This window comes from Ensifer sp. CCNWLY38, from assembly GCF_037120565.1.
GTDB classification, from domain to species: Bacteria; Pseudomonadota; Alphaproteobacteria; order Rhizobiales; family Rhizobiaceae; genus Ensifer; species Ensifer adhaerens_H.
In genome coordinates, this window is the sequence record NZ_JBBBBO010000005.1 from 230,687 (window position 1) to 285,962 (window position 55,276).

Sequence of the window (55,276 nt, forward strand, 5' to 3'; positions counted from 1 at the left end):
GTCGATCGAGGAAAGGCGCAGGCGACTGATTTCCGGCACCTGTTTCAGCAGCGTCTTGGCGAGCAGGCCAAGCGTCGGCGCGCCCGGCAGGTCGGCGCCGTAGCTGGTGGCGTCGACACCCGTCAGGACGATCTCGCAATAGCCTGTTTCAACGAGCTTGCGCGCCTGGTCGACGACGGCGCCCATCGGCACGGAGCGAGAATTGCCGCGGCCATAGGGGATGATGCAGAAGGTGCAGCGATGGTCGCAGCCGTTCTGCACCTGGATGAAGGCGCGCACATGGCCGTCGATATGCTTGACCATCTGCGGTGCCGTCGCACGCACGCTCATGATGTCGTTGACGCGCAGCTTCTCTTCCGCCGAAACGCCGAAATCGGGCAGTGAACCATAGGATGCGCTTTTCAGCTTCTCCTCGTTGCCGAGCACGGCGTCGACCTCGGCCATTTCGGCAAAGGTCTGCTTTTCCGTCTGCGCGGCGCAGCCGGTGACGATGATGCGGGCATGCGGATTGTCGCGACGTGCACGACGGATCGCCTGGCGCGCCTGGCGCACGGCTTCGCCGGTGACGGCGCAGGTGTTGACGAGGATGGCGTTGTTCAGCCCCGCCTTCTCGGCTTCCGCCCGCATCACTTCGGATTCGTAGGTATTGAGGCGGCAGCCGAAGGTTATGACCTCGACGCCGCTCAAAGCGCCCGGGCTCCGCTCGCCTCGGTTTCGTCGCGCTGCCAGGTGCCGGTGGTCGGGTTCAGCGTGCCGGACCATTCCCATTCGGCCGGGCCGGTCATGATCACGTGATCATCGCGCTCGCGCCATTCGATCGTCAGCGGCCCGCCAGGCACGTTGACGACGACGTTGCGGTCGGTGCGCTCGGTGCGAGCGGCGCTGACGGCGGCCGCGCAGGCGGCCGAACCGCAGGCTAGCGTCAAGCCGGCGCCGCGCTCCCAGGTCCTCAGATCCAGTTCGCCGCGCGACAGCACCCGCGCAATCGAGATATTGGCGCGCTCGGGGAAGATCGGATGGTTTTCAAGCAGCGGGCCGAAACGCTCGAGATCGTAAGACCAGACGTCGTTGTCGACCCAGAAGATCGCGTGCGGATTGCCCATGGAGGCGACCGAGGGCGAATGCAGCACGGGATTGTCGATCGGGCCGATCTGCAGCTCGATGCGGCGCGTGTCGTGAAACTCCTCGGAGAGCGGGATTTCGTTCCAGGCAAAGCGAGGGCTTCCCATGTCGACGGAGATGGTGCCGTCGTCGTGTTCCTTGGCCTCGAGCAGACCGGCGACCGTATGAAAGAGGAAGGCCTTCTTGCCGGTTTCGGCGGCGAGCGCCTGAACGACGCAGCGCGTGCCGTTGCCGCAGGCCTGCGCCATGGAGCCGTCGGAATTGACGATGTCGATCCAGGCGTCGGTGCCGGTGGCCTTGGGGTCGTGGATCGCCATGATCTGGTCGAAGGCGGTTGCCGGGTCGGCATTAAGCGCGATCGCGGCAGCTGGCGTCACCCGATCTTTCCGGCCGCGCATGTCGACGACGAGGATCTTGTTTCCAAGCCCGTTCATTCTGGCGAATTGCACGTTGTCGGTCATGTGGCGATGGTCCAAACCGGCCCGCGTCAAGCAGGGCACCCTTCATTCGGGCTGTATATGGCGGAAAAGCCCGGAAATTACCAGTGCCGCCTTCATTCCGCGGCGGATGCCGTGGCAGGCACATCGAAGACCTCGCCGGGACGAAGCGGCCGGAAGCGGGCGCGGGCGATGCCGGCCGCGTCTAGCGCTCGTTCCAGCGCCAGCCGCGGCTCGTCGACACCCTCGTCGGTCAGGCGGAACGTGCCCCAGTGGTGACCGGCGACATGGGCGGCGGCACAATCGATCATGCCGCGGACTGCCTCTTCCGGGTTCTGGTGCTGGTCCTGCATGAACCAGCGCGGTTCGTAGGAGCCGAACGGCAGGTTGGCGAGGCGGAAGGGCCCGTGTTTTTCGCGGGCGGCCCGATAGTTTATGCCCTCGTGAAAGCCGGTGTCGCCGACATGGTAGATCTTGCCCGCCGGAGTCTCCAGAACGAAGGCGGCCCAGAGCGCCATGCGGCGGTCGCGCGAGCCGCGGGCCGACCAATGATGGCAGGGCTCCGCGTGGATGACGATGTCGTCACCGCAATCGACCCGGTCGTCCCAGTCGACCACCGTTATCTCGGCTTCGGGAACGGTGCGGCGAATGATCGTATCGTTACCGAGCGGGGTGATGATCCGCGGCCCATGCTCCTCGTGAAGGGCGGCCAGCGTTTCGACATCGAGATGGTCGTAATGGTTGTGGGTGACGAGCACGATGTCGATCGGCGGCAGATCTTCGAGCTCGATGCCAGGGGCGTTGCGGCGCTGCGGGCCGGCAAAGGCGAAGGGGCTGGCGCGATGCGCCCAGACGGGGTCGGTGAGAATGTTCAAGCCGTGCACCTGGATGAGCAGCGTCGCATGGCCGATCATCGTCACGCGCAGGCGTTCGCCTTCGACGGCCAGTTCAGGCTTGGTCTGTGCGAATGGGCTTGGATTGTGCGCCGGCCAGCGAATCTTGCCGCCGCCGAATTGCCAGCGCAGCAAATCAGCCATGCCCTTGGGCGGCCTGCCGCCGGGATTGAAGAAGCGCGTCCCGTCGAAATGGTCGGAGACGGGGCCGCGGTAGTATGGATTCTGCGATTTCTTCATCCCGAGCCTTTCGGCATGTCTTGTGATTGCATGAAATGGTGCGCCGGCGCATCCGATGGAAGATCGGGCTTTAATAAATTCTTGAAAACAGCAACTGGATTGCTATCGTGCTTTCATGCTCGTTCGATTCGACCCGCATGAACGCCTCTACAAGACCCTTCGGCTGGTCCGCTCCGTCCATCTCAATATGCAACGAGCGTCGGAGCATATGCTCGATGGCGCGGGTATATCCGTGGCGGAGCGCGCGGTTCTCGAACTTTTTTGCGAAGTGCAGCTGACTGTGCCGGACGCGGCACGTCGCCTGTCGATGAAACGGCAGTTCGTGCTGCGCATCGTCACCGGGCTGATGGACAAGCAATTGCTGGAACGGCAGCCGAATCCGGAGCACCGACGCGCCTATCTTTGCGTCCCGACCGCCGCCGGACGCGATCTGTTCGAGGAAATCCATCGCCGTGAAGTCGAGATGCTGCACGCCTTGCTCGGCGATATCAATCAGACCGAAGTGGTGGCTACGCTCCGGGTGATGACGCGGGTGGCGACGGCCTTTGAGCAGCTGGCGGGCGAACTGGATGCAGCCGTCGAGGGCGAGGCGCTCTGAGCCAAAACGCCGTCATTGCCCTGCCGTCCTTGACTTTTGCCGCGCTTTCCTGTTTATCCGCCGCAATTCCTTCGCAAGCTCAAGTCTTCGAAGCCGCCGACCGGGTCCCGTAAAGGTGTAAAGAGAACCCGGAGGTCAACATCCGACAGCGCGTTGCGCCCTCGGGTGGTTTTTGGCTTTGCGCCTTGTTTTCTGCGCGAAGGAACCCACGTTTCCGGCGAGTTGATCGCCACCGGAAACCAGAAGGAAGTGAGAATGTTCGAGAGCCTCCAGGACCGCCTTGGTTCCATATTGAATGGACTGACCGGCCGCGGCGCATTGTCGGAAGCCGATGTTTCCGCTGCGCTTCGCGAGGTTCGCCGTGCGCTGCTCGAAGCCGACGTCGCGCTCGACGTCGTGCGCTCCTTTACTGAAAAGGTTCGTGAAAAGGCCGTCGGCGCCGAAATCCTGAAGTCGATCAAGCCTGGCCAGATGGTCGTCAAGATCGTCCATGATCAGCTGATCGAGATGCTCGGCTCCGAGGGAGTCACCATTGACCTCAACGCCCCGGCGCCTGTTGTCATCATGATGGTCGGTCTGCAGGGTTCGGGTAAGACGACCACCACCGGCAAGATCGCCAGCCGGATGAAGACGCGGGACAAGAAAAAGGTCCTGATGGCTTCGCTCGACACGCGTCGTCCGGCCGCCCAGGAACAGCTGCGTCAGCTTGGCGTGCAGACCGGCGTCGATACGCTGCCGATCATTGTCGGCCAATCGCCGACCGATATCGCCGCGCGCGCCGTCCAGGCTGCCAAGCTCGGCGGCCATGACGTCGTCATCCTCGATACCGCCGGCCGTACCCATATCGACGAGCCGCTGATGATCGAGATGGCGGAGATCAAGCGGAAATCCAATCCGCATGAAATCCTGCTCGTCGCCGACGCGCTGACCGGTCAGGACGCCGTCAATCTCGCCCGCAACTTCGACGAACGCGTCGGCATCACCGGCCTGGTGCTCACCCGCATGGACGGTGACGGCCGTGGCGGTGCAGCGCTGTCGATGCGTGCGGTCACCGGCAAGCCGATCAAGCTCATCGGCGTCGGCGAAAAGATGGGCGAACTCGAAGAGTTCCATCCGCGCCGCGTCGCCGACCGCATCCTCGGCATGGGCGACATCGTCTCGCTGGTCGAAAAGGCGGCCGAGAACATCGACGCCGAAAAAGCGGCCGCCATGGCCGCCAAAATGGCCAAGGGCAAGTTCGACCTGAACGACCTCGCCGACCAGCTTGGCCAGATGCAGAAGATGGGCGGCATGGGCGGCATCATGGGCCTGATGCCTGGCATGGCCGGCATGAAGGACAAGATGGCCGCCGCCGGTCTCGACGACAAGCTGTTCGGACGCCAGATCGCCATCATCTCGTCAATGACCAAGGCCGAGCGCGCCAATCCGGATCTGCTCAAGCATTCGCGCAAGAAGCGCATCGCCGCCGGTTCCGGCACCGATGCTGCCGACATCAACAAACTTCTGAAGATGCACCGCCAGATGGCGGACATGATGAAGATGATGGGCGGCAAGGGCAAAGGCGGCATGATGAAGCAGATGATGGGCGGCCTTGCCAACAAGATGGGGCTTGGTGGCCTCGGTGGCGGCGGCATGCCCGACCTGTCGAAGCTCGACCCGAAGCAGCTCGAAGCGCTGCAGAAGCAGGCGGAAGCAGCCGGCCTCAAGCCCGGTGGCATGCCGGGCCTCGGCGGCGGTGGCCTGCCCGGTCTGGGCGGCGCCAAGCTTCCGGGCCTCGGTGGCGGTTTCCCCGGCCTTCCCGGCCTGCCGAAGAAGAAGTGAGGATCGGTGAGAGATGATTGATCCCGAAATCAAACAGGAATTGGCGGGTTACCGGCAGTCGATCGACAACATCGATGCCGCACTCGTCCACATGCTGGCCGAACGCTTCCGCTGCACCCAGGCAGTCGGCGTTCTCAAGGCCAAGCATGATCTGCCGCCGGCCGACCCGGCGCGCGAAGAATACCAGATCGAACGCCTGCGCCGTCTGGCCAAGGATGCCAATCTGGATCCGGATTTCGCCGAGAAGTTTCTGAACTTCATCATCAAGGAAGTCATCCGGCATCATGAAGCCATCGCCGCCGATCGTTCGCATAACGCGGGCAACGCCGGCACAAACCATTCCGCTTGAACGAAGCGGTCAAGAAAGCCTGCAAGGAGTAACTGAAATGGCACTGAAAATTCGTCTCGCCCGTGGCGGTTCCAAGAAGCGTCCGTACTACCAGATCGTCGTTGCCGACGCCCGCAGCCCGCGTGACGGCCGTTTCCTCGAGAAGATCGGCTCCTGGAACCCGATGCTCGGCAAGGACGACGAAAAGCGCGTCGAGCTCGACGCCGAGCGTATCGCTCACTGGATCGCCCAGGGCGCCCAGCCGACCGACCGCGTTCTGCGTTTCCTCGACCAGGCCGGTCTCGCAAAGCGTCCGGCTCGCAACAACCCGGCCAAGGCCCTTCCGGGCAAGAAGGCTCAGGAGCGCGCTGCTGAAGCCAAGCAGAAGGCTGAAGACGCCGCTGCTGCCGCTGCAGAAGCTGCCGCAGAATAATAGCCGGCAAATGGTTTGAAGCGGGATGCACGGGCTTCCGTCCGCGTCCGCTTCCAACCTGTCGCGACTTTAAGGAAACGGGTGGCATTTCCATGCTGCCCGTTTTCCGTTATGTGCACCCTGAACTCCCGAAATGGACACGGACGATGAGCAAACTCGAAAACCCGGTTCTGATGGCGACGATCGGCGCGGCGCAGGGCTTGCGCGGCGAGGTCAGGGTCAAATCCTTTACCGACGACCCGACGGCGCTCGGCGACTACGGCAATTTGCACAGCGCCGACGGACGTGTTTTCGAGGTGCTGGAAATCCGCGAGGCGAAGAACGTCGTCATCGTGCGCTTCCGTGGCGTCAACGATCGCAACGCCGCCGAGGCCCTCAACGGCCTGGAACTCTTTATCGAGCGCGACAACCTTCCGGACGACGATCTGGACGAGGACGAGTTCTTCTACGCCGATCTCGAAGGGCTGGAAGCGATCGACGGCAATGGCACCAGCTATGGCAAGGTCAGCGGCGTTTTCGATTTCGGCGCCGGCGATCTTCTGGAGCTGAAAGGTCCGGGCCGGCGCCCGGTGCTGATCCCTTTCACCGAGTGGTCGGTGCTGGAGATCGACCTGGAAGCGGGCAAGCTGCTGGTCGATCCGGTGGCTGCCGGTCTTTCCGAGGACAAGGACCAGGATTCGGGCAATCCGTTTTCCGCCAAGCGCAAGTGAGCGATTCGGCGATGACGTTTCGTGCGACTGTCCTGACCCTCTATCCCGAAATGTTTCCGGGCCATCTCGGCGCGTCCCTTTCGGGCAAGGCGCTGGAGCGCGGCCAATGGTCGATCGAGCCGGTGCAGATCCGCGATTTCGCCGAGGACAAGCACCGCACCGTCGACGACACGCCGGCCGGCGGCGGAGCCGGCATGGTGCTGAAGCCGGACGTGCTCGCCCGCGCGATCGACCATGTCTCGGAGGGTGACGACCGTCCACGGCTGTTGATGAGCCCGCGCGGTCGCCCGCTGACGCAAGAGCGGGTGCGCGAGCTTGCGGCCGGGCCTGGCGTCGTCATCGTCTGCGGACGCTTCGAAGGCGTCGACCAGCGGGTGATCGATGCCCGCGGCCTCGAAGAGGTTTCCATAGGCGACTATATTCTTTCGGGCGGCGAGCCGGCTGCGCTGACGCTTCTCGATGCCGTGGTGCGCATCCTGCCTGGTGTCATGGGCAACGAGCTTTCCGGCGTGCATGAAAGCTTCGAAGGCGGTCTGCTCGAACATCCGCACTATACCCGTCCGCAGGTCTTCGAGGGCCGTGAGATCCCCGCGGTTCTGACCTCGGGCAATCACGGCGCCATCGCCAAGTGGCGCGAGGCGGAGGCGCGGCGCCTCACCGCCGAGCGCAGGCCCGACCTTCTCGATCAGCCCGTGAAGAAATAATAGGCGGCAAGCAGCAGGCCGACGGCGACAACCAGTGCGCGGATGACGGCCTGCGGTACCCTCCGGGCCGCCCAGACGCCGCTGTAGCCGCCAAGTGCTGCCCCCGGCACCATGATTGCGGCATGCAGCCAGGAGACGACGCCGCCGGCGGCGAAGACGACGATGGCGATGGCCGCAATCACGATCGAGATGAAGTTCTTGAGCGCGTTCAGCCGGTGATAGCCGCCGCCGGTCGCCAGCCCCAGCACCGCCAGCATCATGATGCCCATGCCGGCGCCGAAGAAGCCGCCATAGATGGAGGTGACGAACTGGGCGCCGATGCCGGCCGGGTTGATCGCATGCTCGTCGACGCGCGCCTTGGGCTTCAGCAGCGGCCCGGCGGCGAAGATCGCCGTCGCCGCCAGCAGCAGCCAGGGCACGAGCGCGCGGAAGGAGGTGTTGGAAAGCGAAATGAGAAGCAGTGCGCCTGCAAGGCCGCCGAGCGCCGAGATCACACCGAGCAGGATGGCATAGCGCTTGTCGGCGCGGATCTCCTTGGCATAGGCGAGCGCCGAGGTGATGTAGCCCGGGAACTGGATGATCGACGAGGTCGCGTTGGCCACGATCGGCGAGAGGCCGCCAAGCGTCATCGCGCCGAAGGTCAGGAACGTTCCGCCGCCGGCGATGGCGTTGACGACGCCGGACAGGAAGCCGGCCGCAAACAGCATGAGCACTTCAAAGATATGCATGGTCTCCCCCGACCCACCACGCCCGGGATAGCCGGTGGCAGGGATGGCCGCAAGCCCGTCCGCTCGGACAATCGAGCATGCATCCATCCGGGTTTTCTGATAGAAAAGCGTTTCTTGCCGCGGATCGCCGAGAAAATATGGCTTCCGGGGATGACAAGGCGGATCGATTGGTGTATGTGCCGGCCCGGTTCGGGTTCTGTGCCCGTCGACCAAAACAAAGAATGGCGAATCCGCTCCTGCCGGTCCGGCAAGACCTGAAGGCAAGCCCGACAGGTTGATCGAGAGCGCTCTGGCTGTTTCAGAAGAACTTGAAAGGTTAGACCGATGAACATCATCCAGCAGCTGGAAGCCGAACAGGCCGCCAAGATTGCCGCCAAGCGCACGCTTCCCGAATTCTCCGCCGGCGACACGCTGCGCGTCAACGTTCGCGTTGTCGAAGGCAGCCGTACCCGCGTTCAGGCCTATGAAGGCGTCTGCATCGCTCGTTCGGGCGGCGGCATCAACGAAAGCTTCACCGTTCGCAAGATCTCCTACGGCGAAGGCGTCGAGCGCGTATTCCCGGTTTACTCTCCGCTCGTCGAGAGCGTCGAAGTTGTTCGCCGCGGTAAGGTCCGTCGCGCCAAGCTCTATTACCTGCGCGACCGTCGCGGCAAGTCGGCTCGTATCGTCGAGAACACCGGCACGCGCGCCCGCAAGCTGAACGAAGCCGAGCGCCAGGCGATTGCCGAGGAAAAGGCACGCATCGAGGCTGAAAAGGTTGCAGCAGCTCAGGCTCTCGCCGCCGAAAAGGCAGCAGCCGAAGCAGCAGAAGCCAAGGCAGCTGCAGAAGCCGCCAAGGCAGCAGAAGCTGCAGCGGAATAAGATTTCAATCCTCTCGGATTGTTGGAAAGGCGGCCTCGGCCGCCTTTCTTTTTTGGTACTATGCGCTTGTCTTTCCGACGGAATTTGTGACATTTTCCGCTGCCACACTTTTCGGGAGCCCTCCAATGACAATCCGTCGCCACGTGCTTGCGGGCATCGCAGCTGCACTTGCCGTTCCTTTCGCATTTTCTGCACCGGCTGTTGCCAGCGATCTGCCCGATCTCGGCGGCAAGACGGTTGTCGTCGTCACGGAGAACGCCTACCCGCCGCTGCAGTTCGTCGACCCGAAGACCGGCGAGGCCAAGGGCTGGGAATACGACGCCATGAACGAGATCGCCAAGCGGTTGAATTTCAAGGTCGAATACCAGAACACCAGCTGGGACGCGATGATCCAGGCGGTGCATGACGGCCAGTATCAGATCGGCATGACCGGCATCACCATCAAGGATGACCGCAAGGAAAAGGTCGACTTCTCGGATCCCTACATGCGCTCGCAGCAGTTCATGCTGGTGCGCAGCGACGAGACCCGCTTCAACGACGGCAAGAGCTTCGGCGCATTCGCCGACGGCCTCGTCGGCGCGCAGCCGGGTACCTCGCCGTTCTACACCGCCGTCTACGAAATGCTGGATGGCAACGAGCAGAACCCGCGCGTCAAGCTGTTCGAGACCTTCGGCGCGACCGTCCAGGCATTGAAGGCCGGCGACGTCGACGTGGTTTTGACCGACAGCGTCGCCGCCAAGGGTTATGTCGATTCCTCTGAAGGCAAGCTCAAGGTCGTCGGCGGTCCGCTCGGCACCGAAGACTTCGGCTTCATCTTCCCGAAGGGCTCGGACCTCGTCGCTCCGGTCAACGCCGCGATCAAGGCGCTGAAGGAAGACGGCACCTTCGATGCCCTCGATAAGAAGTGGTTCCTCGAATACAAAATGGGCGGCTGATCCGAGGCTATGGCCGCTCCGCAATCTCCTGACATGTCCGGCAAGGGCGACTATCCCTGGTGGTTGGTCGCCCTTCTTGTGATCGCGGTGGCGCTCGCCGCCGTGATCATCAGCAATAATATCTTCTCAGAAGTCTTCACCGTCGTCTTCAAAGGCCTTGGCGTCACCGTCTTCGTAACGCTCATGGGTTTTGTGCTGGCGACGACGCTCGGCCTCGGCATCGCCCTGATGGCGCTGTCCGAGCATTCGTCACTCCGGCAGATCGCGCGCTTCTATACCGAAGTCATCCGCGGCGTGCCGATCCTGGTGCTTCTGTTCTATATCGCCTTCGTCGGCGCGCCGGCGCTTGTCGTCGCCGCCAATTTCATCTGCGCGCCGCTGATTAGCGCCGGCTGGATGGAACCCTTCGTCGTGCGCGACATATCGCTGATGTGGCGGGCGATCATCGCCTTGATGATCGGCTATTCCGCCTTCATTGCCGAAGTGTTCCGGGCCGGCATCCTCTCGGTCGACAAGGGACAGATCGAGGCGGCCAAGGCGCTCGGGCTCTCGCGCTACCAGCGCTTTCGCCTGGTCGTCTTTCCGCAGGCAATCCGGGTGATCCTGCCGCCTCTTGGCAACGACTTCATCGCCATGGTCAAGGATTCCTCGCTCGTCTCGGTGCTCGGCGTCGCCGACATTACGCAGATGGGCAAGGTCTATGCTTCCGGTTCCTTCCGCTTCTTCGAGACCTATTCGATCGTCGCCTATGTCTATCTGGTGCTGACCATCGGTCTTTCGTTGGGATTGCGGGGGCTGGAGCGGCGGCTGCGGCGCGCAGAGCAGCGCTGAGGTCGCTTCCACCGATTGCCGACCTGTCAGAAAATTGATATGAACACGGCCATGGAATCCAAATTCGGATGTCGCGAACAGAAGATCGTCGTGCTGCAGGATCACAAGCGCCTGCCGGCACGGTTCTTTGCGCGCGTCCACGGGGCGCTTACAAGCCGCCTATCCTGATCTCCTGATCAGAGTTTCCGGCCGCCTTGCCGCCGGCTTTCCCTACTTTTTTTGAAAACTCGATGGATATACTGCCATGAGCGCACCGCGTACCCTCTATGACAAGATCTGGGACGACCACCTGGTCAACGAACAGGAAGACGGCACCTGTCTTCTCTACATCGACCGTCACCTCGTTCACGAAGTGACGAGCCCGCAGGCCTTCGAAGGCCTGCGCATGGCTGGCCGCCAGGTCCGCGCCCCGGAAAAGACGCTCGCCGTCGTCGACCACAACGTTCCGACCTCGCCTGACCGCCATCTCGGCATCAAGAACGAGGAAAGCCGCATCCAGGTCGAGGCGCTCGCCACCAACGCGGCCGAGTTCGGCGTCGAATACTACTCCGAGAACGACAAGCGCCAGGGCATCGTGCACATCGTCGGCCCGGAGCAGGGCTTTACGCTGCCGGGCATGACCATCGTCTGCGGTGACAGCCACACCTCGACGCACGGCGCCTTCGGTTCGCTGGCGCATGGCATCGGCACGTCCGAGGTCGAGCACGTGCTCGCCACCCAGACGCTGATCCAGAAGAAGGCGAAGAACATGCTGGTGCGCGTCGACGGCCAGCTGCCATCAGGCGTCACCGCCAAGGACATCATCCTCGCCATCATCGGCGAGATCGGCACTGCCGGCGGTACCGGCCACGTCATCGAATTTGCCGGCGAAGCGATCCGCTCGCTGTCGATGGAAGGCCGCATGACCATCTGCAACATGACGATCGAAGGCGGCGCCCGCGCCGGCCTGATCGCGCCGGACGAGACGACGTTTGCCTATATCAAGGACAAGCCGCGCGCTCCGAAGGGCAAGGCCTGGGACATGGCGCTCGACTACTGGAAGACGCTGCACACGGACGAAGGTGCGCACTACGACCGCGTCGTCGTGCTCGATGCTGCCAACCTGCCGCCGATCGTGTCCTGGGGCTCCTCTCCGGAAGACGTCATTTCGGTTCAGGGCATCGTTCCCAACCCCGATGAGATCCAGGAAGAGACCAAGCGGGCCTCCAAGTGGCGCGCGCTCGACTATATGGGCCTGAAGCCGGGCACGAAGATCACCGATATCGCCGTTGATCGCGTCTTCATCGGCTCCTGCACCAACGGCCGCATCGAGGACCTCCGGGCCGTGGCCGAGGTCGTCGAAGGCCGCAAGGTCGCTTCGACGGTTTCGGCGATGATCGTTCCGGGCTCTGGCCTCGTGAAGGAACAGGCCGAGGCCGAGGGCCTCGACAAGATCTTCAGGGAAGCCGGCTTCGACTGGCGCGAGCCGGGCTGCTCCATGTGCCTGGCGATGAACGACGACCGGCTGAAGCCGGGCGAGCGTTGCGCGTCCACGTCGAACCGCAACTTCGAAGGACGTCAGGGCTTCAAGGGTCGCACGCACCTGGTCTCGCCGGCAATGGCGGCGGCCGCTGCGGTTGCGGGTCACTTCGTCGATATCCGCGAATGGAAATAAGCCGGATTAGAGCTTTTCCGGCGCAAATGGCCGCCCTTCGGGGCGGCCTTTTTTGTTTGTCCGCACGTCAGCGCCCCACGCGGGTCGGCGAATTGCGCTAAGCTGGCTGCAAGTCTAGGAACGTGTTGGCCGAAGGGCGTTTGGGAGGACGACGGATGAGCGACGATCTGCCTGTACAAAGCTACTGCCTGATATTGTTGCGCCATGCCAAATCCGCCTGGCCCAACGGTGTCGCCGACATCAACCGTCCGCTCGGCGAGCGCGGCCGCAAGGCGGCGCCGCTGATGGGAAAGTACATGGCGCGGCATAAGCTCGTGCCGGATCTTGCGCTGGTTTCGACCGCCAAGCGGGCGCAAGAGACCTGGCAATTGGTGGCGTCCGCCCTGCCGTCCGAGGTTGCGGTCGAGAATACCCGCGCGATCTACGAGGTGGGGGCCTCGCAGATCCTGAGCGTTCTGCGCGCGACGGATCCGGCTGTCAGGACGTTGCTGATCGTCGGCCACAATCCCGGCATGGAAGATCTGGCGCACGAACTCGTCGGTTCCGGCGATGCGGATCTGCGCATGCGCATGGCGGACAAGTTTCCGACGGCCGCCCTTGCGGTGCTCGAGTTCGAGGCTGCGGGTTGGCGCGAACTTATGCCCGGCGGCGCCAAACTCTCGCGTTTTGTGACCCCGCGCTCGCTCGACTGAGCTGTTTGCAGGCCTGGATCAAAGCACCCGAACGACGGTGCCGCGCCGCATATAAGGAATCAACCGCGACATGGCGCGCAGGCTGACCGCGACACAGCCCTGCGTCGGCTCATAGCCCGGCCGGATCAGGTGGAAGAAGATAGCCGAGCCGGCGTTTCGCCGGCGTGCAAGGAGGTTCCAGTCCATCACCAGGCAGACGTCGTAAAGCCCGTCCTCGCGCATCATCTCCTCATGGCTCGGTGAGAAAGGTGCCACGACCGGACGATTGTATTGGGCGTGACGCGGGGCGTCGCACCAGAGCATGTCCTTGCGTGTGGTTCGCGTCGGCAACGGCGTCGGCGGCAGAAAGAGACGATCGCGCCTGACATAACCGCCGATCAGCTTCATCGCGGCACGCGGCGTGGCGCCGTCGCCTTCACGCTTCAGGCTGGTGATGCCGCTTCGTCCGATCGCCGCCTGCTCGACGCGGCCATCGAAGCAGACCAACGCCCGCTTTCGATCGCGCGGCGCCGGGCGGACTGTGATGATGGACTTGGCTGGTCTTGTTCCCGACGTTTTCTTGCGCATCATTCTCACGGATTTTTGCTTTGCCCGTGATTTGGGGGGCACCCTAAGCACGGTTGCAGGTATAAGGACTTACCGACGCTGGCTCGCTTGCCAACACGGGCATTTGAGCTAGTTTGAAAACGGAAGCAAACAGGAATTGTCCCATGGCGACCCGTACCATTCTTCTTGTCGACGACGACAATGACCTGCGCGAAACGTTGGTCGAACAGCTTTCACTTTACGAGGAGTTCGATCTCATCCAGGAGGCGACCGCCGGCAAGGGCATCCAGACGGCACGGGCGCAGCAGGTCGATCTCCTGATCATGGACGTCGGTCTGCCGGATATGGATGGCCGCGAGGCGGTGAAGCTCCTGCGCAAGGGCGGCTTCAAGGCGCCGATCATCATGCTGACGGGCCACGATACCGATTCGGACACGATCCTCGGTCTCGAGGCCGGTGCCAACGACTATGTCACCAAGCCGTTCCGCTTCGCCGTCCTGCTTGCCCGTATCCGTGCGCAGTTGCGCCAGCATGAGCAGAGCGAGGACGCGACCTTCAGCGTCGGTCCCTATACGTTCAAGCCCAGCCAGAAGCTGCTGACGCTCGAAAACGGCCAGAAGATCCGCCTTACCGAGAAGGAAGCGGCGATCATCCGCTATCTCTATCGTGCCGACCAGAAGGTCGTGACGCGCGACGTGCTCTTGGAAGAGGTCTGGGGCTACAATTCCGGCGTCACCACCCACACGCTCGAAACCCACGTTTACCGGCTGCGCCAGAAAATCGAGCGGGACCCTTCCAATGCCGAGATTTTGGTGACAGAGAACGGCGGCTACAAGATCGTTCCGTAGCGGGGTGGGAAGGTGCAAAGCGGTATGCCGCCCGAATCCTGCTCCATGTCATCTAGACTGATCGTGCGCGATCCGGCTCGCTTGGGGTCGGGGGCGCCGTGATTTCGGGAGGTTAGCCGCGTGGCGCTCAACGACGATATCGTGCTTCTGTCCAACGTGCCGCTGTTTGTCGATATCAGCGAGGACAAGCTGAGGCTGATCGCCTTCGGCGCGGAACGGCGCCGCATATTCAAGGGGCAGGAGCTGTTTCGCGAAGGGGCGCCTGCCGATTGCGCCTTTGCGATTGCGAGCGGCAGCCTGTCCTTGTCGAAGGTTGGCGTCGATGGTTCCGAGGCGACGGTCTCGACGGTCGGCCGCGGGGCGCTGCTGTCGGAACTGGCGCTGATCTCGATGGTCGAACGCAAGTTCACGGCGACCGCCGAGGAAGACAGCGAAGTCATCCGCATCAACCGACCGCTGTTTCGCCGCATGCTGGAAGAGTACCCGGAGGTGGCGGAACTCGTCGAAGCGCGCATCCGCGAGAATCTGCAGGCGATGATCCGCCGGGCCGGCGCACTCGCCGGCCGCTTTGCTTGAAGTAAGCAACGGCTTCCGGGCGCTACCACCGATACTTCAGCGAACCGAGCACCGTGCGGCCCTGGCCGAAATAGCAATAGCCATCGGTGCAGACCTCTTCGCGGCGGTCGCCGAGATTGGTGGCGCTGACCGCGAGCGACAACCCGTCAAGCTCAGGGTTCTTGACGCCGAAGTCGTAGGCGATCGAGGCGTCGAAATAGACGGCACCACCGTTCTTGGCGGTATTGGCATCGGATGTGTAGGAGCTTGATGCCAGGCGCACGCCGCCGCCGAGGCTCAAGCCTGCTAGCTGCGTGTCGTCGGGCAGCAGATAGTTGACCCACAGCGATGCGACATGGCGCGGCTTCGTCGACGGCACGTTGCCGATCAGCGACGGGTCGACATTCCCGGTGATTTCGGCGTCGTTGTAGGTGTAGGCGGCGATGAAGCTCAGGCCGTTGTCGAACTCCCGGCGCCCTTCCACCTCGAAGCCATTGGTCGTCACCTCTCCTGCCGATTTGTAGTAGTAGCCGACAGGAAGGGACGCGTCCGATACATATTGCGGAGCGCCGGACTCGACGATCCGGTAGTACGCCGCACTCAACGAGTAGGCCTCGCCCTCGGGCTGGTATTTCACGCCAAGCTCGATCTGCTCGCCGGTCGTCGGATCGAGCACGGTGCCGTCGGCCGAAAGTTCGGTGCGCGGCACGAAGGAGGTGCTGTAGCTGGCATAGGGCGCGATGCCGTTGTCGAAGAGATAGAGAAGGCCCGCCTGGCCGGTGAGCTCGCCGTCGTCCTTGCTGTCGACGACGCCGGTGTTCTTGTCGGTGCTCGTCTGGTCGACCCAGTCATAGCGAAGGCCGCCAACAGCGCGCCAGTTTCCAAACTCGGCCTGGTCCTGGACATAGATGCCGGTCTGCCGGAGATGACGACCGCTGAAGCTGGTGAGCGCAGGCGTCGGGCCGCTGATCCCAAAGGTGGGGTTGTTGAGATCGAAACGATAGGCCGGATCGACGGCACCGAAGCCGAGGCCGAAATCGGAGGTGATCCAGGTGTAGTCGAGGCCGGTCAACAGCGTGTGCGAGACTGCGCCGGTGTCGAAGGCGGCCTCGAGCTGGTTGTCGATCTGGTAGGCACGCTGGTCGTCCTTGATGGCGACGGGCGAGCGATCGAAGACGTCGGGTGCCACCTCAGTCCCGAACTGCAGGTAACGGGCTCTCAGATCGAGATCGCTGACGCGGCCGTGCTGGCGGAAGGTCAGGCCATTGTCGAATTCGTGCTCGAACTTGTAGCCGGCCTGATACTGCCGAACCTTCTGATAGTCGTAGTCCGGGTCGCTGTAGCGCAGAAGCCGGCCATCATGTTCGAGCACCCGCGGGCTGGCGTCGCTCTCGCCTTTCTGCGCGAGACCATAGACGGTCAGCGACGTGCCCTCGTCCGGCTTCCAGGTAAAGGAGGGCTGCAGCAGGTAGCGGTCGTCGGCGACGTCGTAGTTGGTCTCGCCGTTCCTCAGAAGCCCGACGATACGATAGAGGAAATCGCCATCGGCCGTTGCCGGTCCGCCGACGTCGAATGCGGCCTGGGTGCGTCCGATCGTGCCATATTGCAGCTCGACCTCGCGGTGCGTCTCCTCCTCGGGCATCTTCGATATGCGATTGACGATGCCGCCGGCGCCGGCCGCGCCGTACATGACCGAGACCGGACCCTTGAGGATCTCGATTCGTTCGAGGCCGTAGACCTCCGTCGGGAAGGTGCCGTAGTTCATGTAGGGTTGGCGCAGGCCGTCGCGGAAGTCGCCGGTCGTCGTCGTCTCGAAGCCGCGGATGTAGATCTGGTCGAATCGCGGGTCGAAGCCGAAGGCGCCGGTGGTGACGCCGGCGGCGTAACGCGTCGCCTGGATCATGTCCTGCACGCCGCGCTCGTCGAGTTCCTTGCGCGTGACCACCGAGACGGATCGGGGCGTTTCGATCAGCGGCGTATCGGTCTTGAGCGCCGAGACGTTGCGCGTCGGCACGATCGTGTTGTTATCCTCAGCGATCGTTGCGGCTGTCTTGCCGGCCGTCACCTCGATCTTTTCCAGCCGTGTCGTCTTCTGGCTTTCGGCCGATTGCGCATAGGCCGCCGTTGGCGAAAGGAATACGGCGGCAGTGCTCGCGGCCAGGACGGTGGTCGCGGAGAGCGCGTGGCGCGACGCGCGCATGAAGTGGATCGGCAAGGTCTTTCGCATGTCTGGCCCTCCTGCGGGCGCACGAAAGCCCTCCGGCAAACGCCAGAGCAAAGCGCCCCAATATCCGAGCGAGATGAGGAAAGTGCGTGCGGTTTTCCGCCCGCATCTCGCTCTCATTTCTGAGAAACGATCACGTTTATGATTGTGGGTCGAACGACCCACAATCATCGTGATCTAGTGAAAACGACGGCTGATCTGCCGTCGGAGGCGGTGTCCCCGCCGCCCGAAAAGAGGGATAGTCCGTTTGGAAATGCGCATCAAGAAAAATATGATTATTTTAGTCATGTTTTTCTTGATGAAGCGTCAAGCGCTCAAGGCGCGTGCCGCCGCTTCGTGAAAAGCGGTTAGATATCGAAATGCGCGATGACGGGCACGTGGTCGGAGGGCCGTTCCCAGCCGCGCGCTTCGCGCAGGATGTCGACGTGCTTCAAAGCCGGCGCCAGGTCGGCGGAGGACCAGATGTGGTCGAGCCGGCGGCCACGGCCGGCCGCTTCCCAGTCCTTCGCCCGGTAGCTCCACCAGGTGTAGAGCTTGGTCGGGGCCGGTGTGTGCTGGCGCATCAGGTCGACCCAGCGGCCGCCCTTCATGACCGTTGTCAGCCCTTCGGTTTCGATGGGCGTGTGGCTGACGATCTTCAGGAGCTGTTTGTGCGACCAGACATCGTCTTCCAGCGGCGCGATGTTGAGATCGCCGACGAGGATCGAGGAGATGCCGGCTTCGGCTTCCGCATGCAGCAGCTTCATCTCTTCGACGAAATCGAGCTTGTGGCCAAATTTCGGGTTGATGGTGCGGTCCGGCTCGTCGCCGCCCGCCGGAACGTAGAAATTGTGCAGCCGGATCTTTTTGCCGCCGGTCTCGAAGACGACTGAGAGGTGGCGGGCGTCGCCGACGCCGCAATAGTCGCGGCGGTCGCTGAGCTCATGCAGCGGCAGGCGCGAGATCGTCGCCACGCCGTGATAGCCCTTCTGGCCGTGCATCTCGATATGATTGTAGCCGAGCGCTTTCAGCGGCTTGGAAGGGAACTGGTCGTTCGGGCACTTGGTTTCCTGCAGGCAGAGAATGTCGGGTTGCCAGGTCTTCAGGAGATGCTCGACCAGCGGCATGCGCAGGCGAACGGAGTTGATGTTCCAAGTGGCGACGGAAAGGGCCATGCGTCATTCCCTGATCGGCTGGGGCCGGGCGCTCGCGAAGGGAAGGCCGGCTTGGGATGGATGTTGACCCGAGCTTTAAGCAGGTCCGGCGCGCCGGGACAAGGAATGCATGAAGGAGGCCGCACTAAACCGCGCGTCTTGTGGGCGCGTATAGGTCCGTAGCGTTTGGATCGCTCAGCCGCCCCGCTTGTTACGGACCTCGTCGTAGGGGATCTGGAAGACCTTGTCGTCCAGCGCCATCCCGGTCTGGACATTGAAGATCATGACCGATGTGTCCTTCTTCTGCGCGTCGGTAATCGTCCACTGGCGCAGGTCATAGGTCTTCGGGTCGAACATCATGGTGATGGTCGAATCGCCGAAGATCGAGCGGTCGCCAAGCACGATGGTGATGAGGTCAGACTCTTCCTTGACGTCGCGCACCATCTTGCCGGTCAGGTCGATCTTCTCGCTGAGCAGCAGATTGAGCGGTGTCTTCGACAGCGGATAGATGTCCCAGGTCTTGAGCTTCATATTGCCGATGACCACCGACTTGCCGTCGGCAATGACACGCATCGGCGAGGGGGCCTCGTAGTTAAAGCGGATGCGGCCGGGGCGGCGGATATAGAACTTGCCGCCGGTCTGCTCGCCGCGCGGGCCGAACTGCACGAACTCGCCGGCCATCGTCTTTACCGAGGAGAAGTGATCGGCGATCTTCTGGGCGGCCCTCGGCGCCTGGGCGAAGGCCTCAGCGATGTCGAGACCGGTGCCGCCGATGCCGGCGAATGCCGCAAGCCCGCACACGAAGAGGCGGCGCGAAATTACCGGGTGGTTGCGCTCGCCGTTCTTGGTCTCTGTCATCTCAGTCTCCTTCATTTACGGATCATCTGGAGCGCAAGTGCGGCGCCTTCAAGGCGCTACTTTCGAGCTTTAGGGCTCGCGCTCTCACATGACCGTTACCAGTTCGGCCCCGCAATCCGGTGCGGGATTGCCGTGTTGATCTATCGGCGTAAATCCGGACGAAAAATGCCCGAGATCCTGCCGAAATTGCTCTATTCCTCGGTCGGAACCAGGATTTCGCGTTTTCCGGCGTGGTTCGCCGGGCCGATGATGCCTTCCTGCTCCATGCGCTCGATCAGCGAGGCGGCACGATTGTAACCGATCCCGAGGCGCCGTTGAACGTAGGACGTGGAAGCCTTGCCGTCACGCAGGACGACGGCGACCGCCTGGTCGTAAGGGTCGTCCGAATCGGCGAGATTGGAGGTGCCGGCCGGGCCGCCGCCTTCGCCATCCTCGTCATCATCCTCGGTAATCGCGTCGAGATATTGCGGCACGCCCTGGGTCTTCAGATAGGCGACGACCTCTTCGACCTCGGTGTCGGAGACGAAGGGACCGTGGACGCGCTGGATGCGACCGCCACCGGCCATGTAGAGCATGTCGCCCATGCCGAGCAGCTGTTCGGCACCCTGTTCGCCAAGGATCGTACGGCTGTCGATCTTCGAGGTGACCTGGAACGAGATGCGGGTCGGGAAGTTGGCTTTGATCGTACCGGTGATGACATCGACCGAGGGGCGCTGCGTTGCCATGATGACATGGATGCCGGCGGCGCGCGCCATCTGCGCAAGGCGCTGGACGGCGCCTTCGATGTCCTTGCCGGCGACCATCATCAGGTCGGCCATTTCGTCGATGATGACGACGATGTAGGGCAGCGGCGTGAGATCGAATTCCTCGGTCTCGTACATGGCTTCGCCCGTCTGGCGGTCGAAGCCGGTCTGCACCGTGCGGGTGATCTGCTCGCCCTTGGCAAGCGCCTGCTCGACGCGGCTGTTGAAGCCGTCGATGTTGCGCACGCCGATTTTCGACATCTTCTTGTAGCGCTCTTCCATCTCGCGCACCGTCCACTTCAGCGCGACCACCGCCTTCTTCGGGTCGGTGACGACGGGCGAAAGCAGGTGCGGAATGCCGTCATAGACGGAGAGCTCGAGCATCTTCGGGTCGATCATGATCAGGCGGCACTGATCCGGGCGCAGGCGATAGAGCAGCGACAGGATCATGGTGTTGATCGCAACCGACTTACCCGAACCGGTGGTGCCGGCAACGAGCAGATGCGGCATCTTGGCGAGATCGGCGACCACGGGTTCGCCACCGATCGTCTTGCCGAGCGCCATGGCGAGGCGCGCCTTGGAGGTCTCGAAGTCACGCGAGCCGATGAGCTCGCGCAGGTAGACGGTCTCGCGCCGCTGGTTCGGCAGTTCGATGCCGATGGCGTTGCGGCCGGGAACGACGGCGACGCGGGCAGCGATCGCGCTCATCGAGCGGGCGATGTCATCGGCAAGGCCGATGACGCGGGACGACTTGATGCCGGGTGCCGGCTCCAGTTCATAGAGGGTTACGACCGGGCCGGGGCGCACGTGGATGATCTCGCCCTTGACGCCGAAGTCCTCAAGCACACCCTCGAGCATGCGAGCATTCTGTTCAAGCGCGTCCGGTGAGAGCGATGCGTCGCGGCCGACATTCTTCGGTTCCGCAAGGAAATGCATTGGTGGCAGCGCGAAGTCGCCATCGTCTTCGACGAAGGAGCGTTGGGCTTCACGCTCGATCCTCTGGCCGGTCTTCGGACGGGGAGCCGGCGTTGCCACGCGCGAGCCTGACTTCGGCAGACCCTGCTTCGGCGGCGCTGCCCGCGGCGCCCAGTCGGCTGCCGGATCGTCGTCCTCATCGTCGGGCAGGATGCCCGCAGGGCGACGCTCGCCGATGTCGAAGGGCATGTCGTCGTCCTCGTCATCGGCCATGATCGGCGGCGGCGTGACGATGCGGCGTTCGGAGCGATCGAGCGAGGGTTCGATGCGGTCACCGGCGGCCATCGGCTTCGGCCGAACCGGCTCGTTCAGCGTGCCGAACTCGTCGTTGTTGAAATCGTAGGGCTCGTCATACTGGCGCTTGGGCGAACTGCGCGTGCCGCTCATGCCGAAAATGCGGCGCACGCGTGCGTGCATGGTGTAGCGCATATGGGCGAAGGAGCCCATCAGCAGGGTGAAGGGCCCCTCGCTGTCGTCCTCGTCCAGCTCGTCGCGGACGGTGCGCGCCTTGCTCGGCGTCGGCTCGACAACCTCTTCGTCTTCCTCTTCATCGCTGACACCGATGAGGCCGGCGCTGTAGATCAGGCACCAGGCGGCCGGTGCGGCGAAGATGCAGGCGAGTACGGTTGCGAGCGTGCCGGTCGGGAAGGCGCCGGTGAAGAGTGCCGGGAAGCGGAGAATCATGTCGCCGAAGACGCCGCCGAGGCCGTTGGGCAGCGGCCAGGTGATCGGGGCGGGGACGCAGCTCAGCGCCGCGCCGGCAAGCACGGAGCCGATGAACCAGACGCCAAGGCGCTTGAAGGTCTTGTCGAAGCGCTTGCCGCTGATCAGCACCAGCGCCCAGGCGACAGCCGGCAGAAGGGCGACGACGCTGGCAAGGCCGAAGAACTGCATGAAGATATCGGCAAAGGCCGCACCCGGATAACCAAGCACGTTGGTGGGCGCTTCCGATGTGGCGTAGGAGAAGCTCGGGTCGGCGACGTTCCATGTCGATAGCGCCGCGACGGCCAGCGCCAATGCGCCGAAAAGCGCAAAGCCCGCCAGCGACGCGATCTGTCGCCAAACGAAGGTGGTTAGCACGAACCGGTTGGAACGGCTGTCAAGCGTTGCCGGATTGCTTCTGCTCATGTTGCCTGCTGCCCGTCTCGATCTTAAGGGCGCATTGCGCGCCATGGAATCAACCTAAGCGGAGTACGGTTAATGCGACATTAACCATGCGTAGTTGCCGCTAAAATAGCGGTGGGTGACTTGAAGATCGGCATGAAAAAGGCCCGAACCTTTCGATCCGGGCCAAGGGCGATCCGCATCAGACGGATCGCGACGGGACTATGAGCAGCGCCAGATTCGACGCCGCAATCCGCTTAGATGTGGTAGGCGGCTTCGCCGTGGGACGAGAGGTCGAGGCCTTCGCGCTCGGCTTCGACGGAGACACGCAGGCCGACGATCGCGTCCACGATCTTGAAGATGATGAACGAACCGATGCCGGACCAGACAACGGTGACGAGCACGCCCTTGAGCTGCGCCAGGACCTGGGTTGCCGTACCGGCATAACCGGCGGCGAAATCCGCCGTCGAGTAGTCGACGATTCCGGCGCCGCCAAGGGCCGGATTGACGAGGATGCCCGTGGCGATGGCGCCGAGGATGCCGCCCACACCGTGGATGCCGAAGACATCGAGGCTGTCGTCGTAGTTGAACTTGTTCTTCACCACGTCGACGAAGAAGTAGCAGACCGGGGAGACGATGAAGCCGAGCACGATCGCACCCATCGGCCCGGCGAAGCCGGCGGCCGGCGTGACCGCGACGAGGCCGGCGACGGCACCGGAGGCTGCACCGAGCATCGATGCCTTGCCGCGGACGAGCGTTTCGACGACGGCCCAGGAGATGATGGCAGCAGCAGTTGCGAGGAATGTATTGATCATCGCGAGGCCGGCATAGGCGTTGGCTTCAAGGTTGGAACCAGCATTGAAGCCGAACCAGCCGACCCAGAGCAGCGATGCGCCGACCATCGTGAGCGTCATCGAATGCGGTGCCATGATTTCCCTCTTATAGCCCGTACGCTTGCCGAGCAGGATGGCGCCGACGAGTCCGGCAATACCGGCATTGATGTGGACCACGGTACCGCCGGCAAAGTCGATCGCGCCGAAGGAGAAAATAAGGCCGGTCGGAGCCGTGTAGGCGCTCGGGCCGCCCCAGAACCAGACCATGTGGGCGATCGGGAAGTAGACGAAAGTGACCCAGAGAATGACGAACAGGACGACGGCCGAAAACCGGATGCGCTCGGCAAAGGCGCCGACGATCAGCGCCGGCGTGATGCAGGCGAAGGTCATCTGGAACACCACGAAGACATATTCGGGGATGAACACGCCCTTGGAGAAGCTCTCGGCGAGCGTTGTCGTATCAACGCCGGCAAGGAACATCTTCGAAAAGCCGCCGACGAACAGGTTGAGCGAGCCGCCGTCAGTGAAAGCCAGCGAGTAGCCGTAGGTGACCCAGATAATCATGACGATCGCGGTGATCATCAGGACCTGCATCAGAACCGACAGCATGTTCTTGGCGCGCACCAGGCCGCCGTAGAAGAGCGCGAGGCCCGGAACGGTCATGAGGAGCACGAGGATGGTGGACAAGAGCATCCAGGTGGTATCGCCCTTGTCGGGAACCGGGACGGCGGCAACAGCCTCCGTTGCAGCCGGGGCTGTTTCCTGTGCGAAGGCGACAACCGGCGCAAGCAAGGCGGCCGTCAGCGCGCCGAGGCGTCCAAGAGAGGTGGAAAGTTTCGTAGATGACATCGAATAGTGCTCCCTGAACGGCGTGATTTACAACGCTTCTGAATCGGTTTCGCCGGTGCGGATGCGCACGGCATGGTCAATGGCGTAGACGAAGATCTTGCCGTCGCCGATCTGGCCGGTCTTGGCGGCTGTGGCGATCGCTTCCACAGCCATGTCGACGAGCTCCGAGGGAACGGCGATTTCGACCTTCAGTTTCGGCAGGAAGCTCACGGCATATTCGGTGCCGCGGTAGATTTCGGTGTGTCCCTTCTGGCGGCCGTAGCCTTTGACTTCGGTCACGGTCAGGCCCTGGATGCCGACAGCAGTGAGGGCTTCGCGAACCTCATCGAGCTTGAACGGCTTGATAATGGCCATCACAATTTTCATCTGGTTTCATCCTTGTTCGCCTCCGGAGGAGGCCATCTCTCCTTGCTGCGGAGCGCCAGTGCGCCGTGCAACCGCACTATGACATTCAAGGGGCGTGCCAGATTCGGATGTCTGTTCTAAGCCTATGAAAAACAATGAGAAAAACGGACGCCGCAGCGACAATGCTGCGGCGCATCAAAAAATCGTCAATTTAGAAGATTAAAAAATAGGCAGATTGAAAAAACTGCCCTTTTTCTATTCAGTTGCCTTTTTCCGGATCAGCCCTTCCTGGGCGACGGAGGCGATCAGCACGCCGGAACGCGTAAAAAGGCTGCCTCTGGTCATCCCGCGGGCACCATGTGCACTCGGACTGTCCTGGGTATAGAGCAGCCAGTCGTCCATCTTGCAGGGGCGGTGGAACCACATGGCATGATCGAGGCTCGCGACCTGCAGGTTCCGATCGAAGACCGAGGTGCCGTGCGCATAGAGCGAGGTGTCGAGCAGGGTCATGTCGGAGAGATATGCAAGGATGGCCGCCTGGATATGGCGCTCGTCCGGAACCGTGCCGACCGCCTTGACCCAGACATCCTGGATCGGCTTGCCGTCATTGCGGGTGAAATAATGCTGCAGCGAGGCCGGGCGGATCTCGATCGGCCGCGGCCGTTCCCAGTAGCGACGGATGGCTTCCGGCGCATGCACGAGGAATTTCTCCTTCAGCTCCTGTTCGCCCGGCAAGGTTTCCGGCATGGCGAGCTTCGGCATTTCGATCTGGTGGTCGAAACCGTCCTCGTCGTACTGGAAAGAGGCGGACATCGAGAAGATCGCCTTGCCGTGCTGGATGGCGACGACGCGCCTTGTGGCGAAGCTCGAACCGTCGCGGATACGGTCAACCTCATAGATGATCGGCACCGATGGATCGCCGGGCCGCATGAAATAGGCGTGCAGCGAATGGACGAAGCGGTCCGCGTCGACGGTGCGCTGGGCCGCCACCAGCGCCTGGCCGATGACCTGGCCGCCGAAGACGCGTTGCCAGCCGACCTGCGGGCTCAGGCCGCGGAAGAGGTTTTCCTCCAGCTTCTCGAGATCGAGAATGGCGAGCAGCGCATCCATGGGCGTGGTGGTCTCGGTGGGGCGCGACATTTCGGCTGTCTCCGATGGTAGGAACGTCGATGGCATTGATCTATATAGACATAAAACGATGCTCAAGTGCGACGGAGAAAGCCGATGCTCGATGTCTTGATTGCCGGTGGCGGCTATGTCGGCCTTTCGCTCGCCGTTTCCCTGAAAAAGGCGGCGCCGCATCTCAGCGTCATGGTGATCGACGGTGCGCCGGAAGGCGCCTGGAAGAAGGACGAGCGCGCCTCGGCGGTTGCGTCGGCTGCCGAACGCATGCTCGATGTGCTTGGCGTCTGGGATCAGATCGTGCCGGAGGCCGAGCCTATCCGTCGCATGGTGATTACCGATTCGAAGGCGGCCGATCCGGTGCGCCCTGTGTTTCTGACCTTCGATGGCGACAGCGGCGATGGCCGGCCCTTCGCCCATATGGTGCCGAACACGGCAATGGTCGGCGCGCTGCGCGGGGCGTGCGAGGACCTCGGCATCGTCAATCGTCAGTCGACGATTGTCGAAACCTTTAAAAGCGGCGACCATGCGGTCGCCGTCACGCTCGCCGGCGGCGAACAACTGGAAGCACGCCTGCTCGTCGCCTGTGACGGGGTTCGCTCCAAGCTGCGCGATGCCGCCGGCATCAAGACGGTCGAATTCGACTACGGCCAGTCCGGTATCGTGACAACGGTCGAGCACGAGCGGCCGCACGAGGGCACGGCGGAGGAGCATTTCCTGCCGGCCGGTCCATTCGCGACCCTGCCGCTCAAGAACAACCGCTCGTCGCTGGTCTGGACCGAGCGCACCGAAGACGCCGAACGCCTGGTCGCCGGCGACGATTTCCTGTTCGAGGAAGAGTTGGAGCGTCGCTTCGGCCACAAGCTCGGACACCTGAAGGTGGTCGGCGGACGGCGGGCCTTTCCGCTCGGCCTGACGCTTGCGCGCGATTTCGTCAAGCCGCGTTTCGCGCTTGCCGGCGACGCGGCCCACGGCATTCATCCGATCTCGGGGCAGGGGCTCAACCTCGGCTTCAAGGACGTGGCGGCGCTCGCCGAAACGATCGTCGAAGCTGACCGACTCGGGCTCGACATCGGCTCACTCGCCGTGCTCGAGCGCTATCAGAGCTGGCGGCGTTTCGACACCTTCCGCATGGGGGTGACGACCGACGTGCTCAACCGGCTGTTTTCGAACGATATCACGCCGGTTCGCATCGCCCGCGACTTCGGCCTCGGTCTGGTCGACCGGCTGCCGTCGCTCAAGAATTTCTTCATTCGCCAAGCGGCCGGGATTGCCGGCGAGGCGGATCCGCGGCTCTTGTCGGGCGAGCCGATCTGAACATCGACCTGAGGATTGCCCCTCACCCTAGCCCTCTCCCCGCAGGCGGGGCGAGGGGACTCGGTCGAATGCGTGGCACTATCTTCATGTCGAAGAGAAGAGGTTGGCGCCGAGTGCGCCACGAGGTTCCTTCTCCCCGCTTGGCGGGGAGAAGGTGGCCGGCAGGCCGGATGAGGGGCGATTACAAACTCCGCACCCAAAGAAGGCGCGCCCTCAATCCTCGATCTTGCGTGCTTCGGAGACGAGCATGATCGGCACGCCGTCGCGTATCGGATAGGCGAGGCGAGCCTTTTCCGAGATGAGTTCGTTGGCTTCGGCGTGGTAGCTGAGGCGCCCCTTGGTCAGCGGGCAGACGAGCAGTTCAAGCAGTTTCGGATCGACCTTGCTGGCGTTGATATCCATTATCCGTCGCTCACTGCAGGATGCTGTCCATATCGCCGAAGTCGCGCGCGAGCACGATCTCGGTGATGGCGATCAGGGTTTCCGCGCGTGTCTTGAGGTCGGGTGCTTCGAGCAGGGCCTGTTTTTCTGCGGGGCCGTAGGGCGACATCATCGCCATGGAATTGACGAGCGTACGGTTGCTCGCCCGTTCGACGCTTTCCCAATCGGCCTTGAGCTTGTTGGCTTCGAGATAGGCCTTGAAGGCGGCAAGCAGAGCTGCCCGGTCGACGAGGGTTTCATCGTCGCGGTTTTCGAGATCGGCGGCAAAGGGGCCGATGCGGAAACGGCGGTAACCGCGCGTCGCTGAGACTTCCGAAAACAGCCGGTAGCGGCAGACGCCGGTGAGCGAGGTGATGTAGCGGCCATCGCCGGTCTCGGCGAAGGAGGTGATGCGGCCGATGCAGCCGACCTCGCAGAGCGCCTGCATCGGGCCGGTGGCAGTCTCGCTGCGGCCTTCGCAGAAGGAAGGTTGCACGATGCCGATCAGGCGGTTGCCGGAGAGCGCATCATCGAGCATGGCAAGGTAGCGCGGTTCGAAGATGTTGAGCGGAAGCTGGGCACCGGGAAGCAGCAGCGCACCGGTCAGCGGAAACACCGGAATGATCTCCGGCAAGTCCTTCGGACCGAGATAGCGTGCATTTCCGACGAGCATTTTCCGATAGACCCTGCAGGTATCCGCTCTTGCCCCGCCCAGGAAGCGTGGTCAACCAGATGAAGAGATGGTGCGTTCCTAGAAAATCTCAAGGGACGAGGACACCGATCTTCATGGGTGAATGTGGATCGTGATCAGGCGCACTTACGAAAAAGGGGCGCAAACAGCGCCCCTCCTCGAAAAAAATGCCTGACGGCTCAGGAGAACAGGATCGACGAGAGCTTGCGCCGTGCGGCGATCGTTGCCGGATCCTTCGGTCCCCAGACCTCGAAGAAGGAGAGCAACTCGCGCCGCGCGCCGTCGTCGTCGAAAGCCCGATCGCGCTTCATGACCGTTAGCAGGTGATCGGCGGCAGCCGTCCGGTCGCCTTCGACATTGCGGATCTTGGCGAGCAGCACGCGCGCCTCGTGATCATCGGGATTTGCGGCAAGGCGCCGTTCGAACTCGTTGGGATCGCCGAGCTTGCGGGCTTCCTCGATCTGGTCGAGCTTCTTGCCGATGGCCGCAATGCCTGCGTCCTTGGCAAGGTCTTCCGGCAGCCCGGAGAGCGCTTCGCGGGCTTCGGCGACCTGGCCGAGCGCGATCATGCAGTCAACCATGCCGGCGATCGCCACGACGTTTTCGGGATCGGCCTGAAGCACGGCGCCGTAGAGGCCGGCGGCGTTCTGGGCGTCGCCGGCGTCGATGAGCGCCTTGGCATCAGCGAGAACCGCTTCGATCTCCGCCTTGCTGTCGTCGACGGCCGGACCGGCGATCTTTTCGATGAATTGCTTGATCTGGCTTTCCGGTACCGCGCCCATGAAACCATCGACCGGACGCCCGCCGACGAAGGCGATGACGGCGGGTATCGACTGGATGCCGAGCTGGCCGGCGATCGAGGGGTGATCGTCGATGTTCATCTTGACGAGCTTGACGCGGCCTGCGGCCTCCGTGACCACCTTTTCGATGACGGGGGTCAGCTGCTTGCACGGGCCGCACCAGGGCGCCCAGAAATCGACGAGAACCGGCTGCTGCCTGGAGGCGTCGAGCACGTCCTTGGTGAAGTTGGCAGTGGTGGTTTCCGTGATCAGGTCACCGCCCGACGCGGCCGCCGGCGCCGGCTGACCGAAGGAGGCCGAGGCCGTCATCTGAGTGCCGAAAGACCCTGCATAGGGATTGTCGCTGCCCGTCATTCTTCTCTCCTCGCCGGCTCGTCTGCCAGCTTACTGCATTCGCGCCAAAGATCGTATGTCAGGCCGTGACTTTCAAGACAAGCGGTTCGTGTCCGGTCGCTTCCATGAAACGCAGCAGATCCCTGGAGGCGATCGAGGTCGTCGCGTCATTGGAGAGCGGATGGCAGTTGACGATGTCGAACTTCATCAGTTCCTCGTCGAGGATCATCTTGACGTTGCCGCCGGTATCGTTGATCGCGCCGAAGGCGGTCACCGCACCCGGGATGACGCCCAGATATTCCATCAGCTTCTCCGGCTTGCCGAAGGACATCTTGCTTGCCGCGCCGATCACCTGGTGAACGGTCTTCAGGTCCACCGTCGCGTGTTCCTCGACGGTGAGCAGGAAATAGTTGTCCTTCTTGTCCTTCACGAAAAGGTTTTTCGTGTGGCCGCCAGGGATCTCGTCACGCAGCGCCACCGATTCGGCAACGGTGAACACCGGCTCGTGGCTCTTGGTTTTATGCTCGATCCCAAGTCCGTCGAGAAAATGAAAGAGGTCTTCGGCGGTCTTCGGCTGTGATTCACTCATGATTCTCATCCCTTGGGCATTCGTTTCGCCTCTGCTTTAGGGGAGAAGCCGGTGGCCGCGCAATCTCACAGGCGGCGACGATGGCCGAAAACGCGGCATTTCCGGGCTTCGTGAAGGGTCTCCAAAAAAATATTCGATTTCTCATCATTTCCCTGTTGCATTCCAAAATCGCTTAGGCCATATACCGCCCGTCGCCGCAAGACAGCGACGCCACGGTCCACCGACTACCCCCGGACCGCGGTTAATGAGCGGGTGTAGCTCAGGGGTAGAGCACAACCTTGCCAAGGTTGGGGTCGGGCGTTCGAATCGCCTCACCCGCTCCAATTTCTCCCAACCACTTCATTTTACTATTGTTCTGGAAATGAACGGCATCCGTCGTCAGGCGCATTCCGCTTCGCAACCGGACGCTTCGCCGTGCGAACACCTGTCCTCGATCGGACACCACGGCTGCCCTTGCGGTGCTCGCCGTCTTTCCCGTTCGCTAGAGATCGTCGACGCCCGCGTGCGCCGCTCAGCTTTTCATGAAGACGTAGTCCGTTTCCTGCCGGAGGATCTCGCCGGGGCGCAGCACCGCGCTCGGAAAATCGGAGTGGTTGGCGGCATCCGGCCAGATCTGGGTTTCGAGGCAGAAGCCGGCAAACGGGCCGTAGTGCCGTCCCTCAAGGCCGGGGACGGGGATGTTCAGCTTGGCGCCGGTATAGAGCTGCACGCCGGGCTCGGTGGTCAGCACCTCCAGCGTGACGCCGGAATTGATGCTGCGCGCGAACGCCGCCGAATGCTTCGCCATGCGCTCGCTTGAAAGACAGAAATTGTGGTCGTAGCTGATGCGCTCGCCCTCGGTCTGGCGACGCAGCGACGTCATTTCGCGGAGATCGAAAGCGGTGCCCTCGACCGCACGCACCTCGCCCGTCGGCACCTGGCGTTCGGTGGTCGGCAGGTAGTGGTCGGCGGCGATCATGATGTCGTGTCCGAGCGCGTCGGCAGTGCCGTCGAGATTGAAATAGCTGTGCTGGCAGACATTGGCGAGCGTCGGCCGGTCCGTTTCGGTCTCGTAAACGACGCTCAAGACGCCGCCGGGCTTCAGCTGGTAAGTGCAGGTGACCTTGCAATTGCCGGGATAGCCGGCGCGTCCGTCCGGATCGGTGATCGTGAGCGTCACGCTATCAGGCGTCTGGCGGGTGATCGTCCAGTTGCGTTTACCGATATTGTCGCTGCCGCCGTGCAGGTGGGTGACGCCCTTCTCGTTCAATTCGAGCTGGTAGGTCTCACCGTCGAGCGTGAAGCGCCCGTCGGCGATCCGGTTGGCGCAGCGCCCCGGTGTGGCGCCGAGGTAGGGCGAATGGGCGAGGTAGCTTTCGAGATCGGTGAAGCCGAGCACCAGTGGCGGTTCGTGGCCTTCCAGGCGGAGGTCCTGGATCACCGAGCCCCAGGTGAGCACATGGGCGGTGAGACCGCCACCGGACAGCACCACACGATGGACCGGCTCGCCGGATGGCAGATGGCCGAAGATTTCCGTGTTCTGATGCATGTCCACCGCTTACTCCCCTCTCCGCGTTGGCAGCAACCTGCGTCATTTCCGAGGGCGCGGCAACCGGAAATCTTGCTGTGTGGCTCGTTAAAATCGTCACCGATTCAAGGGCAAGAACATGCAGCCATCCAAAGCGCTAATGCGACCTTAGCGCATCGTAAGAGACGCGCGGCGCTGCAGAATTTCGGGGGGATTTCAGCGCGACAGTTGCTTGGTGGCATCCTGCAGGCCGGCGAGCGTCAAAGGGAACATTCGCCCCTCGAACAGGCTCTTCACCATGCCGATCGACTGAGTGTAGCCCCAGTGCTGTTCGGGCACGGGATTGATCCAGATCGAACGCGGAAAATGCGCTGTCATGCGCGAAAGCCAGAGTGCGCCCGCCTCGTCGTTCCAATGCTCGACCGAGCCGCCGGGATGGCTGATCTCATAGGGGCTCATAGACGCGTCGCCGACGAAGATGGCGCGATAGTCGCCGCCATAGGTGCGCAGCACTTCGGTGGTGCGGGTGATGTCGACACGGCGGCGGCGATTGTCCTTCCACAGGCCCTCGTAGACGCAGTTGTGGAAGTAGAAATGCTCCATATGGCGGAACTCGCCGCGGGCCGCTGAAAACAGTTCCTCGACGATGCGGATGTGATCGTCCATCGAGCCGCCGATATCGAAGAACATCAGCAGTTTCACGGCATTGCGCCGCTCGGGCCGGGTCACCACGTCGAGATAACCGTGTTCGGCGGTGGCGCGGATCGTGCCGGAAAGGTCGAGCTCGTCGGCCGCCCCCTGGCGCACCCAGCGCCTCAGCCTTTTCAGCGCCACCTTGATGTTGCGCGTGCCGAGTTCGACCGTGTCGTCATAATCCCTGAACTCGCGCCGGTCCCAGACCTTGACGGCGCGACGGTGGCGCGACTGGTCCTGGCCGATCCTGACCCCTTCGGGATTGTAGCCATAGGCGCCGAAGGGGGAGGTGCCGGCGGTGCCGATCCATTTCGAGCCGCCCTGGTGCCGACCTTGCTGCTCCCGAAGCCGTTGGCGCAGGGTCTCCATCAGCTTGTCGAAGCCGCCGAGGGATTCGATCAGGCGCTTTTCTTCCTCGGTCAGGTGTTTTTCCGCGAGCTTGCGCAGCCAGTCCTCGGGGATGACGGCCTCTTCGCCCGTCTCCATGGGATTGACCGCCTCGAGCCCGGAGAAGCAGTGCTGAAACACCCGGTCGAAACGGTCGATATGGCGCTCGTCCTTCACCAGCGCCGTGCGCGCCAGATAATAGAAGGCTTCGACATCGAAGGCGGCGATGCCCGCCTCCATCCCCTCGATCAAGGAGAGGAATTCCCGGAGCGTCACCGGAACCTTCGCCGCCTTGAGTTCGAGGAAGAAGGGGATGAACATCGGTCAGTCCTGGCTTTCTCCGGTGCCGATCCTTGCCAGATCATAGGGCGTCGTCTGGTACATCTCGTTGATCCAGTTGCCGAAGAAGAGATGGGCATGGCTGCGCCAGCGGTTCTGCGGCGGCAGGGTCGAATCGTTGTGCGGGAAATAGTCGTGCGGCATCTTGATCGGCACGCCTGCGTCCACGTCGCGAAAATATTCGTCCGACAGCGAAGTCGAATCATACTCCACGTGGTTGAACATGTAGAGCCGATTGCCCTTCTTCTCGTGCACGAGGCAGACGCCCATCTCTTTCGATTCCATCAGGATTTCGAGGCTGGGCACCTTGTCGATGTCGGCGCGCCTGACCTCGGTCCAACGCGAGACGGGAACCGCGAAGTCGTCGGAGAAGCCGTTGAGATAAACGGAAGAGCGATTGAGGTTCTGGTGGCGGTAGACGCCGAAGGCCTTCTCGTTCAGCGGATACTTCGGCACGTCGTGGAAATGGTAGATCGCCGCCATCGCTCCCCAGCAGACATTGAGCGTCGAATGCACGTTGGTCTCCGTCCAATCGAGGATGCGCTTCAATTCGTCCCAATAGGTGACATCCTCGTATTCGAGCGTCTCGACCGGCGCGCCGGTTATGATGAAACCGTCGAACTTGCGGCCCTTCACCTCGTCCCAGGTCTCGTAGAAAGAAAGCAGGTGATCTTCCGAGGTGTTCTTCGCCCGGTGGGCGCCGATGCGCACCAGCGACAATTCCACCTGCAGCGGCGAGGCACCGATCAGGCGCGCCATCTGGATCTCGGTCTTGATCTTGTTCGGCATGAGGTTCAGGAGCCCGATCTGGAGCGGGCGGATATCCTGACGGATCGCCACGGTCTCGGTCATCACCCGCACGCCCTCATGCACGAGGGTTTCGAAAGCGGGCAGCGTATCGGGAATCTTGATGGGCATGGGCTTCCACTCGATCAATACAAAAAAACCGGCGGCGATTGATCGCGACCGGTCCTCGGAAATCCAACTTTCCTCGGCCCTTTAGCGACTTGTTTAACGTGGCTGCAAGCCGGCCGGCCAAATCACCACGGGGAATTTGATAGCGCGACTGGGGCGCGGGGGTCAAGAAAAACGATTCGGGCGGTCGGGCGGCCCCTCATCCCGCTGCCGCGACCTTCTCCCCGCAGGCGGGGAGAAGGGAGCTTGTGGCACCCGCTCGCGCCTCCCAGGGACCGATCATTTCCGTTCCAGAAAGAAACCCGGACATCATTGTCTCGCGGCGACCGTCGCCATTTTCGTCCCCTCTCCCCGCCTGCGGGGAGAGGGCTAGGGTGAGGGGCAACTTCAGTGCGTGTGAAGATAACCTAAGCCGTCCTGCATGCCGTATCCGAGCCGACGGCTAGCCTCGTCGATGCCGAGCCAAAAGAAGCGGAAGCGGATCGGCACACCACCGCCAAAGGGCGTCATTTCCTGGTGCAGCCATGTTTGCCGCTGTTCGCCGGCAAGGGCGACATGAAAATAGTGCCGGCGATGGCAAATGGTCCTGTCTTCCTTCCGGAAGTGGTAATCGTGCGTGTCGAGATGGCTGAGTGTTTCCGGTGGCGCCAGCCCGGTCTCTTCGACGAATTCCCGCAAGGCCGATGTCTCCGGGCTTTCGCCCGGCTCCATCGTGCCGCCGGGTACCTGCAACTCGATTTCGGGAAAGTCCGGCTCATCGAAGACCAGCAGGCGGTCCTGCCAGGTGGCGTAGATCAGCACCTTGTGGGCGTCCGGCCTCATCCGTCGCGGCGTGCCATGAAGGCCAGGCGTTCGAAGAGATGCACGTCCTGCTCGTTCTTCAGCAGCGCACCATGCAGCTTCGGCAGCATTGTCTTGGCGTCGGCCCGGAGGTCCGCCGGATCGACCTCGTCGGCGACAAGCAGGCGGATCCAGTCGAGCGCCTCGGAGGTGGACGGCTTCTTCTTGAGACCGGGGACCTGGCGGATGTCGTAGAAGGCGGCCAGGGCTGCCGAGAGCAGCGTCTTGCGTATGCCGGGATAATGCACCTCGACGATGCGGGCGAGCGTGTCTGCATCGGGGAAGCGGATATAGTGGAAGAAGCAGCGGCGCAGGAAGGCGTCCGGCAATTCCTTCTCATTGTTGGAGGTGATGATGACGATCGGCCGGTGACGGGCGCCGATCATCTCGCCGGTCTCGTAGACATGGAATTCCATGCGGTCGAGTTCCTGCAGCAAGTCGTTCGGAAACTCGATGTCGGCCTTGTCGATCTCGTCGATCAGAAGCACCACGCGCCGGTCGGCCTCGAAGGCCTGCCAGAGCTTGCCCTTGCGGATATAGTTCCGGACCTCGTTGACGCGCTCGTCGCCGAGCTGGCTGTCGCGCAGGCGCGACACAGCATCATACTCGTAAAGGCCCTGCTGCGCCTTCGTCGTCGACTTGACGCTCCATTCGATAAGATCGAGGCCAAGGGCTGCAGCGATCTGGCGGGCAAGCTCGGTCTTGCCGGTGCCGGGTTCACCCTTGACGAGCAGCGGCCGCTCCAGCCGGATCGCAGCGTTGACGGCGATCATCAAGTCCTTGTCGGCGATGTAATCTGCGGTGCCTTCGAATTGCATAATCGTCTTCCGGTTCAGCATAGGTCTAGCAGGCGGTGTCCATGGACTATCGCATATTGGCCAAAATCGGAATCGATTTGGGAAAAGATGGCGTGAGCAGAAAAGCTCGGTCTCAGCCGCGGAGGGCGGTGACTTCGATCTCGATCAGCATTTCCGGGCGGATCAGGTCACAGACGATCATGGTTGCGGCCGGACGGATCTCGCCGAAGGCTTCGCCGAAGATCGGGAACACCCGGTCGGCGAAGCTGGCATCGGTGACGTAGTAGTGATTGCGCACCACGTCTTTAAGCGAGAAGCCCGCTTCCGTCAGCGCGCTCTCGATTGTCTTCAGGCAGTTGCGCGCCTGCTCTTCCACCGTCTCCGGCATGGTCATGGTGGCGTAGTCGTAGCCGGTCGTGCCGGAGACGAAGCACCAGTCGCCCATCGCGACGGCACGTGAATAGCCTGCCTTCTTTTCGAAGGGCGAACCCGAGGAGATGAGCTTGCGCGCCATATCTTAGCTTTAAGCCCAGGGGCGCGAGGCGCCGACCGTCTTCTCGAAGCTGTCGATGGCGGTTGCCTTTTCCAGCGTCAGGCCGATGTCGTCGAGGCCGTTCAGCAGGCAGTGGCGCTTGAAGGCGTCGATCTCGAACTTGATCGAGCCGCCGTCCGGACCGGTGATTTCCTGGGATTCCAGGTCGACCGAGAGGATGGCGTTGGAGCCGCGCGAGGCGTCGTCCATCAGCTTGTCGAGGTCGGCCTGGCTGACGACGATCGGCAGAATGCCGTTCTTGAAACAGTTGTTGTAGAAGATGTCGGCAAAGGACGTGGAGATCACGCAGCGGATGCCGAAGTCGAGCAGCGCCCAGGGGGCGTGTTCGCGCGACGAGCCGCAACCGAAGTTGTCGCCGGCAACCAGGATCTTGGCGTTCTGGTAGGCGGGTTTGTTGAGCACGAAGTCCGGGTTGACCGAGCCATCCTCATTGTAGCGGGCTTCGGCGAAAAGGCCCTTGCCGAGGCCGGTGCGCTTGATCGTCTTCAGGTAATCCTTCGGAATGATCATGTCCGTGTCGATGTTGACGACGGGGAGAGGGGCGGCGACACCGGTGAGCTTGACGAATTTTTCCATAACTTCAGGCCTTCGATTTCAGAAGAATGTTGCGCTAGCGTTTAGATGAGTTTTGCGCCGAAATGAAGGAAAATCTATCCAAACACGCTTCACCGGGCGGGTGAAAATGCCCGCCCGGCGAGAGCTTCGTCCGGATTTCGATTGTCGGGAAGGACTTAGCCTGCCTTCACAGGGCTGTTCATCGCCCAGAGAACGCCGAAAGGATCGCGGAGCTGGCCGTAGCGGTCGCCCCAGAACATCACCTCGATCGGCATCACCACTTCGGCGCCGGCGGCAACGGCACGGTCCCACCAGGCATCGATGTCCTCGACGGTGAGCGTCAGGGTGAAGGCCTGCGGCTTTTCCAGCGGATGGCCATATTCCGGATAGGCATCGGCCAGCATCAGCGAGCTGCCGTTGACATAGAGATGGATGTGCATCGTGCGGCCCTGCTCGTCGAGCGGATGCCGGTTGACCTCCTTGGCACCGAAGGCGCGCTGGTAGAATTCGGATGCCTTGGCGGCGCCATCGACCTGAAGATAGGGCAGAAGCCCGTTCAGGACCGGTGCCGGCTGCGTCGTTTCGGTTTGCTGCGTTTGGGTATCCATCGGGTTTCTCCATCCTTTATGACGAGCCAGGAGTAGGCTGCCTGTCTCAAGGACGGGCGCGGAACGCCCGATCCGACATGGGGATGGAAAAATTTCGCAGCCGGCTGAATGCGGCTTTGGATGGACGGCAACAGGGGCTCGAGCCGATCACGGATCGGCTCGATTGCGGATCACTGCGATCGCCGGGATCAGAGGTCGATGATCGTGCCGCGACCGTCGTTCCAGATGCGCATCTCGCGCTGGCCATGAGCGGCGCCTGCGGCAGCCGGGCGCGCCGTGGCGCGGGCTGGCCTGAAATTCAGCCTTGCGGCAATGGCGCTGCCGATCACGACGACGGCGGCGATGCCGGCCAGTGCCAGCGCCAACGAAGCGGTCAGCACGAAGGCCGCAAACGTGATGGTCAGGGCTGCGGCCGTAAAGAGAACAGAGCGAATGCTTTGCATAATCGTCACCTTTCTGATGGCGATGTGGTGGTTCGGGCCTGCACTTGCAAGAGGCGGGCTTTCGAAAGAGGTGCGGCGGTTCGCCTCGCCTTGCGGAACGGGGCAAAGGCGGGCACAACTGGGGCATGAGCAAATCGACAGAACATCACCCCGTGCGCCTGCGCCGCTCGGTGCTTTGTGTGCCCGCTGACAACGCCCGGGCGCTTGCCAAGGTCGCCGAACTGGCGACCGACGCCGCGATCTTCGATCTTGAGGACGCGGTTGCGCCTGAACGCAAGGTGGAAGCACGCGCGGCGCTGGTACAGCACCTGACGGCGAACCGGCCGGATTGCGAGATCGTCATCCGCATCAATGCGCTCGGTTCGGGATTTGGCCAGGACGATCTCGCTGCGGTGCTTGCGGCCAATCCCGACGCCATCCTCCTGCCGAAGGTCGAAAGCCCGGCGGATATCCAGGCGGCGGCCGACTGGCTGACCGAAAACGATGCGCCGGAGACGCTGCGTCTCTGGGCGATGATCGAGACGCCGCGCGGCGTCATCAACGCGCCTCTCATTGCCGAGACCGGCCGCACCTTCGGCGGCCGGCTCGATTGCTTCGTCGTCGGCCTCAACGACCTGCGCAAGGATACCGGCGTTCCGGATCGTCCCGGCCGTCCCTATCTGATCCCCTGGCTGATGCAGATCCTGCTGGCCGCGCGCGGCGGCGGCCTCGACGTCATCGACGCCGTCTTCAACGATTTTCGCGACGCTGATGGTTTCGACGAGGAATGCCGGCAGGGCCGCGACATGGGCTATGACGGCAAGATGCTGATCCACCCGGCCCAGATCGGCCCGGCGAACGAACGTTTCGGCGTCGAGCAGATCGCCGTCGACGAGGCGCGTGCGATCATCGCTGCCTTTGCGCTCTCGGAAAACGCCGGCAAGGGCGTCATCAATCTCAACGGACGGATGGTCGAGCGGCTGCACCTCGACCAGGCCGTGATGCTCGCCGCCAAGGCGGATCTCATCGAAAAACGAAAGACAAGATCTTGAAACTCTATCGCTTCCTGACCGGTCCCGACGACGCTTCCTTCTGTCACAAGGTGACGGCGGCGCTGAACCTGGGCTGGAGCCTGCACGGCTCGCCCACCTATGCCTTCAATGCCGACACGCAGCACATGCAGTGCGGCCAGGCGGTGTTCAAGGAGGTCGAGGGCAAGGATTACACCCCGGATATCAAGCTGTCGGAACAGTAAAGCGGACCGTCAGGCACGTTTGTCCCTCACCCTAACCCTCTCCCCGCAAGCGGGGAGAGGGGACGAGGGCCGAAGCTCCGTCGTCACTTGGTGTTGTCCTCTGCGGGAGCGGTTCTTGGAAACGAGCGGTTGCCGCGCGTTTCCTTCGCCCCGCTTGCGGGGAGAAGGTGGCCGGCAGGCCGGATGAGGGGCAAAGCGAAACGGTGAGCTTGTCAGCCGCCGACGTGCTCGACGCTCGCCTCGATCCGCTCCATGTCGTCGTCGGAGAGGCCGAAGTGGTGGCCGATCTCGTGGATCAGCACATGGGTGATGATGTCGCCCAGCGTCTCTTCGTTCTCTGCCCAATAATCGATGATCGGGCGGCGATAGAGGGTGATGCGGTTCGGAAACTGGCCGGTTTCCATGGTGAAGCGCTCGCCGATGCCGCGGCCTTCGAAAAGGCCAAGCAGGTCGAAGGGCGTTTCCAGTGCCATATCCTCAAACACGTCATCGCTCGGGAAATCGGCAACTTCGATGACGAGGTCGGTCGTCAGCTGGCGGAATTCCTGCGGCAGGTGGCCGTAGGCTTCCAGCGCGAGCTGTTCGAAGGTGGTAAGCGTCGGTGCGTGGCGTTCCCGCCAATCATCGGTCTGGTCAATGCGGGCCATAGGCACTCCTTGTTGCCCTCCATATAGCGATTTTGCCAGTGTTTTTCGAGTGTTGAATTCCGCGGGTATAGGCACAGGAATAAATTCTTAGAATTGGCTGTTGACTCATTTAGGAAGCTCTGGAATCTAATAGAACATAACATGAACATTTATGATGGGAGTTGACCGTCATGGTCGACAAAGCCGTGGAGCGGGAGACGGTACTTTCGCTCCGAGAGACCATAGCCAGGATCGAAAACCGTCGGCTTCCGGGCGTCGTGCGAGCCGCCAAGGCGGCCGATCCCGGCGGCTTCCGTCAACGCGAGGAAGATGAACCCGGCCGCCGAGCGCTTGCGCTCGGCGTAGCGGATCTGGACGACCTTCTCGAAGGCGGCCTACCGCTCGAGGGCATGACGGAAATCCGCAATGCCGAGACGCGCGATGCTGGTGCTGCCGCCGGTTTTGCCGCGGCACTCAGCGTGCTCTGCCAGCAGGCGCGGCTCGAAAAGGGTGAGCCGGCAGCTCCGGTTCTCTGGATCAGCCAGTCGAAGGCTTCCAACGAGGCGGGCATGCCCTATGGATTGGGTCTCAAGGCCTATGGGCTCGATGTCCGTGGCCTCGTCTTCAGCCTGCCGCGAACGGTAAAGGACGCGCTGTGGATCGCTGAAGCCGCCCTTTCCGTCCCGAGCTTCTGCGCTGTCATTCTCGAAATTCGCGGCAATCCTGGCGCCCTTGCGCTCAGCGAAAGCCGGCGCCTGCACGTGCGCTCACGCGCCGGCCACGTCCCCCTTCTGCTCCTGCGCCAGTCCGGGCACGAGGAGGCCAGCAGCGCCTTCTTCCGCTTCCTCGTCGAGCCGGCGCCGGCGCGCGAGCGTCCCCTACCGGATGGATCGATGCTTCGCGGCAGCATCGGCCATCCCGTCTTTCATGTCATCGCCGAGAAGAGCAGAGCTCCTGCGCCGCTCGGCTTCCTGCTGGAGTGGAATCCCCATGACCGCCGCCTTTACCCCGTCGAGCCCCTACCAGCCGCTGCTGCGGCAGATCCAGAACCAGCGCATTCTGTCGCTCGCCTTTCCGCATCTTCCGGCCGATCGGGTCGCGCGCAAACGCTGGGGGAACTCGTGGCTTTCCCGCGGGCGTCCTGAGCATCCGCCCGTCGTCTTCGCCGACAAGGTGAAGAGCGCGATGCGCCTCGTCGCCCTCGATGGTTTCGCCGAGAAATGTGGGTTTCACATTGGCCAGGGCGTTGCCGAAGCACGGGCCATGTGTCCCGAGATCGACGTGCTGCCGGCCGATCCCGCCGCCGACCGGGCTCTGCTTGAAGGGCTTGCGGATTGGTGTTGCCGCTATACGCCGCTCGTCGCGCTCGATGGTGACAGCGGTCTCTTTCTCGATATCACCGGCTGCGCCCATCTCCTCGGTGGAGAAAAGGCGCTGCTCGACGATCTGCTTGCCCGCCTCTTTCACTTAGGGGTCGAGGCCCGGGCGGCGATCTCCTCGTCCGCCGGTCTTTCCTGGGCGGTGGCGCGTTTCGGCTCCGACGGCATTCTCGCCCCGGACGAGGCGGCGCGGGTGCTGGCGCCGCTGCCGATGGCGGCGCTCCGGCTGCCGCAGGAGACGATCGAAACGCTTGGCCGGGTCGGGCTCAAGCAGATCGGCGACATCATCGAGGCGCCGCGCGCACCGCTTGCCCGGCGGTTCGGCGCAACCCTGCTTCTGCGCCTCGATCAGGCACTGGGACGGGAGGACGAACCACTGTCGCCACGGCTGCCGGTCGCCGCCCTTTCGGCCGAGCGCCGTCTCGGCGAACCGGTCCAGGGCGAAGGCGATATTCTCGGCCTGACGGAAGAGCTGGCGATGCGGCTGAAACCGGAACTGGAAAAGCGTGGGCAAGGCGGACGGCTGTTCGAGCTTCTGCTCTTTCGCGTCGATGGTGCCGTCTTCCGCATCGCCGCCGGTACATCCTCGCCGCTCAACGAGCCGCGGCGTGTCGCCGGTCTTTTCCGCGAACGGCTGCAGGCGGTGCACGAGGATCTTGATGCGGGCTTCGGTTTCGAGATCCTCAGGCTCTCGGTGCCGAAGAGCGAAAAATACGAAGTGATGCAGGAGGATTTTTCCGGCACGCCGGATCGCGTGCGTCCGCTTGCCGCCTTTGCCGACCGGGTGATGGCAAGGTTCGGGGCGGAGAGCCTGCTGGTACCGACTCTCTCGGAAAGCCATGTGCCGGAGCGGGCGGCAAGTTTCCGCCCACTCACGGACCTGGGGCTCATGAGCAAGGCCCAGGGAGTGGAGAACATCCCGGCGCCGCTGCTCGCCGCGGCGGCCCGGCCGCAGCGGCTCTTTCCAAGCCCCGAACCGGTAGAGGCGGTGGCCGAGGTACCGGAGGGGCCGCCCCGAAGCTTCCGCTGGCGGCGCACGCTGCACCGCATCGCGCGCGCCGAAGGGCCGGAGCGGATTGCCGGCGAGTGGTGGCTCGATGGCGAGCCGGCGATGGAGCGCGATTATTTCCGGGTCGAAGACGAACGCGGCCGGCGGTTCTGGCTGTTTCGCGAGGGCCATTATGGCGCCAGCACCCCGCCGCGCTGGTTTATGCATGGAGTCTTCGCATGAGCACCCCCTATTTCGAGATCGGCGCCTGGTCGAATTTCTCCTTCCTCGAAGGCGCGTCCCATCCGGGCGAGATGGTGGTTGCGGCGAGCCGCCTCGGTATTGGTGGGCTTGGCATTGCCGACCGCAACACGGTTGCCGGTGTGGTGCGCGCGCATGCGCAGGCCAAGGTGGAGAAATACGCCTTCCAGCCTGGCGCGCGGCTCTCCTTTGCGGAAGATCTGCCCGATGTGCTCGCCTATCCCTGCAATCGCCGCGGCTGGGGCAATCTCTGCCGGATGCTGAGTGCCGGAAACCTGCGGGCCAAGAAGGGCACCTGTACGCTCTACGAATCCGATCTCATCGAATGGGGCGAGGACCTGCTGCTCGCGGTGGTGCCGGACCCGGTGATCGGCGCGCCGGAGGCAACCCTGCTTGCCGATTTTCTCAAACGCCTGAAGCCGCATTTCTCGGGTCGGCTCTATCTGGCGCTGGTACCGCGTTATGACGGCTTCGACCAGCTTGCCTTTGCCGGGCTTGCGACCATCGCCCGCCATGCGGCGGTGAAGCTCGTCGCCACCAACAGTCCGCTGTTTCATGCCGCCAACCGCCGGCCGCTTGCCGATGTCGTCACCGCTATCCGCGAGCATGTGACGATCGCCACGGCCGGCTATCGGCTGCACGCCAATGCCGAGCGGCATCTGAAGACGCCTGAGGAAATGGCGCGCATCTTCCACGACTATCCGGAAGCGATCGCCAATACCGGGCACTTCTTTGGGAGGCTGAAGTTCTCGCTGTCTGATCTCGAATATCAGTATCCGGACGAAAGCATTGCTGGCGAGACGCCGACGCAGACCCTACGGCGGCTGACGATGGAAGGTGCGCACGAGCGCTATCCGGATGGCATTTCGCAGAAGGTTTCCAAGCAGATCGAATACGAACTCGAGTTGATCGCCAGCAAGCGTTACGAGCCCTACTTCCTGACGGTGCGCAATATCATGCAGTTTGCGCGCAGCGTGCATATCCTCTGCCAGGGGCGCGGTTCGGCGGCGAATTCCACCGTCTGCTATTGCCTGCGCATTACCGAGGTCGACCCGCTTTCGACCACCCTGCTCTTCGATCGCTTCCTCTCGACCGAGCGAGACGAGCCGCCGGATATCGACGTCGATTTCGAGCACGAGAAGCGGGAAGAGGTGATCCAGCATATCTACCGCACCTACGGCAGGGAGCATGCGGGGCTGACGGCGGCCGTCATCAGCTACCGGGCGCGCTCGGCCGGCCGTGAGACCGCCAAGGCCTTCGGCTTTTCCGAGGATGTGCAGTCGGCGCTGGCCGGTTCGGTCTGGGGCTGGTCGGTGGCCGACCTTTCCGAGCGCGAGGCGCAGGCTGCGGGTCTAGACACAAAGGACCCGACGACTGTCCGGGTGCTCGATTATGCCACGGAACTGATGAGCTTCCCGCGTCACCTCTCCCAGCATGTCGGCGGCTTCGTCATTACCCGCGACCGGCTCGACGAGGTCGTGCCGATCATGAACACGGCAATGCCCGACCGCTACATGATCGAGTGGGACAAGGACGATCTCGACACGCTGAAGATCCTGAAGATCGACGTGCTGGCGCTCGGCATGCTCACCTGCATCGCCCGCGCCTTCGAGCTGCTCGACCGGCATTACGGCGAGCGGAAGAACCTGCATCAACTCTTCAAGGATGACCAGAAGGACGTCTACGACATGATCTGCCGCGCCGATACGATCGGCGTCTTCCAGATCGAGAGTCGGGCGCAGATGAGCATGCTGCCGCGGTTGAGGCCGCGCATCTTCTATGATCTCGTCATCGAGGTGGCGATCGTCCGGCCCGGGCCGATCCAGGGCAACATGGTGCATCCCTATCTGAAACGGCGGGAGCAGCGAGATCTCAGGATACCCATCGAATATCCGAGCCCCGAACTAAAGGTGGTCCTGGAGCGAACGCTCGGCGTACCGCTCTTCCAGGAGCAGGCGATGCAGATCGCCATCACCGCCGCCGGTTTCTCGCCCAGCGAGGCTGACCGGCTACGGCGTGCCATGGCGACCTTCAAGCGCACCGGCACGATCCATACCTTCCACGAGAAGATGATCGAAGGCATGGTCAAGAATAACTATGACAGGGACTTTGCCGAGCGTTGTTTCAAGCAGATCGAAGGTTTCGGCGAATACGGTTTTCCCGAGAGTCATGCCGCGTCCTTCGCGCTCTTGGTCTATGTCTCCTCCTGGCTGAAGACCTATTACCCGGATGTCTTCTGCGCGGCACTCCTGAACTCGCAGCCGATGGGCTTTTACGCGCCCGGGCAACTGGTGCGCGACGCGCGCGAGCATGGGGTCCGGGTGCGTCCCGTCGACATCAACCATTCGGTCTGGGATGCCGATCTCGAAGAGGGTGGCCTCGATAAGGGTGCCATCGAGCCGCGTCATCGCGAAATGGAGGACGTGATCAAGACTGGCAAGGCGATGCGTCTCGGCTTCAATTCGATCAAGGGGCTGAACCAAGAAGAGATCGAGAAGAAACTCGTCGCCAACCGGGGTACCGGTTACGGGACGGTGCGTGACCTCTGGCTGCGCTCGGGTCTCTCCCGCTCCGCGCTCGAAAGGCTCGCCGATGCGGACGCTTTCCGTTCGATCGGGCTCGATCGCCGCAAGGCGCTCTGGGCGGTGAAGGCGCTGGACGAAAAGAGCGCTGCCGAAAGGCTACCGCTCTTCGAAGGCGCAGCGAGGGAGGAATTGCGGCCGGAACCGGTGATGGTCCTGCCGGAGATGCTGCCGGGCGAGCAGGTGATCAACGACTATCGTTATCTCTCCTTCTCGCTCAAGGCGCATCCGGTCTCCTTCCTGCGAGAGGCGCTTTCCGAGAAGGGCATCGTCACCAGCCGCACGCTTGCGACCGCCCCGGTCGGGCGGCGGATAACGGTCGCCGGGTTGGTGCTCGTTCGCCAGCGTCCGGGCTCCGCCAAGGGGGTGATCTTCATGACGATCGAGGACGAAACCGGCGTTGCCAATGCGATCGTCTGGCCGAAGGTGTTTGCGACCTATCGGTCGGTGGTCATGGGCGCGCGGCTGGTCAAGATCCGCGGCCGGCTGCAGCGCGAAAGCAGCGTCATCCATGTGGTTGCCGAACACATCGAAGACATCACGCCGATGCTGGGACTGTTGCGCACAGAGACGCGGCGGTTCGGCGCAAGCGACCGTGCCGATGAAGCACTGAGGCCGACCGGCGACGCGCGCGAGAAGAAGGCGCAGGGAGATCTGCGCCCGGCCGCAGCGCGGCGTTCCGGTGGCAGCCCGGAGCAGACGACGGCCGAGGTAGCGGACGTGATGCCGAAGGGGCGCAATTTCCATTGAAGGCAGGGCTCCGACCCGCGCTGCTTCAACGGGCAGCCGGGTGGGCCTTTCGAGGAAAAAGCAGATCGACTTACCTAGGTCCGGAACGGTCCGGATCATCACGTGTGGAGGCCACAGTCGGGCTCTTCATAGTAGGGTAGCGTCTGTGGTGTGTAAAAATGTCGCAGGAGACGCGCGGCATGATCGACCTCTGGTCTACAAGAATAGTCGTTCATGTTCCTCTAAAATTCTGAAAAGACGAAGCTTTTTATCAAGTTTAGAGTCGTTCTAATCGACCTGCAACTTCCGCTCGCGGAGTTTTTAGTTGACACTAAATGTCCTGTTTTGCTTTATGCGCCAATACAGGGCGTTGCGTACGACAGGCGAGACGACATGCTGGTTTGCAGCTGCAATTTCATCACGGAAAAAGAGATCGAGGACACGATTGTCGGCCTCCTCGACGAGGACTGTTGGCAGCTGATCGTGCCGGCAAAAGTCTATCACGCGATGGAAAAACGCGGCCGTTGCTGCGGCTGTTTCCCCAATGTCGTCGACATCATCATCCGCACCACCGAGCAATATCACGCGCACCGCGACTCGACGGACGCCGAGATATTTGATTTCATGACCCGCCTCAAACAATTCCATGAGGATAATCGGAGGGCGGATCTTGAAAGGCGACAAAAAAGTCATCGAGCAGCTTAACGAAGCGCTCTATCTCGAACTCGGTGCCGTCAACCAGTATTGGCTGCACTACCGCCTCCTCGAAGACTGGGGTTACACGCTTCTCGCCAAGAAGGAGCGCGCGGAATCCATCGAGGAGATGCAGCATGCCGACAAGCTCGTCGCGCGCATCATCTTCCTTGAAGGCCACCCCAACCTGCAGACGGTTGCACCGCTGCGCATCGGCCAGAACGTCAAGGAAGTGCTGAAGGCCGACCTCGCCGGCGAATACGACGCCCGCACCGCCTACAAGAAGTCGCGCGACATCTGTCATGCCGCCGGAGACTATGTCTCCATGAAGCTCTTCGAAGAACTGCTCGCCGACGAAGAAGGCCACATCGACTTCCTGGAAACCCAGCTCGAGCTGCTCGACAAGATCGGCGAAGAGAAATACGGCCAGCTCAACGCTGCCCCGGCCAACGAGGCCGAAGCCGACTGAGTTCGGCGCAATATTTGAAAGAAAAGCCGGCGATCTCGCCGGCTTTTTTTGTCAATGAGAACGGCTGCGCACTTTTGCGCCACATGCCTTACGGCGCGAGATGCGCGAAGACCGTGACGACCTCCTCGTAGACCTTGCGCTTGAACGGCACGATCAGCTTCGGCAATTCGCGCATCGGCTTCCACTCCCAGGCGTCGAATTCCGGATCGTGCCCGCCCGGCGGCGGGTTGATGGCGATCTCGCTCTCCTCGCCCTCGAAGCGGAAGGCATACCAGCGCTGTGTCTGGCCGCGATACTTGCCCTTAAGGCCGATGCCGATCAGGCGCTCGGGCAGATCGTAGTTGATCCAGCCCGGCGCTTCGGCGAGCAGCGACACTGTGCGCATGCCGGTTTCTTCGTAGAGTTCGCGATAGGCGGCCTTCAGCGGATCCTCATCCTTGTCGATGCCGCCCTGCGGCATCTGCCATTGCTGCGGCGAGCCATCATATTCGGAATTGCCGACGGCGATGCGATGTCCGGCCCAGACGAGACCCGCGCTGTTCAGCACCATGACCCCTACGCAAGGACGATAGGGAAGGTCCTCCGCTCTCAGTTGTTTGCCCTTGTCCTTGCTCATCGGCTGCCTCTTCTTTCCAATCGTCAAATCATCCTGTCGGGATGGCTGTAAGCTAGTTCTGTTGCGGATCCTTGACGAGTGCGGAAACGCCGACGATCTCGATGCCGCGCCCCTGTGCCTCGCCGATCCAGGAGGCAATCGCGCCGACGCTTTCGTCGAAGGCGGAGGCAACACCGATAGCCGTGCCGTTGCGGCGCGCAATACGCTCGAGCTCGTCGAGCTTCTTCAGGATCGCGCTGCGGCTGAGCTCGGTGTCGAGTGTCAGGTCGGCAAAGCCATGCGGCACATCGAAGGCATCGGCGAGCTTGCCGGAGAGCGACTGCGCCGAGGTACCGTCGTCGAGGAATAGCAGGCCGCGCTTGCCGAGATCGCGCATGACCGGCTCCAGCGCATCGGCATCCGACAGGAAGCGGCCGCCGAGATAATTCATGATGCCGGTGTAATTGGTGATCTCGGCGAGGTTCTGGTGCAGTTCGGTCAGGTTCTTCTTGGCGTCGAGACCGATGCGCAAGGCGTTGGGACCGGGATCGTTGGCCGGATAGTCGAACGGCTCCATCGGCACCTGCAGCAGGATCTCATGGCCGCTTCGGCGGGCCTCCTGCATCCAGCGCTGCAGGCTGTTTCCGGCGGTAGCAAAGCCCAGCGTCACTTCGCCCGGCAGATCGCGGATCGCCTTCTGCGTCCCGGTCTGGCTGAGACCGAGACCGCCGACCACCAGCGCGATGCGGGTGCCGCGCGCGCCGGACCAGGGACGCGCATATTGATCCATCGGGCGCAGCCCGTCCGGACCGGTGGTCGGCAGGCGCCCGGCGGGGCTCTCTTCCAGGAGATCGTCATTGGGCATGGCCGCCATGCGCGGATCCTGGCCCCGGATCGGGCCGACATTGATGAGGGCAGGGCCCTTGCCGTCGCGGCTGCGCGGCGAAAACGTGGTAACGGTGGAACCGTCATCGGTGAGCGTATGTTCGACGTCGGCGCCGGAATAGGCGGTTCCCGGCTTCATCGTGCCGCCCGCGCCCGATTGGCCATTTTCCGCCTTCGGCGGTTTCTCGCCAGCGCCCTTGGCGCTCTCGCTCGCCGCGGTTTCGGCCTGACCGCGCTTCAGCCCATCAGGCGCAAGGGTGCCCCAAAGTGACAGTCCGACGACCGACGCAATACAGAGGCCGAGAAAAGAGAACCCGAGCATGCGTCGGGGATTGCGCTTCGCCGCTGGCTTCACCTGCCGGTTCTGGCCCAGGGGGGCATTGAGATCAGTTCCCAAACGGAGCCTCGGTCGATCTGTGCGATGTTGCCGCTTCTGCCCGCCCGCCTATGATCACAGTCGATCAAAGGACAAAACACGCAGCAATTCAAAGTGCTGCAGCGACCTTTGCGCATCGAGCAGGACGCGCGGCGCTGCAGTGCGAGGCGGCGCTGAGACGCTTCGCCTGTTCTTCCCTCAGCGCGCCGGTGGCCTGAGAATCAGTGGCCGCGACAGCGCCTGTACCCCTATAATTTAGCGGTGTCGCGTTGACCAGTGCATCTGCCTTGGGCGGAGGATGCGCCCTCCTGAAATGCAGAGCGCCGCGTGTTCTTTCGAACACGCGGCGCTCTCAATTGCATACCTTGCAGGCTTACTTCTTGAGCTGCGCCTGTTCCGGGTTGGCCGGGAAGGTCGGATCCGTCTTCTTGCCACGCAACAGGTCGAGTGCGTAGTTGAGCTGCAGGTCGTCCTTCGTTTCCGGCGGCACATAGGCGACCGAGCCCGAACCTTCGTCGGTCTCGCTTTGACCCTGGATGTGACCGCGCAGGTCGGATTCGCCCTGCGCTTCGACCTTGCCGAGCAGTTCCGGCGGCAGCGGCTGTTCGACCTTGATGTCGGGCGAGATACCCGTGCCCTGGATCGATTTGCCCGACGGCGTGTAGTAGAGCGCCGTCGTCAGACGCAGCGCACCGGCTTCGCCGAGCGGGATGATTGTCTGGACCGAACCCTTGCCGAAGGAGCGCGTGCCGAGAACGGTTGCACGCTTCAGATCCTGCAGGGCGCCGGCGACGATTTCCGAAGCGGAAGCGGAGCCGCCGTTGACGAGCACGATCACCGGCTTGCCATCGGTCAGGTCGCCCGGCGTCGCGTTGAAGCGGCGGGTTTCGTCCGGGTTGCGGCCGCGGGTCGAAACGACCTCGCCACGCTCGAGGAAGGCGTCGGAGACGTTGATCGCCTGGTCGAGCAGGCCACCCGGATTGAGGCGCAGGTCGAGCACGTAGCCCTTGAGCTTGTCGGCCGGCACTTCCGCCTTGATCTTCTCGATGCCCTTCTTCAGGTCGTCATAGGTCTTCTCGGTGAAGGAGATGACGCGCAGGTAGCCGACGTCGCCTTCGGTGCGGAACTTGACGGCGCGAACGGCGATGACGTCGCGAACGATCGTCAGTTCGATCGGCTTGTCCGCGCCCTTGCGAAGGATCGTCAGCTTGATCGGGGTGCCGACGGCGCCACGCATCTTTTCAACGGCGTCTTCGAGCTTCAGGCCGCGAACGTCCGCACCGTCAATCTTCGAAATGAAGTCGCCGGCAAGCACACCGGCGCGCGCTGCGGGCGTGTCGTCGATCGGGCTCGTCACCTTGACGAGGTCGTCTTCCATCGTGACTTCGATGCCGAGACCGCCGAATTCACCGCGGGTCTGGGTGCGCATGTCCTCGGCGTCGGCCGAGTTCATGTAGCTCGAATGCGGGTCAAGCGAGGAGAGCATGCCATTGATGGCATTCTCGATCAGCTTGTCGTCCTGCGGTGGCGTCACGTATTGCGCGCGCACGCGTTCAAATACGTCGCCGAAAATTGCCAGTTCGCGATAGGTCGAAGTGTTGGCAGCGACGGCCGGAACGACAGCCGAATAAACCACGCCCATCGCGGTCGCGCCCATGAGCGCTCCGACCAGAACAAGTGAAGCCCTACGTATCATTTCGCGCCTTTCCAACCTCTGCTGCGGTCCACCATGGTCGGGAATCAACCGGTTTTCCGTCTTTTCGGAATTCAATGTAAAGCGTCGGCCGGTCCGTTTCCAGCGCCAAGGCCGCAGCACTTGCGACTCTTTTTGCGCCCATCGTCGCCAGCGGTTCACCCGCCACGACAAATTGTCCGGTCTGCACGCTCACCGTCTCCATGCCCGACAGCACCACATGGTAGCCGTCACCAGGATTGAGAATGATCATCTGCCCATAACTGCGGAAATTGCCTGCATAGACGATCCAGCCATCTGACGGCGCAGTCACCAGCGCGCCGGGATTGGTTTCCAGCATGATCCCTTGCAGGGAGTGCCCCGTGCCATCGGCATCACCAAACTTTCGCAAAAGCGATCCCGCGGCCGGATAGGCAAGCTTGTTCCTCAGCTCCGAAAACACGTATGCTGGCGCAATGCGGTTTTTGTCGGGCACTGCGTTGCGGGCCAATTCGCGTGCCGCTTCGCGCTCGGCCTCGCTCATGCGTAGGCGCTCTTGCTCCTGGGCGCGGGCTGCTTCTGCGGCCTCTCGAACAGAGGCGATCTGGCTTTCGAGCGAGCCGATCAGGCCCTGGAGATTGGTCGCCTGGCTGGCAAGTTCCTGCGCCTTACGCTGCTCGGCGGCGAGCTCGCTGGCGCTCGACTGGCGCAGCTTCTCCTTTTCGGCGACCAGCATCGACATGCGGCGCTCTTCTTCGACATTGGCCGTCATCGTCGCGGTCAGCTCTTCACGCTGCCGGTCGATGCCGGCGCGAATGTCGGCCAATGCCTTAAGGTCGGCCACCAGGTTTTCGGTTTCCTTGCGAAGACCGGGTACGACGGCGCCGAGCAGAATGGCGCTTCGCACCGACGACAGCGCATCCTCCGGCGTCACCAGGATCGCCGGCGGCGGGTTGCGTCCCATCCGCTGCAGCGCGGCGAGAACCTCGGCAAGTACCCCGCGGCGCGAGTGCAGGGACTTTCGGACGGCGTCCTCCTTGGTTCGCAGATCACTCAGTTTCTTTTCGCCGTCGACGATCTGTTGCTCAAGACCCTGGCGCTTTTTGGCGGAATCGACGATCGCAGCGCGTAGCGTCTCGTTGGTCTTGTCGATCTCGGCGATGGTCTCGGTCAGCGCGTTGGCGCGCTCTTGCGATAGCGTGATGGTCTTCGACAGTGCGTCGAGTTCGCTGCGCGTGCTGTTGCGGCGAAGGGTGAGGTCGGCGGCAGGATCGGGCGGCCCCTGTTCCTGGCCGGCCATCGAGGCGCCGGGCGGCGTGACCTCCTGGGCGCCTGCCGGCAGGCCGATCGCCAGCGCGAGCGCAAAGGCCGCCGCTTTACGGGCAAGCCGTCCTGCGTCGTCTCTTCCCATGCTGAAAACGCTGGTCCTGCCGCGGGGCGTCATCGGTTCGCGTGCGTCCATCCGAAAATATGAAGAAAAAACCTAATCTGATTTGTCGCGCACGACCAAGCATATTCTCGTTATCGGTGCGTGTTGCCGGGTGAAGGATCCCGCGGAAAACGGCCCACCTGGCCTAGACCCGATGATAGGGGTGGCCGGAGAGAATGGTGACGGCGCGGTAAAGCTGCTCGGCGATCAGGATGCGCACCAGCTGGTGCGGCCAGGTCATCTTTCCAAGGTTGAGCACCGCATCGGCGCGGGCGTGAAGGCTCGGGTCGAGGCCATCGGCGCCGCCGATCGCGATCATCAGGTCACGCTTGCCACTGTCGCGGAAGTTACCGAGGAGCGATGCCAAGCCTTCGGAATCGAGCGCCTTGCCACGTTCGTCGAGAAGCACGAGCAGGCTGCCTTCGGCAAGCGCCTTCTCAAGCTGGGAGGCTTCTTCCCGCTTGCGCGTGTCGGCATTCGACGCACGGCTTTCGTTGACTTCGACGACGCGGGAAAGTTCCAGACCGATTGCCGGACCGGCCTTGGAAAAGCGATCGAGATAACGGGCCGCGAGATCCTTTTCCGGCCCCGCCTTGAGGCGGCCGACTGCGAAAAGTCCGATACGCATGACCTTATCCGTCCTCGCTTGCGCTGCAACGCGCACTGCATAGTTCCTGAAATCGGGTCGATTCAAGGAGAATCTTATGCCGCGTCCATGGAGCCTTGCAGCGTCGTTCGCGCCTGGTCCGGATAACGAGCCCAAAAGGTTACGATCAGTCGCAACAAACTTCCGGCTGACAACGCCGCGAGCGGCGCCAGCCCTTCAAATTCATGCATGACCGTATCTCGGCTCGTCCGGCATTCAGCTGCGCGGCGACCCGGTCGGTCTCAATGCAAGGTGCCGTCCTCGATCTCAGGAGCCGCCCACATCCTCTCGATGTTGTAGAACTCCCGGATCTCCGGCCGGAAGATGTGAACGATCACATCGCCGGTGTCGATCAGCACCCAGTCACCGCCTTCCAGACCTTCGACACGGGCATTGCCAAAGCCCCCGTCTTTCAGGTCGGTCGTCAGGTGATCGGCAATGGCCATCACATGCCTCGTCGATCGCCCGGAGACAACGACCATGAAGTCTCCCAGCGCCGATTTTCCGGCAATGTTGATGCTGACGATATCTTCTGCCTTCGAGTCCTCTAGGCTTTCGAGGACCAGTTGAAGCGCACGGACAGCGGCTTCGTCGCTAGATCCCGTGCTGCGCGGGAACGCGGAGACCGCATATCCCTTGGCGTGTGCTGTTGTCAGGGTCTTTCCTTTCCACATGAACAGAACAGGCACTATCGATTCGAACAAAGATCGAACCGTTAGTGAATGTAGGCATCAAACCGTAGCGGTTTCAAGACAGGAGAAGTGAATCATGGGAATTCACGTAGGCTTCGCCGCCCGAAGCGCGGTCGAGCTCATCGATGAGCGCGGCCCATGGATGAAAGTCCAGGCGGGGGCTGCGTGATAGGCCAGACGGCGGGCGTCGTCCTCGTCGATGCGGGCATAGTCGAAGGTCCTGGCCATGCGTGAGGAGAGATAGGCAAGCGTCGAGCCCGGCCGGTCGATGACGGCGATCGGGAAGGTGCGGGCGATCTTCTGCCAGTTCTGCCAGCGGTGAAAACTCTTCAGGTTGTCGGCGCCCATGATCCAGACGAAGCGAATACCGCGATTGCGGGCGCGCACCATCTCCAGCGTGCGGGCGGTGTAGCTCTGGCCGAGCGCCTGTTCGAAGGCGGTCACCTTGATGCGCGGGTTGGGCGCGATCTTCTCGCTCATCGCGATGCGGTCGGCGAGCGGCGCCAGATTGTTGTGGTCTTTCAGCGGATTGCCGGGCGTCACCATCCACCAGAGCTGGTCGAGCCCCAACCGCTGGATTGCGGTGTCGGCGACCAGCACATGGCCCTCGTGCGGCGGATTGAAGGATCCGCCGAAGAGCCCGACCACCATGCCGCTCTCCACATGGGGCATGCGCAGGTAGCGGGCGTTCACCTTGCCCGCCGTCACTTCAGGGCCTGACCTGTCCAGCACCACGCACCCGATACTTGAAGGAGGTCAGTTGCTCGACACCGACTGGTCCGCGCGCGTGCATCTTGCCCGTCGCGATGCCGATCTCGCCGCCCATTCCGAACTCGCCGCCATCGGCAAACTGCGTCGAGGCGTTGTGCAAGAGGATCGCGGAATCGATCTCCGCAAAGAAGCGCTCGACCACCGCAGCATCCTCGGCGATGACGGCCTCCGTATGGGCCGACGACCAGGTGGCGATGTGCTCGATGGCGCCCGAGATGCCGTCGACCAGTTTAACCGAAATGATGGCGTCGAGGTACTCCGTCGACCAGTCTTCGTCGGTCGCGGCCTTCAGCCCGTCGACTGAGCCTGCGAGTTCATCCGACACACGCACTTCGCAGCCGGCGGCAAGCAGCGCCTTCAGCAGCGGCTTGACCAGGCGCTCGGCGTCGGTGCGGTCGATCAGCAGCGTTTCGGCAGCACCGCAGATGCCGGTGCGGCGCATCTTGGCGTTGACGACGATCTTTTCCGCCATGGCAAGGTCGGCCGAAGCGTCGACATAGATGTGGCAGAGGCCTTCGAGATGGGCAAAGACCGGCACGCGTGCCTCGTTCTGGACGCGGGCAACGAGGCTCTTGCCGCCGCGTGGCACGATCACGTCGATCGCGCCCGCGAGGCCCGAAAGCATGGCGCCGACCGCGGCGCGATCGGCGACCGGCACCATCTGGATGGCATGTTCCGGCAGGCCGGCGGCCTTGAGGCCTTCGACGAGGCAGGCGTGAATCGCGCCCGAGGAATGGAAGCTGTCGGAGCCGCCGCGCAGGATCACGGCATTGCCGGCCTTGAGGCAGAGCGCGCCGGCGTCTGCCGTCACGTTGGGCCGGCTTTCGTAGATGACGCCGATGACGCCGAGCGGCGTGCGCACGCGCTCGATATGCAGGCCGTTCGGCCGGTCCCATTCGGCAATGACGTCGCCGACCGGGTCCTTGAACTCGGCGATGGCGCGGATGCCGTTCGCCATGTCGCGGATGCGACCTTCGTTGAGCGTCAGGCGGTCGATGAAGGCGCTGGCGACGCCGGTTTCGCGGGCGTTTTCGAGGTCGATCGCGTTGGCGGCCAGGATCTCGTCCATGCGCGCGACGATCGCATCAGCCATGGCGATGAGGGCCGCGTGCTTGCGCTCGGCGCTGGCGACGGCAAGCGGTCGGCTGGCGGCCTTGGCTCTGCGGCCAATTTCCAGCATGACGCTCTCGACGTCGTCCTTGTTCTTCACCTCGTCAAGCATGGACCTCATCCTTCCGACTGCCCTCTTCTTGGGCGCGTTTTCCGGTCATCACCATATCGTCGCGGTGCACCATGGCGGCGCGGCCGGCATAGCCGAGGATCGCGGCGATCTCGGCCGATTTCTTGCCGGCGATCTGGCGCGCCTCGTCGGCGTCGTAGCCGGCAAGCCCTCGGGCGATCTCGCGGCCCGATGTGCCGAGAATAGCGATGGTATCGCCGCGGCTGAAGCTGCCGGTGACGTTGCGAACGCCGGCCGGCAGCAGGCTCTTGCCAGAGCGCAGCGCCTCTTCGGCGCCGGCGTCGACGCTGAGCGTTCCGGCCGGCAGCAATTGCCCGGCAATCCAGGTCTTGCGCGCGGTCACCGGCGAGCCCGACGGGGCAAACCAGGAGGAGCGGGCGCCTTCCTCGATCGCGGCGAGCGGATGGTCGGGCTTGCCCGACGCGATGATCATGGCACAGCCGGCGGTCGTCGCGATCTTGCCGGCATCGATCTTGGTGCGCATGCCGCCGCGCGAAAGTTCGGACGCCGCACCACCGGCCATGGCCTCGATCTCAGGCGTGATCTCGGCGATCGTTTCGAGGAACTGGGCGTTCGGGTCGAGATGTGGCGGGGCGGTATAGAGCCCGTCGATATCGGAGAGCAGCACCAGAAGGTCGGCGCCGACCATGGTGGCGACGCGGGCGGCGAGGCGATCATTGTCGCCATAGCGGATTTCGGTCGTTGCGACCGTGTCGTTCTCGTTGATGATCGGCACGGCGCCGAGCTTCAGCAACTGGTTGATGGTGGCGCGGGCGTTGAGATAACGGCGGCGCTCTTCGGTGTCGCCGAGCGTCAGCAGCACCTGGCCAGCGACGATCGCATCGGTCGAGAGGCTCTCCGACCAGGCGCGCGCCAGCGCGATCTGGCCGACGGCGGCGGCCGCCTGGCTTTCTTCCAGTTTGAGCGCGCCCGCAGGCACATTGAGCACGGTGCGGCCGAGCGCGATCGCGCCCGAGGAGACGACCAGCACTTCGACGCCCTTGGCCTTGAGATTGGCGATATCGGTGCACATCGCGTCGAGCCAGGCTTTCTTCAGCCCGGTGGCGCGGTCGACCAGCAATGCCGACCCGATCTTGATG

Annotated in this window: 56 protein-coding genes, 1 tRNA gene and 1 riboswitch (2 of these 58 cut by a window edge); of the genes, 22 read left to right on the forward strand and 35 right to left on the reverse strand. The window is 62.9% G+C overall.

Annotated features, from left to right (window positions below; all coding sequences use genetic code 11):
- The 3 genes from mtaB to V7S54_RS13110 form a co-directional block, all read right to left on the reverse strand.
- Positions 1–687: the 5' portion of a tRNA (N(6)-L-threonylcarbamoyladenosine(37)-C(2))-methylthiotransferase MtaB gene (gene mtaB, locus V7S54_RS13100; protein ID WP_065374090.1), read on the reverse strand. It extends 588 nt beyond the left edge of the window; 687 of the gene's 1,275 nt are visible here — the first part of the coding sequence; it begins with the start codon at positions 685–687; its stop codon lies off the left edge, out of view.
- Complete coding sequence (dapF, locus tag V7S54_RS13105; protein ID WP_065374091.1) at positions 684–1,583, reverse strand: diaminopimelate epimerase; 900 nt, start codon at positions 1,581–1,583, stop codon at positions 684–686. The genes mtaB and dapF overlap by 4 nt, the downstream gene beginning before the upstream one ends.
- 92 nt (positions 1,584–1,675) lie before the next feature.
- Positions 1,676–2,692 (reverse strand): MBL fold metallo-hydrolase, encoded by a 1,017-nt coding sequence (locus V7S54_RS13110; protein WP_065374092.1) that lies wholly within the window; start codon positions 2,690–2,692, stop codon positions 1,676–1,678.
- Positions 2,693–2,900: 208 nt separating this feature from the next.
- Between V7S54_RS13110 and V7S54_RS13115 the strand changes: the two genes are divergently transcribed.
- The 6 genes from V7S54_RS13115 to trmD all read left to right on the forward strand — a co-directional run bounded on the left by V7S54_RS13115 (position 2,901) and on the right by trmD (position 7,286).
- Positions 2,901–3,290, forward strand: coding sequence for a MarR family winged helix-turn-helix transcriptional regulator (locus V7S54_RS13115; protein ID WP_234792991.1), 390 nt, complete (start codon positions 2,901–2,903; stop codon positions 3,288–3,290).
- A gap of 255 nt (positions 3,291–3,545) precedes the next feature.
- The gene (gene ffh, locus V7S54_RS13120) at positions 3,546–5,111 is read left to right on the forward strand and encodes a signal recognition particle protein (RefSeq protein ID WP_065374235.1); all 1,566 of its coding nucleotides are present in this window, start codon (positions 3,546–3,548) and stop codon (positions 5,109–5,111) included.
- Positions 5,112–5,124: 13 nt separating this feature from the next.
- Positions 5,125–5,460 (forward strand): chorismate mutase, encoded by a 336-nt coding sequence (locus tag V7S54_RS13125; protein WP_065374094.1) that lies wholly within the window; start codon positions 5,125–5,127, stop codon positions 5,458–5,460.
- Positions 5,461–5,497: 37 nt separating this feature from the next.
- Positions 5,498–5,872 carry a 30S ribosomal protein S16 gene (gene rpsP, locus V7S54_RS13130; protein WP_065374095.1) on the forward strand — a complete coding sequence of 125 codons (375 nt, stop codon included), beginning with the start codon at positions 5,498–5,500 and terminating at the stop codon, positions 5,870–5,872.
- 146 nt (positions 5,873–6,018) lie between these two features.
- Positions 6,019–6,582: a ribosome maturation factor RimM gene (gene rimM / locus V7S54_RS13135; RefSeq protein ID WP_065374096.1), complete on the forward strand. Its 564-nt coding sequence runs from the start codon at positions 6,019–6,021 to the stop codon at positions 6,580–6,582.
- An 11-nt stretch (positions 6,583–6,593) separates the two neighbouring features.
- Positions 6,594–7,286: a tRNA (guanosine(37)-N1)-methyltransferase TrmD gene (gene trmD, locus V7S54_RS13140; protein ID WP_065374236.1), complete on the forward strand. Its 693-nt coding sequence runs from the start codon at positions 6,594–6,596 to the stop codon at positions 7,284–7,286.
- On the opposite strand, the gene V7S54_RS13145 is transcribed toward trmD, so the two are convergent.
- Entirely contained in the window at positions 7,268–8,014 is a 747-nt protein-coding gene (locus V7S54_RS13145) for a sulfite exporter TauE/SafE family protein (RefSeq protein ID WP_065374097.1), read from the reverse strand. The two genes, trmD and V7S54_RS13145, sit on opposite strands and share 19 nt — an antisense overlap.
- A gap of 324 nt (positions 8,015–8,338) precedes the next feature.
- Between V7S54_RS13145 and rplS the strand changes: the two genes are divergently transcribed.
- From rplS to V7S54_RS13170, 5 genes are all read left to right on the forward strand, one after another.
- Complete coding sequence (rplS, locus tag V7S54_RS13150) at positions 8,339–8,875, forward strand: 50S ribosomal protein L19 (RefSeq protein ID WP_065374098.1); 537 nt, start codon at positions 8,339–8,341, stop codon at positions 8,873–8,875.
- Between the two features lie 125 nt (positions 8,876–9,000).
- The gene (locus V7S54_RS13155) at positions 9,001–9,810 is read left to right on the forward strand and encodes a basic amino acid ABC transporter substrate-binding protein (protein WP_065374099.1); all 810 of its coding nucleotides are present in this window, start codon (positions 9,001–9,003) and stop codon (positions 9,808–9,810) included.
- A 9-nt stretch (positions 9,811–9,819) separates the two neighbouring features.
- Positions 9,820–10,641, forward strand: a complete 822-nt coding sequence (locus tag V7S54_RS13160) for an amino acid ABC transporter permease (protein ID WP_065374100.1) — start codon at positions 9,820–9,822, stop codon at positions 10,639–10,641.
- 244 nt (positions 10,642–10,885) lie between these two features.
- Positions 10,886–12,295, forward strand: coding sequence for a 3-isopropylmalate dehydratase large subunit (leuC, locus tag V7S54_RS13165; RefSeq protein ID WP_065374101.1), 1,410 nt, complete (start codon positions 10,886–10,888; stop codon positions 12,293–12,295).
- Between the two features lie 155 nt (positions 12,296–12,450).
- On the forward strand, positions 12,451–12,987 hold the full coding sequence (locus V7S54_RS13170) for a SixA phosphatase family protein (RefSeq protein WP_065374102.1): 537 nt from the start codon (positions 12,451–12,453) through the stop codon (positions 12,985–12,987).
- Between the two features lie 18 nt (positions 12,988–13,005).
- Here V7S54_RS13170 and V7S54_RS13175 read toward each other — a convergent pair whose 3' ends face one another.
- Positions 13,006–13,554, reverse strand: coding sequence for a L,D-transpeptidase family protein (locus V7S54_RS13175; RefSeq protein ID WP_065374103.1), 549 nt, complete (start codon positions 13,552–13,554; stop codon positions 13,006–13,008).
- Between the two features lie 143 nt (positions 13,555–13,697).
- Between V7S54_RS13175 and V7S54_RS13180 the strand changes: the two genes are divergently transcribed.
- Together V7S54_RS13180 and V7S54_RS13185 are read left to right on the forward strand one after the other, a co-directional pair.
- A complete protein-coding gene (locus V7S54_RS13180; protein WP_034802783.1) occupies positions 13,698–14,381 on the forward strand; it encodes a response regulator transcription factor in 684 nt (227 codons plus the stop codon).
- Positions 14,382–14,501: 120 nt separating this feature from the next.
- Entirely contained in the window at positions 14,502–14,957 is a 456-nt protein-coding gene (locus V7S54_RS13185) for a Crp/Fnr family transcriptional regulator (protein ID WP_065374104.1), read from the forward strand.
- Between the two features lie 22 nt (positions 14,958–14,979).
- Here V7S54_RS13185 and V7S54_RS13190 read toward each other — a convergent pair whose 3' ends face one another.
- The 7 genes from V7S54_RS13190 to tesB form a co-directional block, all read right to left on the reverse strand.
- The gene (locus V7S54_RS13190) at positions 14,980–17,163 is read right to left on the reverse strand and encodes a TonB-dependent siderophore receptor (protein ID WP_065374105.1); all 2,184 of its coding nucleotides are present in this window, start codon (positions 17,161–17,163) and stop codon (positions 14,980–14,982) included.
- A 344-nt stretch (positions 17,164–17,507) separates the two neighbouring features.
- A complete protein-coding gene (locus V7S54_RS13195) occupies positions 17,508–18,314 on the reverse strand; it encodes an exodeoxyribonuclease III (RefSeq protein ID WP_065374106.1) in 807 nt (268 codons plus the stop codon).
- A gap of 174 nt (positions 18,315–18,488) precedes the next feature.
- Positions 18,489–19,151 carry an outer membrane lipoprotein carrier protein LolA gene (locus tag V7S54_RS13200; protein ID WP_057254933.1) on the reverse strand — a complete coding sequence of 221 codons (663 nt, stop codon included), beginning with the start codon at positions 19,149–19,151 and terminating at the stop codon, positions 18,489–18,491.
- Between the two features lie 191 nt (positions 19,152–19,342).
- A complete protein-coding gene (locus tag V7S54_RS13205; protein WP_065374107.1) occupies positions 19,343–21,997 on the reverse strand; it encodes an FtsK/SpoIIIE family DNA translocase in 2,655 nt (884 codons plus the stop codon).
- A 233-nt stretch (positions 21,998–22,230) separates the two neighbouring features.
- A complete protein-coding gene (locus tag V7S54_RS13210) occupies positions 22,231–23,655 on the reverse strand; it encodes an ammonium transporter (protein WP_065374108.1) in 1,425 nt (474 codons plus the stop codon).
- 27 nt (positions 23,656–23,682) lie between these two features.
- Positions 23,683–24,021 (reverse strand): P-II family nitrogen regulator, encoded by a 339-nt coding sequence (locus tag V7S54_RS13215; protein ID WP_065374109.1) that lies wholly within the window; start codon positions 24,019–24,021, stop codon positions 23,683–23,685.
- A gap of 234 nt (positions 24,022–24,255) precedes the next feature.
- Complete coding sequence (gene tesB, locus V7S54_RS13220) at positions 24,256–25,140, reverse strand: acyl-CoA thioesterase II (protein WP_065374110.1); 885 nt, start codon at positions 25,138–25,140, stop codon at positions 24,256–24,258.
- An 84-nt stretch (positions 25,141–25,224) separates the two neighbouring features.
- Between tesB and V7S54_RS13225 the strand changes: the two genes are divergently transcribed.
- A complete protein-coding gene (locus V7S54_RS13225; protein WP_336408448.1) occupies positions 25,225–26,439 on the forward strand; it encodes a ubiquinone biosynthesis hydroxylase in 1,215 nt (404 codons plus the stop codon).
- A gap of 213 nt (positions 26,440–26,652) precedes the next feature.
- Here the strand turns inward: V7S54_RS13225 and V7S54_RS13230 are convergent, their stop codons facing one another.
- From V7S54_RS13230 to V7S54_RS13245, 4 genes are all read right to left on the reverse strand, one after another.
- Positions 26,653–26,841, reverse strand: coding sequence for a Trm112 family protein (locus tag V7S54_RS13230; RefSeq protein WP_057254939.1), 189 nt, complete (start codon positions 26,839–26,841; stop codon positions 26,653–26,655).
- A 10-nt stretch (positions 26,842–26,851) separates the two neighbouring features.
- The gene (locus tag V7S54_RS13235) at positions 26,852–27,532 is read right to left on the reverse strand and encodes an LON peptidase substrate-binding domain-containing protein (protein WP_065374112.1); all 681 of its coding nucleotides are present in this window, start codon (positions 27,530–27,532) and stop codon (positions 26,852–26,854) included.
- A gap of 197 nt (positions 27,533–27,729) precedes the next feature.
- Positions 27,730–28,704, reverse strand: coding sequence for a thioredoxin (gene trxA / locus V7S54_RS13240; protein WP_065374113.1), 975 nt, complete (start codon positions 28,702–28,704; stop codon positions 27,730–27,732).
- A 58-nt stretch (positions 28,705–28,762) separates the two neighbouring features.
- Positions 28,763–29,272 (reverse strand): prolyl-tRNA synthetase associated domain-containing protein, encoded by a 510-nt coding sequence (locus V7S54_RS13245; protein ID WP_336408447.1) that lies wholly within the window; start codon positions 29,270–29,272, stop codon positions 28,763–28,765.
- 248 nt (positions 29,273–29,520) lie between these two features.
- Between V7S54_RS13245 and V7S54_RS13250 the strand changes: the two genes are divergently transcribed.
- Positions 29,521–29,595 (forward strand) — tRNA-Gly (locus V7S54_RS13250).
- Between the two features lie 188 nt (positions 29,596–29,783).
- On the opposite strand, the gene V7S54_RS13255 is transcribed toward V7S54_RS13250, so the two are convergent.
- From V7S54_RS13255 to V7S54_RS13295, 9 genes are all read right to left on the reverse strand, one after another.
- The gene (locus tag V7S54_RS13255; RefSeq protein WP_065374115.1) at positions 29,784–30,800 is read right to left on the reverse strand and encodes an aldose epimerase family protein; all 1,017 of its coding nucleotides are present in this window, start codon (positions 30,798–30,800) and stop codon (positions 29,784–29,786) included.
- Between the two features lie 195 nt (positions 30,801–30,995).
- On the reverse strand, positions 30,996–32,180 hold the full coding sequence (locus V7S54_RS13260; RefSeq protein WP_065374116.1) for a vWA domain-containing protein: 1,185 nt from the start codon (positions 32,178–32,180) through the stop codon (positions 30,996–30,998).
- 3 nt (positions 32,181–32,183) lie between these two features.
- Complete coding sequence (gene metA / locus V7S54_RS13265) at positions 32,184–33,116, reverse strand: homoserine O-acetyltransferase MetA (RefSeq protein WP_065374117.1); 933 nt, start codon at positions 33,114–33,116, stop codon at positions 32,184–32,186.
- Positions 33,117–33,177: 61 nt separating this feature from the next.
- Positions 33,178–33,255: riboswitch (SAM riboswitch) on the reverse strand.
- A 245-nt stretch (positions 33,256–33,500) separates the two neighbouring features.
- Positions 33,501–33,935, reverse strand: coding sequence for an NUDIX hydrolase (locus V7S54_RS13270; RefSeq protein WP_065374118.1), 435 nt, complete (start codon positions 33,933–33,935; stop codon positions 33,501–33,503).
- Positions 33,932–34,771, reverse strand: coding sequence for an AAA family ATPase (locus tag V7S54_RS13275; protein WP_065374119.1), 840 nt, complete (start codon positions 34,769–34,771; stop codon positions 33,932–33,934). The genes V7S54_RS13270 and V7S54_RS13275 overlap by 4 nt, the downstream gene beginning before the upstream one ends.
- Positions 34,772–34,883: 112 nt before the next feature.
- On the reverse strand, positions 34,884–35,264 hold the full coding sequence (locus V7S54_RS13280) for a RidA family protein (protein WP_065374120.1): 381 nt from the start codon (positions 35,262–35,264) through the stop codon (positions 34,884–34,886).
- Positions 35,265–35,273: 9 nt separating this feature from the next.
- Positions 35,274–35,879: a 3-isopropylmalate dehydratase small subunit gene (leuD, locus tag V7S54_RS13285; protein ID WP_065374121.1), complete on the reverse strand. Its 606-nt coding sequence runs from the start codon at positions 35,877–35,879 to the stop codon at positions 35,274–35,276.
- Positions 35,880–36,034: 155 nt separating this feature from the next.
- Entirely contained in the window at positions 36,035–36,466 is a 432-nt protein-coding gene (locus V7S54_RS13290) for a VOC family protein (RefSeq protein WP_065374122.1), read from the reverse strand.
- Between the two features lie 188 nt (positions 36,467–36,654).
- Complete coding sequence (locus V7S54_RS13295) at positions 36,655–36,909, reverse strand: hypothetical protein (protein ID WP_065374123.1); 255 nt, start codon at positions 36,907–36,909, stop codon at positions 36,655–36,657.
- A 125-nt stretch (positions 36,910–37,034) separates the two neighbouring features.
- Between V7S54_RS13295 and V7S54_RS13300 the strand changes: the two genes are divergently transcribed.
- Both V7S54_RS13300 and V7S54_RS13305 read left to right on the forward strand, forming a co-directional pair.
- On the forward strand, positions 37,035–37,940 hold the full coding sequence (locus tag V7S54_RS13300) for an HpcH/HpaI aldolase/citrate lyase family protein (RefSeq protein ID WP_065374124.1): 906 nt from the start codon (positions 37,035–37,037) through the stop codon (positions 37,938–37,940).
- On the forward strand, positions 37,937–38,143 hold the full coding sequence (locus tag V7S54_RS13305; RefSeq protein WP_065374125.1) for a DUF1737 domain-containing protein: 207 nt from the start codon (positions 37,937–37,939) through the stop codon (positions 38,141–38,143). Before V7S54_RS13300 ends, V7S54_RS13305 begins: the two co-directional genes overlap by 4 nt.
- Positions 38,144–38,355: 212 nt before the next feature.
- Here V7S54_RS13305 and V7S54_RS13310 read toward each other — a convergent pair whose 3' ends face one another.
- Positions 38,356–38,790, reverse strand: coding sequence for a metallopeptidase family protein (locus tag V7S54_RS13310; RefSeq protein ID WP_065374126.1), 435 nt, complete (start codon positions 38,788–38,790; stop codon positions 38,356–38,358).
- Between the two features lie 170 nt (positions 38,791–38,960).
- Here V7S54_RS13310 and V7S54_RS13315 point away from each other — a divergent pair, with 170 nt between their 5' ends.
- The 5 genes from V7S54_RS13315 (at position 38,961) to bfr (ending at position 45,870) form a co-directional block, all read left to right on the forward strand.
- Positions 38,961–39,914: an ImuA family protein gene (locus tag V7S54_RS13315; RefSeq protein WP_065374127.1), complete on the forward strand. Its 954-nt coding sequence runs from the start codon at positions 38,961–38,963 to the stop codon at positions 39,912–39,914.
- A 40-nt stretch (positions 39,915–39,954) separates the two neighbouring features.
- Entirely contained in the window at positions 39,955–41,379 is a 1,425-nt protein-coding gene (locus V7S54_RS13320) for a Y-family DNA polymerase (RefSeq protein ID WP_065374128.1), read from the forward strand.
- A complete protein-coding gene (locus V7S54_RS13325) occupies positions 41,376–44,729 on the forward strand; it encodes an error-prone DNA polymerase (RefSeq protein ID WP_065374129.1) in 3,354 nt (1,117 codons plus the stop codon). The genes V7S54_RS13320 and V7S54_RS13325 overlap by 4 nt, the downstream gene beginning before the upstream one ends.
- Before the next feature lie 372 nt (positions 44,730–45,101).
- Positions 45,102–45,413, forward strand: coding sequence for a (2Fe-2S)-binding protein (locus V7S54_RS13335; protein WP_065374130.1), 312 nt, complete (start codon positions 45,102–45,104; stop codon positions 45,411–45,413).
- Entirely contained in the window at positions 45,379–45,870 is a 492-nt protein-coding gene (gene bfr, locus V7S54_RS13340; RefSeq protein WP_034802698.1) for a bacterioferritin, read from the forward strand. The genes V7S54_RS13335 and bfr overlap by 35 nt, the downstream gene beginning before the upstream one ends.
- A gap of 88 nt (positions 45,871–45,958) precedes the next feature.
- Here the strand turns inward: bfr and V7S54_RS13345 are convergent, their stop codons facing one another.
- The 9 genes from V7S54_RS13345 to proB all read right to left on the reverse strand — a co-directional run.
- The gene (locus V7S54_RS13345) at positions 45,959–46,486 is read right to left on the reverse strand and encodes an RNA pyrophosphohydrolase (RefSeq protein WP_065374131.1); all 528 of its coding nucleotides are present in this window, start codon (positions 46,484–46,486) and stop codon (positions 45,959–45,961) included.
- 52 nt (positions 46,487–46,538) lie between these two features.
- Positions 46,539–47,747: a divergent polysaccharide deacetylase family protein gene (locus tag V7S54_RS13350; RefSeq protein ID WP_065374132.1), complete on the reverse strand. Its 1,209-nt coding sequence runs from the start codon at positions 47,745–47,747 to the stop codon at positions 46,539–46,541.
- A gap of 352 nt (positions 47,748–48,099) precedes the next feature.
- A complete protein-coding gene (locus V7S54_RS13355) occupies positions 48,100–49,422 on the reverse strand; it encodes a S41 family peptidase (RefSeq protein WP_065374133.1) in 1,323 nt (440 codons plus the stop codon).
- On the reverse strand, positions 49,412–50,809 hold the full coding sequence (locus tag V7S54_RS13360; protein ID WP_058321706.1) for a murein hydrolase activator EnvC family protein: 1,398 nt from the start codon (positions 50,807–50,809) through the stop codon (positions 49,412–49,414). The genes V7S54_RS13355 and V7S54_RS13360 overlap by 11 nt, the downstream gene beginning before the upstream one ends.
- 163 nt (positions 50,810–50,972) lie before the next feature.
- Positions 50,973–51,455: a 23S rRNA (pseudouridine(1915)-N(3))-methyltransferase RlmH gene (gene rlmH, locus V7S54_RS13365; RefSeq protein ID WP_065374134.1), complete on the reverse strand. Its 483-nt coding sequence runs from the start codon at positions 51,453–51,455 to the stop codon at positions 50,973–50,975.
- A gap of 260 nt (positions 51,456–51,715) precedes the next feature.
- On the reverse strand, positions 51,716–52,147 hold the full coding sequence (rsfS, locus tag V7S54_RS13370; protein ID WP_057254963.1) for a ribosome silencing factor: 432 nt from the start codon (positions 52,145–52,147) through the stop codon (positions 51,716–51,718).
- Between the two features lie 102 nt (positions 52,148–52,249).
- The gene (locus V7S54_RS13375; RefSeq protein ID WP_141679380.1) at positions 52,250–52,858 is read right to left on the reverse strand and encodes a nicotinate-nucleotide adenylyltransferase; all 609 of its coding nucleotides are present in this window, start codon (positions 52,856–52,858) and stop codon (positions 52,250–52,252) included.
- A 16-nt stretch (positions 52,859–52,874) separates the two neighbouring features.
- The gene (locus V7S54_RS13380) at positions 52,875–54,158 is read right to left on the reverse strand and encodes a glutamate-5-semialdehyde dehydrogenase (protein WP_065374135.1); all 1,284 of its coding nucleotides are present in this window, start codon (positions 54,156–54,158) and stop codon (positions 52,875–52,877) included.
- On the reverse strand, positions 54,151–55,276 hold the 3' portion of the coding sequence (gene proB / locus V7S54_RS13385) for a glutamate 5-kinase (protein ID WP_065374136.1). 44 nt of this gene lie beyond the right edge of the window; only the last 1,126 of its 1,170 coding nucleotides appear in the window; the start codon falls outside the window, past its right edge; its stop codon occupies positions 54,151–54,153. Before proB ends, V7S54_RS13380 begins: the two co-directional genes overlap by 8 nt.

What these genes read in the sequence shown, in the direction of transcription:
- rimM (WP_065374096.1), top strand. Translation starts at nt 6,019, where the DNA reads ATGAGCAAACTCGAAAACCCGGTTCTGATGGCGACGATCGGCGCGGCG.
- rsfS (WP_057254963.1), bottom strand. Translation starts at nt 52,147, where the DNA reads ATGTGGAAAGGAAAGACCCTGACAACAGCACACGCCAAGGGATATGCG.
- V7S54_RS13110 (WP_065374092.1), bottom strand. Translation starts at nt 2,692, where the DNA reads ATGAAGAAATCGCAGAATCCATACTACCGCGGCCCCGTCTCCGACCAT.
- V7S54_RS13335 (WP_065374130.1), top strand. Translation starts at nt 45,102, where the DNA reads ATGCTGGTTTGCAGCTGCAATTTCATCACGGAAAAAGAGATCGAGGAC.
- V7S54_RS13225 (WP_336408448.1), top strand. Translation starts at nt 25,225, where the DNA reads ATGCTCGATGTCTTGATTGCCGGTGGCGGCTATGTCGGCCTTTCGCTC.
- V7S54_RS13195 (WP_065374106.1), bottom strand. Translation starts at nt 18,314, where the DNA reads ATGGCCCTTTCCGTCGCCACTTGGAACATCAACTCCGTTCGCCTGCGC.
- V7S54_RS13175 (WP_065374103.1), bottom strand. Translation starts at nt 13,554, where the DNA reads ATGCGCAAGAAAACGTCGGGAACAAGACCAGCCAAGTCCATCATCACA.
- rplS (WP_065374098.1), top strand. Translation starts at nt 8,339, where the DNA reads ATGAACATCATCCAGCAGCTGGAAGCCGAACAGGCCGCCAAGATTGCC.
- trxA (WP_065374113.1), bottom strand. Translation starts at nt 28,704, where the DNA reads ATGACGGGCAGCGACAATCCCTATGCAGGGTCTTTCGGCACTCAGATG.
- V7S54_RS13315 (WP_065374127.1), top strand. Translation starts at nt 38,961, where the DNA reads ATGGTCGACAAAGCCGTGGAGCGGGAGACGGTACTTTCGCTCCGAGAG.
- V7S54_RS13310 (WP_065374126.1), bottom strand. Translation starts at nt 38,790, where the DNA reads ATGGCCCGCATTGACCAGACCGATGATTGGCGGGAACGCCACGCACCG.
- V7S54_RS13345 (WP_065374131.1), bottom strand. Translation starts at nt 46,486, where the DNA reads ATGAGCAAGGACAAGGGCAAACAACTGAGAGCGGAGGACCTTCCCTAT.
- V7S54_RS13360 (WP_058321706.1), bottom strand. Translation starts at nt 50,809, where the DNA reads ATGGGAAGAGACGACGCAGGACGGCTTGCCCGTAAAGCGGCGGCCTTT.
- V7S54_RS13230 (WP_057254939.1), bottom strand. Translation starts at nt 26,841, where the DNA reads ATGGATATCAACGCCAGCAAGGTCGATCCGAAACTGCTTGAACTGCTC.
- V7S54_RS13260 (WP_065374116.1), bottom strand. Translation starts at nt 32,180, where the DNA reads ATGTTCATCCCCTTCTTCCTCGAACTCAAGGCGGCGAAGGTTCCGGTG.
- V7S54_RS13125 (WP_065374094.1), top strand. Translation starts at nt 5,125, where the DNA reads ATGATTGATCCCGAAATCAAACAGGAATTGGCGGGTTACCGGCAGTCG.
- metA (WP_065374117.1), bottom strand. Translation starts at nt 33,116, where the DNA reads ATGCCCATCAAGATTCCCGATACGCTGCCCGCTTTCGAAACCCTCGTG.
- V7S54_RS13295 (WP_065374123.1), bottom strand. Translation starts at nt 36,909, where the DNA reads ATGCAAAGCATTCGCTCTGTTCTCTTTACGGCCGCAGCCCTGACCATC.
- V7S54_RS13180 (WP_034802783.1), top strand. Translation starts at nt 13,698, where the DNA reads ATGGCGACCCGTACCATTCTTCTTGTCGACGACGACAATGACCTGCGC.
- dapF (WP_065374091.1), bottom strand. Translation starts at nt 1,583, where the DNA reads ATGACCGACAACGTGCAATTCGCCAGAATGAACGGGCTTGGAAACAAG.
- V7S54_RS13155 (WP_065374099.1), top strand. Translation starts at nt 9,001, where the DNA reads ATGACAATCCGTCGCCACGTGCTTGCGGGCATCGCAGCTGCACTTGCC.
- V7S54_RS13245 (WP_336408447.1), bottom strand. Translation starts at nt 29,272, where the DNA reads ATGAGTGAATCACAGCCGAAGACCGCCGAAGACCTCTTTCATTTTCTC.
- leuC (WP_065374101.1), top strand. Translation starts at nt 10,886, where the DNA reads ATGAGCGCACCGCGTACCCTCTATGACAAGATCTGGGACGACCACCTG.
- tesB (WP_065374110.1), bottom strand. Translation starts at nt 25,140, where the DNA reads ATGTCGCGCCCCACCGAGACCACCACGCCCATGGATGCGCTGCTCGCC.
- V7S54_RS13275 (WP_065374119.1), bottom strand. Translation starts at nt 34,771, where the DNA reads ATGCAATTCGAAGGCACCGCAGATTACATCGCCGACAAGGACTTGATG.
- V7S54_RS13210 (WP_065374108.1), bottom strand. Translation starts at nt 23,655, where the DNA reads ATGTCATCTACGAAACTTTCCACCTCTCTTGGACGCCTCGGCGCGCTG.
- V7S54_RS13145 (WP_065374097.1), bottom strand. Translation starts at nt 8,014, where the DNA reads ATGCATATCTTTGAAGTGCTCATGCTGTTTGCGGCCGGCTTCCTGTCC.
- V7S54_RS13200 (WP_057254933.1), bottom strand. Translation starts at nt 19,151, where the DNA reads ATGACAGAGACCAAGAACGGCGAGCGCAACCACCCGGTAATTTCGCGC.
- V7S54_RS13325 (WP_065374129.1), top strand. Translation starts at nt 41,376, where the DNA reads ATGAGCACCCCCTATTTCGAGATCGGCGCCTGGTCGAATTTCTCCTTC.
- V7S54_RS13320 (WP_065374128.1), top strand. Translation starts at nt 39,955, where the DNA reads ATGCGCCTCGTCGCCCTCGATGGTTTCGCCGAGAAATGTGGGTTTCAC.
- ffh (WP_065374235.1), top strand. Translation starts at nt 3,546, where the DNA reads ATGTTCGAGAGCCTCCAGGACCGCCTTGGTTCCATATTGAATGGACTG.
- V7S54_RS13255 (WP_065374115.1), bottom strand. Translation starts at nt 30,800, where the DNA reads ATGCATCAGAACACGGAAATCTTCGGCCATCTGCCATCCGGCGAGCCG.
- V7S54_RS13115 (WP_234792991.1), top strand. Translation starts at nt 2,901, where the DNA reads ATGCTCGATGGCGCGGGTATATCCGTGGCGGAGCGCGCGGTTCTCGAA.
- V7S54_RS13235 (WP_065374112.1), bottom strand. Translation starts at nt 27,532, where the DNA reads ATGCTCGTCGGAAATGCACGCTATCTCGGTCCGAAGGACTTGCCGGAG.
- trmD (WP_065374236.1), top strand. Translation starts at nt 6,594, where the DNA reads ATGACGTTTCGTGCGACTGTCCTGACCCTCTATCCCGAAATGTTTCCG.
- V7S54_RS13205 (WP_065374107.1), bottom strand. Translation starts at nt 21,997, where the DNA reads ATGAGCAGAAGCAATCCGGCAACGCTTGACAGCCGTTCCAACCGGTTC.
- V7S54_RS13190 (WP_065374105.1), bottom strand. Translation starts at nt 17,163, where the DNA reads ATGCGAAAGACCTTGCCGATCCACTTCATGCGCGCGTCGCGCCACGCG.
- V7S54_RS13170 (WP_065374102.1), top strand. Translation starts at nt 12,451, where the DNA reads ATGAGCGACGATCTGCCTGTACAAAGCTACTGCCTGATATTGTTGCGC.
- rpsP (WP_065374095.1), top strand. Translation starts at nt 5,498, where the DNA reads ATGGCACTGAAAATTCGTCTCGCCCGTGGCGGTTCCAAGAAGCGTCCG.
- V7S54_RS13160 (WP_065374100.1), top strand. Translation starts at nt 9,820, where the DNA reads ATGGCCGCTCCGCAATCTCCTGACATGTCCGGCAAGGGCGACTATCCC.
- V7S54_RS13270 (WP_065374118.1), bottom strand. Translation starts at nt 33,935, where the DNA reads ATGAGGCCGGACGCCCACAAGGTGCTGATCTACGCCACCTGGCAGGAC.
- V7S54_RS13380 (WP_065374135.1), bottom strand. Translation starts at nt 54,158, where the DNA reads ATGCTTGACGAGGTGAAGAACAAGGACGACGTCGAGAGCGTCATGCTG.
- V7S54_RS13215 (WP_065374109.1), bottom strand. Translation starts at nt 24,021, where the DNA reads ATGAAAATTGTGATGGCCATTATCAAGCCGTTCAAGCTCGATGAGGTT.
- V7S54_RS13300 (WP_065374124.1), top strand. Translation starts at nt 37,035, where the DNA reads ATGAGCAAATCGACAGAACATCACCCCGTGCGCCTGCGCCGCTCGGTG.
- V7S54_RS13355 (WP_065374133.1), bottom strand. Translation starts at nt 49,422, where the DNA reads ATGATACGTAGGGCTTCACTTGTTCTGGTCGGAGCGCTCATGGGCGCG.
- leuD (WP_065374121.1), bottom strand. Translation starts at nt 35,879, where the DNA reads ATGGAAAAATTCGTCAAGCTCACCGGTGTCGCCGCCCCTCTCCCCGTC.
- V7S54_RS13290 (WP_065374122.1), bottom strand. Translation starts at nt 36,466, where the DNA reads ATGGATACCCAAACGCAGCAAACCGAAACGACGCAGCCGGCACCGGTC.
- rlmH (WP_065374134.1), bottom strand. Translation starts at nt 51,455, where the DNA reads ATGCGTATCGGACTTTTCGCAGTCGGCCGCCTCAAGGCGGGGCCGGAA.
- V7S54_RS13280 (WP_065374120.1), bottom strand. Translation starts at nt 35,264, where the DNA reads ATGGCGCGCAAGCTCATCTCCTCGGGTTCGCCCTTCGAAAAGAAGGCA.